Origin of the sequence: Nonomuraea sp. NPDC050404, from assembly GCF_040655495.1 — a bacterium.
Classification (GTDB): domain Bacteria; phylum Actinomycetota; class Actinomycetes; order Streptosporangiales; family Streptosporangiaceae; genus Nonomuraea.
Genome location: NZ_JBFAKB010000002.1, coordinates 394,604 through 451,064, shown reverse-complemented (window position 1 = coordinate 451,064; position 56,461 = coordinate 394,604). Strand labels below are relative to the sequence as shown.

Sequence of the window (56,461 nt, the reverse complement as noted above, 5' to 3'; positions counted from 1 at the left end):
GCCCACCCGGAGCGGGCCACGCAGCCGTTCAGGCCAACTTTCTGCGCATCTCCGGTGTATCCTCCGGCAATGCAGTTCGGCTGTCGGGTCGATCGGTGGGCCTTATGCCCGAAGCGGTCGTGCCGCAAAGGGCAGGTGTCAGAACAAAGAGATGGTGCGATTGAACGCTGAGAGATTCTTTCCCTCAAGAGGATGGAACCCTCAGCGCGCTGTTCAGCCTTTTCCTTGGTCGATCAACGACCGATTGATGCCGCAGTGGTCCAGGAGAAGGTCCACGCCCTTGCGGGTGTGGATCACATTGTCACGCAACTCGCCGATCTCGTGCATGATCTCCGGCAGGTCCTCGCCTGCACGGAACGTTCCTGACACGGTCTGCTGTGCCCTTGGCGATCGTTCGATGTCCATTCTGAAATGTCGGAATTACCTTCGCACGAAGGTGCGGCGCCCGAGTCCTCTCTCGATCAGGCCGCTGCGCTCAAGGAGCCGGAGCGCCCTCTGGATCGTGCCACGAGACACCTGGTATTGCCTTCTCAACGTTGTTCCGCTGGGAAGTGCCACGCCTGCTGCCAGGCCGCCGTCCTCGATCTGCTTGCGCAGGTCGTGAGCGATCGCCTGGTACAGGTAGGGGCGGTCCGTCGGCCTGTCCCCGCCGAGGATCAAGCGTCCCTTCGAGGGGATGGTCTGAATGAGCCCCTCGTTTTCCAGCACGGCCAGTGCCCGCCGTACCGTGTTGCGCGCGATCCCGAACTCCGCACAGAGTGCCGATTCAGATGGCAGCATCGAACCCGCTGAGTATCCGGTCATGCTGCTCCGTTCTCAGGCTGGTTGCGCAGTTCGGTGTAGCGGAAGGCCACCCGTTGGGCGGCGTGAGAGGGCTCCATTGCCGTGTGGCAGGCGTACACGACTCGTTTGCGCCGCTCATCCCAGTTCGCACGCCACCAGTACCAATCTCCGTCGCACCACACGAGAAGTCCCACCCAGACGGATACCAGGGCGAGGCCGTACCCGACGTGTGTGTCGGCCTGTATGCCGTGTTCTGTTCGAAGCGCGTCCCGCAGGAGTTCTGCCGACCATTGGGCCTGTGTTCTGTTGCCGCTGTCGAGTGCGGCGATGATCTGCTTCTGCATCGTTGAGGCTCCAAGTTCTAAATGCTCGAGACCCCGTCTGCGTCGGGTTTTGCGGCAGTCGGCTCCGCCGGCGCACCGGCTTGTTCTGCCGAGGCGTCGATGCCTGGCGATCCCGGGACAAGGTCCGCGGGCAGGCGGTGGAGATCGGGGCGTGAGATGAGCACCAGATGTCCTCCGATTCGGAGTTCTGTCGGGCACTCCCAAGCCAACCGTCCTGCAAAGCGTCAGGCCACGGCATCGGAGACGCATCGATGCGGCACCTTTGCGGCATCGCAGTCAGTGATCGTGCATGTGCCGTACGCTTTCATGGACGGTGACCACGTGGGCGGAGGTGCGCCTTGGCGGGCAAACGCAGGCGCCTTGCCGAACGAAGGAAGGCGCTCGGTTACAGCCAGGAACTCTTCGCTGACCAACTCGGCATCGACCGGACCACAGCGGGACGGTGGGAGCTGGGCAAGACCGAGCCCTGCCCGTACATCCGGCCCAAGATGTGCGACCTGCTGAAGGTCACCCCGGATGAACTGGATGACCTCCTGGGGCTCCGTGAGGGACACGATCAGCCGCCGCAGACCACTTCAATGCCGATAGTCATCGGTCAGGTCGTGACTGAAGCCCGGTCCACGGGTCAAAGTGACGACATGTATCGTCGTGAACTTCTTCGTCTGCTGAGCGTCGCCGGCACGCTCATGGTGCTTCCCCAGTCGGCCAACGCCGATGTCCAGGACTGGGTCGGCCAATCCGGCGAGGCCGACGACATCGAACAGCACACGCTGCTCAGCGGCCATCTCTGGCAGGTCTTCGCCTTGGCCAAGTCGAAGCGTCTGGTCTACCCGCTGGTCCATGACCAGCTCAGGCTTCTGGTCAAACAGATGGATGAGGTTCATTCAGCGCGAGACCGCCATCGACTGTGCGTTGTGGCCTGTGACCTGTTCCAACTCGCGGGAGAGATCTGCTTCGACAGCAACCGCTACACCGACGCCGCGTACTGCTACACCATGGCCGTCAGTGCCGGTCGCGAAGCTCGTTGCTACGACCGCTGGGCATGCGCTCTCACTCGTCAGGCGTTCGTCAGCCTGTACGACCATGAATTTCCCGAGGCGAGGGCCGTGCTGTCTGCGGCCGCACGCATCGCACAGCAGGGCGACAGCCAGTTGTCCACGCGGCATTGGGTCGCCGCCGTGCAGGCCGAGGCCCATGCCGGAGTCGGCGACCGAGCAGCATGCGAACGCGTCCTTGCCGTAGCGGACCAAGTTCTCGATCTGGCCGATCCCGCACGTCCAGGAGGATGGCTCCGTTTCGACGGGTCTCGCCTGGCCGATCAACGTGGTACCTGCTATCTCACCCTCGGTCGGGCCGACCTGGCCGAGGCGTCACTCCTTGCCGCCCTCGGCCAGGCCACTTCGCTCCGACGCCGGGGCAGCGTACTCACCGACCTGGCGGCCCTCAGCCTCCAGCGTCGCGACCTGGATCAGTTTCTGCACTACGCCGGCTGCGCCGTGGACGTGGCCGAACAGACCCAATCCGCAGGCTACGTCGGTCGGAAACTCCACGGCATCCAACAGCAGTTGCAGCCCTTTCTGTCCGACGCCCTGGTGATCCAGCTGAACGACCGCATCACCCCCCTGTCGGCACCCGCCCCACACTGAGAGGACCAAGATGCATACCGCGACGGACGAGCAAGGCCGCACCTTTCGTGAGGCATGGATCGCAGGAGTGAAGAAGCGCTTTCCTGGCGAGCCCAAGCCCTCCTACATCACGCCCTGGGAGGGTACACCGGAATGGGAACGCCAGGCCGCCGCCGCTGTTTACGGTCAGGTGCGTGCTTTCGTCGAGATCAGCGGCGGTAATACAGCCAAGCTGACCCGCGAGCAGAAGGGCCGATTCGTTGCCCTGTGCTGGATCGCGCAGATCCACAAGCACATCGACGATCCGAAGCCGTCCTACGTGGCCGACTGGGATGACCTTCCCGAGTGGCAGCGGGAGACGGATGCCGACATCTTCGAACACATCGAGAACAGCGTTCGGCAGACCAGCGATTGAGCCCGTACCGGGCCGGAAGACTCGCGCTGCCAGTGCGTCGCCGGCCGGGCGGGATTTCCGCTGTTATCGGTCGCGGCTGAGGAATTCGGCGAGGCGGGCGGGGGAGTCCGCTTGGTGACCGGCCGATACGGCGGTTTCGACCAGGCAGGAGCCCAGGTGAGAGTAGCGGGCTTGGCGGAGGTCTCACCTGGGCTCCTTCCGGGCGGCTGAGACGGCCGGGAAGAACAAGTCTGTTGTTCGCGCGATTTGTCGTGCACGGTTGTCGGCGTCTCCACCACCTGCCGACAGGAGTTCCAGCATGTCCGAAACCGTCGTGCCGCTGCACCTCGCGGGCAACAACGCGCCGGTCGCCGACGAGGTGACCCTGGAGCCGTCCAAGGTCGTCGGTGAGATCCCGGCCGAGCTGAGCGGGCAGTTCTTCCGCAACGGGCCCAACCCGCGTACCGGCTGGTCGCCGCACTCCTTCGCGGGCGACGGCATGATCCACACCATCGCGCTCGACGGCGGCAGGGCGCGCTGGTACCGCAACCGGTACGTGCGCACGCCGCTGTACGAGCACCCCGGCGAGTCCCGCTTCGCCCTCGCCTACGACGAGGAGACCCAGCGGATCGACTACCGGGTCACCACGGCCAACACCCATCTGATCGCGCACGCGGGCCGCCTGTTCGCGCTGGAGGAGGGCGGTTTCCCGTACGAGATCACGCCCGACCTCGCCACCATCGGGGCCTACACCTTCGACGGGGCCCTTCGGACGCCGATGACCGCGCACCCGAAGACCTGCCCGATCACAGGTGAGCTGCTGTTCTTCGGCTACCGGCTGCGCCCGCCGTACCTGACCTGCTACCGCGTCTCGGCCGCCGGCGAGGTGGTGCAGCGGCGGGTCGTGGACGTGCCGCGCGCCACGATGATGCACGACTTCGCCATCACCCGGAACCACATCGTCCTCATGGACCTGCCGGTCGTCTTCGACCCTGCCCAGGCCGCGGCGGGCGGGCCGCCGTGGCGCTGGGACGACGCGCACCGCGCCCGGTTCGGCGTGCTGGCGCGCACGGCCGGTGACGACGCGCCCGTACGCTGGTTCGACGTCGAACCGTGCTTTGTCTGGCACACCATGAACGCCTTCGAGAACCCGGCTGGCGACATGATCACCGTCACCGGCACCCGCGTACCCACGCTGTGGCGCGGCGGCGCCGGCGACCTGGAGGGCGGGCTTCCGGTCGTGTACCGCTGGACGCTGGACCTGAGGTCGGGCGCGGCCGCCGAGGAAGCGCTCGACGACACGCCCAGCGAATACCCGAGGGTGGCCGACTCGACGCTCGGGCTCGCCCACCGCTACGGCTACACGACCAGCTTCTCCCTGGACGCCGAGCCCGAACGGTCCGAGATCTACGCTTATGACCTCACCAACGGCGGTGTACGGGCCACGCACCGCCTCCCCGCGGGCCACACCTGCGGCGAAGCCGTCTTCGTACCCAGGGCGGGGAACGGCGAGAACGACGGCTACCTGATGACGTTCGCCCACGACCGCGACGCGGGCACGAGCTACCTGGCCATCCTCGACGCCACCGACCTGGCCGCGCCCCCGCTCGCCGAGGTGCACCTTCCGGTACGCATCCCCGCGGGCTTCCACGGCAACTGGATCCCGGCCTGAGCAGTCCTGCTACCGATTCTGAATGCCTCCGCCTCGCGCTTGGTGATGGGGCTACCGAACGCGTCCGAGTGACGAGTAGTGCCGATCATGGCGGCATTACTATTCAACCCTGTGCTCAGGTGACCAACGGACGGTGCGATCGGTGATGAACGAACATGACACATGGAGTGAGACGTCCCGATGGGACAGGCAGGAGGTCGAGCGGTTTCAGATAGCGGGCCAGGCGCTCCTTTCGGCGATCGGCGCGCAACTCGACGCCGTGGCCGAAGCCACCGGTCCATCGGACTGCCAGAACGACGCGGTACGTACGGCGGTCCAGGCTTATGACGCCGCCTACACCGCCCTCACGGGAGAGAACCTGCTCGCGCCGCACAACGCCGAGGACGAGGAGGGGCCCGTAATGGATTCAGGGAATGGCGGATTGTTCTCTGTCCTGTCCCGCACCGATTATCTCGTCGATGACTTCGACGAGATAATCGAGGAGGGCCGGAGTTCCTATCGCTCGATCTACCCCGAAGCGACGGAGGATGAGGTCAGCGCCGAGGTGGGCGACGTGAACAGCGCTATCTACGAAATTCTGCACGTGAATGAGGACAGCGTGCCGTTCCCTTTCCCCGCTGCCAAGCCGATCACAGGGATGACGTGGTTCCTGGAAATACGTGAGGCCATGCCGGTCGCTTTGAATCACTGGCCGCAGAACCCGTTCCAGGTATCTGAGGGGGCGGATGACGGGCTCCTCTACAGTCACCGTTATATCTATGCGCCCGAACCGCAGGAAGGCGGGTAGTACGGGAGTCCGTCCCAGGTCAAGGAGCAGTGCCCGGATCGCCGCCGTGGCCGTCCGGTGGCAGCAGTGACGCCGCGGCGGCAGCGGCCGCGAGCAGGCAGCAGGCCGAGACGGCGAACGCGAGGACGTATCCGTGCCCGGAAGCGGCGGTCCCCGCTGACCGGCCCCCCGTCGCGGTGGCGGCGATCGTGCTCAGGATGGCCAGCCCGATCGCCCCGCTGACCTGCCGGATCGTGTTCAGTAGCCCGGCGGCCAGGCCGTGGTGCCGGGCCGGAACCCCGCTGGTGGCCGCGACCGTGACCGGGGTGAAGGCCGCGGCGCTGCCGAAGCCGAACACGATTCCGGGCAGCAGGAGCCAGAGCACGGACGAGCCCGCCACCCCGGCCAGCGCCGCCACGCCGCCCAGCCCGGCCGCGCCCAGCGCGCAGCACCACACGGTGGTACGGCGCACGCCCAGCCGTACGGAAAGGGCGCCCGCGCTGTTGGCCCCCGCGAACATCGCCAAGCCCAGCGGAAGGTAGGCCAGCCCGGCCATCAGCGGCGAGTAGCCGTGCACGTCCTGCAGGTACAGCGACAGCAGGACCGGGCTGGCGAAGAAGCCCAGCCCGAGCAGGAACATCACCACGTTCCCGCTCCCGACCGAACGGGTCCTGAAGACGTCCGGAGACATCAGCGGCTCGCGCGCCCACCGCGCCTGGTGCACCACGAAGAGGACGAGCAGCGCCAGGCCGCCGGTCAGCGGCGTCAGCGTGCCCGCGTCGGTCCAGCCGCCGGTGGGCGCCCGCATCAGCGCGTACACCAGGCCGCTCAGCCCCAGGGTGCCGATCAGGGCGCCGGTCACGTCCAGCCGCCGGCGGGCTCCGTCCTTCGGGCGGTGTGGCAACAGGATCGTCGCCGCGACGATCGCCGCGACCCCGACGGGAACGGTGACCAGGAAGACCCATCTCCAGCCGCCGAGCTCGATCAGCAGACCGCCGAGCACGGGCCCGAGGGCGGCGCCGGCCGCCCCGACGGCGCTCCAGACGGCCAGTGCCCGCGCCCGCCGGTCCGGTTCGGTGAACGTGGTGGTCACCAGGGCGAGCGTGACCGGCATGAGCAGCGCCGCGCCGAGCCCCTGGACCGCGCGGGCGGTGAGCAGGAGCGTCGCCGTCGTGGCCAGGCCGCCGGCAAGCCTGGCTACGGTGAACACCGCCATGCCGAGTACGAACGTCGCCCGCCGGCCGTATGCGTCCGCGAGCCTGCCGCCGAGCAGCAGGAGCCCGGCGAAGACGAGCGTGTAGGCGTTGACCGCCCACGGCAGGGTGGCCGGGGTGAAGCCGAGGGCGGAACGGATGTCGGGCAGGGCGACGGAGACGATCGTGGCGTCCAGGATCACCATGAACGACCCGGCGCAGGCCAGAGCGAGTTCGGCACGCGCCCTCATCGCCGGTCCGCGACGCAGCACGAGCTCACCTCCTTACGGGAGCGGTCAAGTGCGCCCAACCCTGCACGCTCAACCCGGGTTGAGGGCAACTCCGCCGCTCCCGTAATCCGGAGCCCCGGCGTCCCGGAACCCGGGATCAGGGACGCCGGGGCTCCGGAGTCAGGATGCCGGCCCTGAACTCCGGACATTCCTCCAGCGGCGGGCCATGCCCGCACGTCTTCAGATGGTTCAGGTACCGCTTGGCGACGGCCAGTCTGTCCATCTGCGCGTCGATGTCGGAGATGCGCGCGTCCACGATCTCCTGCCAGTTCTCGCTCTGTGACAACAGGGCGGCTATCTCATCGATGCTCATCAGCCCGGTCCGCCGCCACAACTGGATCAGCGCCACCCGATAGACCTGCGCGTCGTCATAGAACCGCTGCCCGGCCCGCCGGTGCGGGATGACCAACCCACGTCGCTCCCAGTAGTGCAGCGTCGAGATCGCCAGGTCGAAGTGGTCGGCCATGGTGCGGATCGAGGTCAGCCCGTTCATGACCCAATCTTGGGCCAGGTCCGGCGGCGCCCGCTTCAACCACGTGCCGCCATCGGCTGAGATTCGATCAGTGCACCAGCACGATTCTGCCGCGGGCGTGCCGGGTCTCGCTCAGTTCGTGCGCGGCGGCGACCTCGCTCAGCGGGAACGCCGCCGCGATCGGCACCCGCAGCCGGCCCTGCCCGGCGAGTTCCACCGCCAGGCCGAGGCCGTGCAGCGCCATCGGGTCGGCGCCACCGAGGTCCGAGGCGTCGACGTCCACCGGGGCGCTGTGCGACAGGTGCACGCCGTGGACCGCGGCTCCGAGGTCGGCGATCGTCACCACCCGCGCCTTGTCACCGGCGATGGCGATCAGGTCGGGCAGCGCTCCTCCGGCGCAGTCAAACACCGCTTCCACCCCGCCGGGAGCCAGCGCGCGCACCCGTTCGACCAGTCCCGCCCCGTAAGTCGTCGGCTCCGCGCCCAGGGAACGCAGGAACTCGTGGTTGTGCTCGCTCGCCGTACCGATGACCTTGGCACCCCGGGCGACCGCGAACTGTACGGCGACCGTGCCCACCGCACCGGCCGCGCCCTGCACCAGCACGGTGTGGCCGGGGCCGACCGCGAGCCGGTCGAGTACCCGGACGGAGGTCTCGACGCTGCCCGCGGCGCCGCCGGCCTCCTCCCAGCTCCACGCGGGCGGCTTGGGCGCCCAGGCGGCCAGGACCACGTGGTCGGCGTTCGCGCCGCGCCCGATCATGGAGGCCACGCCGAACACCTCGTCCCCTACGCCGGTGCCCGTGACGCCGTCGCCCACCTCGTCCACCACGCCGGCGGCGTCGAACCCGGTCCGGTACGGCAAGGGCATGGGCAGCGCGTCGCGCATCATCCCGGAGCGGAGTTTCATTTCTCCCGGCGAGATCCCGGACGCCCGTACGGCGATGCGGATCTCTCCCGGTCCGGCGTGCGGCTCGGCGACCTCGGCGACCTGCATGACGCTGGGCGGGCCGTACTCGGAAAACTGGATTGCTCTCATGTCCCGCAACGTAACGGAACACCCCGTCCGTTTGATTAAAGTGAGAGCGGTGACGGACGAAGTGAGTCAGAAGCCGCGCGGGAATGGTCGCGAGGTGGGTGAGAAGTCGCGTCCGGATGGTCGCGAGGTGGGTGAAAGGTCGCGTCCGGATGGCCGCGAGGTGGGCCCGAAGCCGCGTTCGGAGACCCGCGAGCTGGGTCATGAGCTGCGCTCGGACGCCCGTGACAACCGCCGGCGCATCCTGGAGGTCGCCCGTGAGGCCTTCGCCGTCCAGGGTCTCGACGTGCCGATCAGGGAGATCGCCCGGCGCGCCCAGGTCGGCGCCGCGACCGTCTACCGGCACTTCCCGACCAAGGAGGCGCTGTTCGCCGAGGCCTTCGCCGAGCAGATGGCCGGTTGCACGGCGACCGTCGAGAGAGGGCTGGCGCAGGCCGATCCGTGGCGCGGGTTCTGCCTGGTGGTCGAGAAGCTGATGGTGGTGAACGCCCTCGACCGGGGTTTCTCCCGCGCCCTCACCTCACGCCTGCCCGTGACCGACCACTTCACCACCCACCGCGACTACACGATGCGCCTGATGTTGCAACTCGTCAGGAACGCCAAGGAGGCGGGCGGCCTGCGGGCGGATTTCGTGCTGGAGGACCTCATCATGGCGTTGATGGCGAACGACGGCATCCGCGCGGATTCGCCCGCGATGAGAGCGGCGGCGTCGCGCCGTTTCGCGGCCCTGATGATCCAGTCGTTCCGTGCGGACCCGGTCCCCGCACCGCTTCCGCCCGCCGTCCGCCTGCCACTCCCCGTCCTCCCCACCCTCGGCGTTCGCTGACGTCCGACAGCGGCCCGTTACCGCAGGAGGTCTTCGGGGGCGAGTGTCACCCCCGACGTGGGCTCGGGGCCCTCCTGTGAGGCGGCGTCCTGTGAGGCGGGGTCCGGTGAGCCGTCGTCCGGCAATTCATCATCAAGCGCGTCCTCCTCCTTCGGGTCGGGCTCCGGGCGGCAGTCCTGTCCGCAGCCGCCGAAGCGGGAGGAGTCGACCGGGGTGAATGGGGACGGCGCAACCCCTTCAAGCGCGGCCGCCATCGTGTCCTTCCAGATCGGGCCGGGGATGCTGGCCCCCTGCACCGAGCCGTAGTACCGGCCGCCGATCGTGACGCCCGTCAGCTTGTACTGCTGGGAGCCGCGCGGGTCGCCCAGGCTCACCGCGCTCGCCAGGTCGGGCGTGAAGCCGGCGAACCAGGCCGACGCGTAGTCGTCCGTAGTGCCGGTCTTGCCGGCCGCGTCCCGGCCGATGCCGCCGACCCCGCTCATCGTGCCCTTGGTGAACACCCCGGACAACACGTCGGCCGTCGCGTCGGCGATCGCCGGGTCCAGGGCCTGACGGCACTTGGGCCGGTAACGGGTGCTTTTCCCGTCGCGGTCGGTGATGCGGCTGATCGCCATCGGGGCGCAGTACGTCCCGCGCGCCGCGATCGCCGCGTACGCGCCGGCCACCGTGACCGGGTCCGACTCGTTGATGCCGAGCGTGAACGTCTCGAACTCGCGCAACTTCTTGCCGTCCGCGCGCTTGATGCCCAGCGACTTGGCCGTCTTGACCGTGTCGCAGAGCCCGACCCGCTCCTCCAGTTCCATGAAGAACGTGTTCACCGAATCCCACGTGCCGGTCCTGAGCGTCTTCCAGCCGGGCGAGCCCTCGTCGTTGGTGACGGTGTGCGTGGGATCGCCGATGTTCTGGCCCGCGCAGTTCTTGAACGTCGAGTACGCCGGCGCCCGGTAACCCGCCCCCGCCTTGAGCCCGTCGTCCAGCTTCATGCCCTCCTGCAGGGCCGTGATCAGGGTGAACGTCTTGAACGTGGACCCCGGCTGGAAGCCGATCCCGCCGCCGTGCGCCGCGTCCGCGACCACGTTGTAGGAGATCTCGTTCTTGCCGGCGTTCGTCCCGTACGTCCGGCTGGCGGCCATCGCCTTGATCGCCCCCGAGCCCGGCTGGACCAGGGCCTGCGCGGCGACCGGCCGGTCCGAGGGGTTGACGTAGCGCTTGATGGCCTGGTCTGCGGCCCGCTGCATGGCCGGGTCGATCGTGGTCCTGATGGTCAGGCCGCCACGGTTGAGCATGGTCAGCCTGGCCTTGGCCGTACGGCCGAAGTCGGGGTTGCCGAGAATCTCGTGGCGCACATACAGGCAGAAGTACGCGAATTTGCTGCTCTCACAGCCGCCGGGGATCTTGGTGCCCTTGTAGCCGAGCTTGCCGGCCTTGGCCTTCGCCGCCTCCGCGGCGCTGATCTTGCCCAGCTCGGCCATCCGGTCCAGGACGACGTTGCGGCGGTTCAGCAGCCGTTCGCGCTGCTTCTTGCCCAGGTTGGGGTCCGTGGCGTTCGGGTCCTGGACGGCGCCGGCCAGCGTCGCCGCCTGCGGCAGGGTCAGGTCGGCCGCGGACACGCCGAAGAAGCGCTTGGCCGCCGCCTCCACTCCGTAGGCACCGGCGCCGAAGTACGCGATGTTCAGATATTTGGCGAGAATCTGGTCCTTGCTGTACTTCTTCTCGACCCCCATCGCGTACCGCAACTCGTTGAGCTTGCGCGCGTAACTCGCCTCGACGGCCGCGTTCCGCTCCTCCTGCGTGCCGGCCGAGTTGTAGAGCACCTGCTTGACGTACTGCTGGGTGATGCTCGACCCGCCCTGGCTCATCCTGCCGGACTGCAGGTTCGTGGCCAGCGCGCGCAGCGTGCCCTCGATGTCGATCGCGCCGTGCTGGTAGAAGCGGAAGTCCTCGATCGCCACGACCGCCGTCTTCATCGTCTCGGAGATCTCCTCCGAGCCGACGACCTCGCGGTACTCCTCGTAGAAGCGGGCTATCTCGCCGCCCTTGGCGTCCTGCACGATCGTGACCTCGGCCGGCGGCGGCTCGGTGAGGTCGAGCGGCTTGAGGTTGATCTCCTCTGCCGCCGCCACCAGCCCGATCCCGGCACCGCCGACGGCCGGGATCGCGATGGCGGCCACCAGCAGCCCGGCCGCCGTCCCCGCGCCGATCAGGCGCACGGCCTTCACCCCACGCCGCGTGGCGGTCTCATCCCGCCGAGACCGTGAAGCCTTCTCATACCGTCCGGACCGCGACGGCTGCTCCCCCTGCCGGGACATCGATGTTCTCTCCCCCCGTCGAGACATCAGAGTTTGCCGAGCCCGCGGGTCAAGATCGTCGCGGTCTTGGCGACGACGGCGTCGTCGGCCTTGGCCACCGAGCGGTGGGTGTAGACGGCCAGGATGATCGGGGCGGCCGACCTGCCGGATGGCCAGGCGACGGCGATGTCGTTGGCTCCGCCGATCTCGCCGTTCGTGCCCGTCTTGTCGCCGACCGTCCACTTCTTGGGCAGGCCGGCGCGGATGCGCGCGTCGCCGGTCTCGTTCGCGATCAGCCAGGCGTTGAGCTGCTCGCGGTCCTTGGCGTGCAGGGCCTTGCCGTACGTGAGCGCGCGCAGGTCACGGGAGATGGCCGCGGGCGTGGTGGTGTCGCGCTTCTCCTTGGCCGTCCAGTCGTTGAGCTCGGTCTCCCAGCGGTCCAGGCGGGAGACCGGGTCCTTGAGCGTGCGGAAGTACTTGGTCAGCCCGGCCGGCCCGCCGATCTGCTTGAGCACCATGTTCGCCGCAGTGTTGTCGCTCAGGGTGATGGTCGCCTCGCACAGCTCGGAGACGCTCAGGCCGTCCTCGACGTGCTTCTCGGTGGTCGGCGAGTTGGGCTTGAGGTCGTCGGCGGTCCACTTGACCACCTTGTCCATCAGGCCGGGCTCGGAGGTGCGGGCCTTGTGCAGCGCGGCCGCGCAGAGCGGCGCCTTGAACGTGGACAGCAGCGGGAACCGTTCGCCCGACCGGTAGCCGACCGACTTGCCCGTGGCCGTGTCGATGGCGTACGCCCCGATGCGGCCCTTGAAGGACGCCTCCAGCGCGCGCAGCTCCTTGCTGACCTGCGCCTGGGCGGACGGCGCCGCCTGGGCGGCGGGAGCTGTGGCCGAGGCCGGGCCCGCGGCCAGGGCGCCGCCCGCCATGAGGGAGACCGTCACGGCGGTCGCCCGGAAGGCGGCCCGGGTACGGAGGTGTCGCATATGCCTGTGTCCTCGCTGTCGTGCGATCGGTTCAGAGGGCAGGAGCAAAGCACGTGCGATCAACCGGTGTCTAATAGCGATATCGCGTAGGCCACGATATCGGTTCTCGTATAAGCGCAGGTCATAGCCGTGAGATTGCCGGAACGGCAACGTGGTTCGCGCGACGTGGGGCCGAGGTCACATAGTGCGGGGGAAAGCTGAGGAAAGCGAGGAGACATGTCGAAGACCGTCACCCATCGGCTGGTCGAGGTGCCGGGAGGCCGCATCCACGTGGCAGAGCAGGGCAGCGGGCCGCTGGTCCTGCTGGTGCACGGCTTCCCCGAGTCCTGGTACTCCTGGCGCCACCAGCTCCCGGCCATCGCCGCGGCCGGATTCCGCGCGGCGGCGATCGACGTGCGCGGCTACGGCCGCTCCTCCGCGCCCGCCCGCACGGAGGACTACCGCATGCTGGCCCACGTCGCCGACAACGCCGCCGTCGTACGGGCGCTGGGCGAGCGCTCCGCCGTGATCGTCGGCCACGACTGGGGCGCGCCGATCGCCGCGAACAGCGCCCTGCTGCGGCCCGACCTCTTCAGGGCGGTCGGCCAGCTCAGCGTGCCGTACGCGGCGCGCGGCCCGCACCGCCCCACCGACGCCTTCGCCGCGATGGGCGGCGGCGAGGAGTTCTACGTCAGCTACTTCCAGCGGCCGGGGCGGGCCGAGGCCGAGATCGAGCCCGACGTGCGCGGCTGGCTGGCCGGCCTCTACACCGCCCTGTCGGCGCAGGGGCAGGGCGCCTTCTTCGTGCCCGCGGGCGGCCGGCTCCGTGACCGCTTCCCCGTGGGTGCGCTGCCGTCCTGGCTCACCGAGAGTGATCTCGACGTGTACGCGGCCGAGTTCGAGCGCACCGGCCTGACCGGCGCGCTCAACCGCTACCGCAACATGGACCGCGACTGGGAGGATCTGGCGGCCTGGGACGGCGTGCCGATCACGCAGCCCGCGCTGTTCATCGGCGGGGCGCTGGACGCCAGCACCACCTGGATGGCCGGCGCCATCAAGGAGTTCCCGCACACCATGCCGGGGATATCGGGCGTCCATATCCTCGACGGCTGCGGCCACTGGGTCCAGCAGGAACGCCCTGATGAGACCAGCCACCTGCTGATCGACTGGCTGCGACGCCTGACGTGACGCACCCCACCGTTTCGGTCGCTAACGTGATCCGTTCGGTCACGCCACGTGGCGACTCTCTTGGGTAGTGTCGAAGCATGCGCCATTTCAAACGCCGGTTCGTGCCCTTGGCACTGTTCGCCTCGTGTGTCCTCGCGGCCGGCTGCAGTGACGTTAACAACACCATTGACAGGGCCCAGGCCTGCCTGGAAGCCCCCAAGATCATCACTGAGCTCGGAGCGGAGATCAGCAAGCTGACCGACGATCCCCAGGCCATGGACAAGGCGCTGAACGACGCCGCGACCAAGCTCAACGAGGTGGCCGACTCGGCCGCCAACACCACGCTCAAGGAGGCCACCGACGGCATGGCGTCCACCTTGACCAGCATCAACGTCACCAGCGTCAACGAGGCCGTGGACGCGGTGCAGAAGGTCGGCACCGAGAGCGCCGCCTACGTCAAGGAAGTGGCCACGGCCTGCGGCGCCGGCTGACCCTCGAAAGAGCATTCCCGGCTTCTCTAGGGGAAATGGGTACGAATTAGCGTTTTTCCTATGGAACCCGACCCGCGTTTCACCTTGGCCAACGAACGCACCTTCCTCACCTGGCTGAGCACGGCGCTGGCACTCAGCGCGGGTGGGGTGGCCATCGCGGCAGTGCCGTCCGACGTGTTCGTGCCTTGGATCCGTACCGGACTGGCCATCGTGCTGGTCACCCTCTCCGCGCTGGCGGCGGGCATGGCCTACCCCCGCTGGCGCAACATCCAGCGCGCGCTGCGGCAGCAGGCGCCGCTCCCGCCGCCCGCCCTGGCGGCCGTCTTCGGGTACGGCGTGGCGGCCGTCGCCGTCGTCGCCCTCGTCCTGATCATCCTTTCCGCCTGACCGGCGGCCGTTCTCATGACGACGGAAGAGGAGATCTGGGACAACGGACTGCAGAGCGAGCGCACCCGCCTGGCCTGGGTGCGCACGGCGGTGGCCCTGTCCAGCGGCGGGCTCGCCGCCGCCGGGCTGTCCGTGCGGCACGGCCTGCCCGCGCTCGCGATCGTCGGCTTCGCGCTCGCCGCCCTGTGCGGCGGCGTGCTGCTGACCAGGACGAGACTGCGTTTCCGCCGCGTGCAGGCCGCCCTGCACGCGGGAACGCCGCTGAATGCGGGGTTCGACGCGTTCTTCGCCTGGCTCGGCACGTTGAGCGTGGTCGCGGGCGCCTTCGTCTTTGTGCTCACCGTTCGGTGACCCCGGTTGCGGGAATCCGCGAAGGAGGCGGAGACTCGTAAGCAGGGGGTGACCTCAAGTGGAAGAAGAACACCGCAAGGTGCCGTTCGAATGCCGCAGTTGCTGGCACGTCTGGCACGAGGACTACGACGTCAGGCACATCGAGGACGATCACGGTCATGCGGGCGGCGAGGTCTGGCTGCGCGCCGGGCTGCCCGTCTCGCCGCCCTCGTCGGGCGAGATCTGCCCCAAGTGCGGCTGCCAGCAGGCCGTCATGTTCCCTGACGGCTACCTGGTACGCCATCCGGAGCTGATCCCGCCGGTCGGGCCCGTCGTGCTCGACGCGACACCACTGCTCAGCCCGGTGCGCAGGCCGCTTTACTGACTCCACGCTTGACGCCGGGTAAGTATTTCCTGGCGTCCGGTGTCAGAAGGTCGTCTTGCGGGAGAAACGTAACCGGACGGACACTCGGAGCGACAAATCGGCCGACAGCCGGGGGTGGTCCAGGTGCCCGACGGATTCGACACCAGCGAGACGTGGCCCTTCGAATGCCTGCGTTGCCTGCACGTCTGGGAAGAGGACTTCGTCGTCAGACATCTCTGCGACGCCTACGGCAACGGGGGAGACATCTGGCTCAGCTCGGGAATCCCCGTGCCGCCGCCCTGGTCGGGCACCTGCTGCCCGGGTTGCGGCCGGTACGACGTGACGTGGTTCCCCTCCGGCTACTCCAGCCGCCACCCCGAACTCGTGCCCGCGCTCGAACCCGAGCCGGGGCCGGTGCCCGTACCGGCCCCGGTGCCGCCGCCGGGCAGGGCGTCCGCCGGTTCGAGGACGTACCTGCCCGGCAGGCTGCTGGTCGGGCTGGGCGTGCCGATGGCGCTGTTCGTGGGATACGAGTTGTATGCGAACATCATCGCCATGGCACGCCCGCAGCCATGACCGGGGCCGGAGCTAGCTGAGGCTCTCCAGCCAGGCCTGGTGCAACCCGGCGAAGCGGCCGGAGGCGGCGATGAGCTGGTCCGGCGGCCCGTCCTCGACGATCGTGCCGCGCTCCATCACCAGCACCCGGTCGGCGATCTCCACGGTCGACAACCGGTGCGCGATGATCAGCGCGGTGCGCTCGGCGAGGATCGTCCGCAGCGCCCGCTGGACGAGGCGCTCACTCGGCACGTCGAGGCTGGAGGTGGCCTCGTCGAGGATGAGCACGGCCGGGTCGGCGAGGAACGCCCGCGCGAACGCGACGAGTTGCCGCTGGCCTGCCGACATCCGGCCGCCGTGCTTGCCCACCTCGGTGTCGTAGCCCTGCGGCAGGCCCGAGATGAACTCGTGCGCGCCGATGGCCTTGGCCGCCTCCCGTACCTGGCGGTCGGTGGCGTCGGGCTTGCCGAACCTGATGTTGTCCGCGACCGTGCCGTTGAACAGGAAGTTCTCCTGCGTCACCATGACCACGGCCTGACGCAGCGTCGGCTCGTCGAGGTCGCGCAGATCTACGCCGTCGAGCAGCACGCGCCCGTCGGTCGGGTCGTAGAAGCGGGAGATGAGCTTGGCCAGCGTCGTCTTGCCCGCGCCCGTCGCGCCGACCAGCGCCACGCTCTGCCCGGCCGGGACCGTCAGGTCCAGCTTGGGCAGGATCGGCCTCTCCTTGACGTAGGCGAACTCGACGCCGTCGAAGCGCACCTTGCCGCGCGCCCTGCCCTGCGGCAGCGCCGCCGGCTTGCGCGGCTCGGGCACGGAGGGCTCCTCCTCCAGCACGCCCGACAACTTCTCCAGCGCCGCGCCGGCCGACTGCAGCGTGTTGTAGAACTGGCTGATCTCCTGCATCGGCTCGTAGAACCCGCGCAGATACAACATGAACCCCGCCAGCACGCCGGGGGAGACCTCGCCGCGCAGCGCCAGGTAGCCGCCGTAGAGCAGCACCGCGCCGATCGTCATGTTGCCGATCAGCTTGACGCCGGTCATGAACGTGGCGCCGAGGATCATGCCGCGCGCGTTGGCATCCCGGTAGTCGTCGTTGAGCCGCTCGAAGATCTCCTGGTTGCGCGGCTCCCTGCGGAAGGCCTGCACCGCGCGGATGCCGATCATCGACTCCACGAAGTGAACGATCACCAGCGCGACCGTCTCGCGGGTGCGCCGGTAGACCGTGGCGGACTGCCGCTGGAACCACTTGGTGAACAGCAGCAGCAGCGGCAGCGGGATCAGCGCCACCAGGCCGAGGTGCACGTCCAGCACCAGCAGCAGCACCGCCGTGCCCACCAGCGTCAGTACGGCCTTGACCAGCGCGTCGAACCCCGACTGCACCAGCTCGGCGATGGCCTCGATGTCGGAGGTCAGCCGGGAGATCACCCGGCCCGAGGTGTAGCCCTCGTGGAAGCTCAGCGACAACCGCTGGAAGTGGTCGAACACCCTTCTGCGCAGCGTCAGCAGGATGCTCTGCCCGACCGTCCCCATCAGCCGCAGGAACGCCTGCCGGGTGAGCGCCTGGGTGAGCGCGGCGGCCAGGATCACCCCGACCACGGTCACCAGGACCGTGGGGTCGGAGCCGTTCGTGATCGGCGGGATGCCCGAGTCGATGCCCACCGAGACCAGGAAGGGAATCGACAACCCGGCCGCGTTCGCGACCACGATGATCAGAATGAGCAGCGCGATCTTCTTCTTGTACGGCCGCAGCAGGTCGCCGAGCAGCCGCCGCGAACGGGTCCGCAGCAGTACGGAGACCTTCTCCGACAGCTCGTCCTGATCCTCGGAGGCGACGCCGCGCCAGGAATCACTCTTCTCCTGAACCGTCGTCGTCATCGAAGCGCCCCTTCCGCCGCGTCGTCGAAGTCGGCGTCCTGCGCCAGCAGTTCCCGGTACTCGGGCACCCGCGCCAGCAACTCGCGGTGCTGCCCGACGTGCGTGATCGTGCCGTCCCGCAGCAGCGCCACCTTGTCGGCCAGCAACACGGTGGAGGCGCGGTGGGCGACCACGATGCCGGTCGCGTCGCGCAGCACGTGCCGCAGCGCCTCCTCCACCAGGGCCTCGGTCTCGGCGTCGAGCGCGGACAACGTGTCGTCGAGCACCAGGATGCGCGGCTTGCTCAGCACGGCCCTGGCCAGGGCGAGCCGCTGCCGCTGACCGCCGGACAGGGACAGCCCCTGCTCGCCGATGCGGGTGTCCAGGCCCCACGGCAGGTCGTACACGAACATGGCCTGGGCGGTCTGGATGGCCTGCGCCAGCTCCTCCTCGGTGGCGTCGAGCCGGCCGAGCATGAGGTTCTCGCGCACGCTCATCGAGAACAGCGTGGGCTCCTCGAACGCGGTGGCCACCACCGAGCGCAGCGTCTTCAGGTCCAGGTCGCGTACGTCATGACCGTCGATCGTGACCCGGCCGGAGGTGGGGTCGATCAGGCGCGGCACCATCGCGGTCAGGGTGGTCTTGCCCGCCCCGGTCGGGCCCACGATGGCGACCGTCTCGCCCGGCCGCACCTCCAGCCACAGGTCGCGCAGCACCGCCTCCTCGGAGTCGGCGAAGGCGAAGCCGACCCCCTCGAAGCGCAGGTGGCCGCGCGGCTCGTCGATGGTGTCCGAGCCGCCCTCGATGGCCGGGACGGTGTCCATGACCTCCATGAGCCGGTCGGCGGAGGTCATCGCCTCCTGCGCCATGACCAGGAGGTAGCCCAGGCTCGCCACCGGCCAGACGAGCTGCAGCATCAGCGTGGTGAAGGCGATCAGCGCGCCCAGCGTCAGGTCGCCGGAGCCGACCGCCAGCGCGCCGATCAACAGCACCAGGGCCAGCGTGATGTTGGGCACGATCTCCAGGAAGGAGAAGAACCTGGCCGACAGGCGCACCTTGGCCATCGAGGAGCCGTACACCTTGAGCGCGGCGTCGTCGTACTGGTCGTAGACGTGGTGGCGGCGGCCGAAGGCCTTGATCGTACGGATGCCGGTCGCGGACTCCTCGACGAGCGTGGCGAGGTCGCCCTGCTCGTCCTGGACCTGGCGGGAGATCTTGATGTAGCGCTTCTCGAAGCGCTGGGAGGTCCACACGATCGGCACGACCGAGGCCAGCACCAGCAGCCCGAGCGGCCAGTACTTGTTCATCAGCAGCACGGTGACCGTGATGACCTGCAGCACGTTCATCACCAGGAACAGCGCGCCGAAGCCGAGGAAGCGGCGGATCGTCGACAGGTCCGTGGTGGCACGTGATAACAGCTGACCGGACTGCCAGTCTCCGTGGAAGCCCATGGGCAGGCGTTGCAGGTGTTCGTACAGGTCGTCGCGGACGGCGGTCTCCAGGCCGAGCACCGGCTTGACCTGCATGTAGCGGCGGAAGAGGATCAGCAGCGCCTCAAGGGCGCCGACGCCGATCGCGAGCAGTCCGAGTGGCAGCAGTGCGCCGGAGTCACCGTGCCTGACAGGTCCGTCGATGACCTGCTCGATGATGAGGGGGAAGACGATGACGAGACCGACGCCGACGAGCGCGGTGAGCCAGATGACGCTCAGTCTGGCGACGTACGGGCGGAGGTAGGACTTCATCCGCCAGAGGGAGTTGGAAGACAGCAGGGGACGGCGAGGTTGGTGCGTATCGGGAGGCATCCCTCTTAGGCTAATACGTGGGATCAACCGATTTTCTGTGGCCTCGGGGTGGGGTACCTGTACATGACGTGCGGAAACGTGAAAGTTCATGTACTTTCGGCAACCCCTTACCCTCGTTCTGACGTGCGGGAAGAAGGAAAATTTCGTGATCGGTGAAACGGAACTGCCGCACCTGCGTCGCTGTGTCGAACTCGCCACCCGGGCCCTGGAGGTGGGCGACGAGCCGTTCGGCTCCGTGCTCGTCTCCGGCGACGGCGACGTCTTGGCCGAGGACCACAACCGGACGTCCGGCGGCGACCAGACCCGGCACCCCGAGTTCGAGCTGGCCCGCTGGTCGGCCGAGCACATGACGCCGCAGGAGCGGGCCACCGCCACCGTCTACACCTCCGGCGAGCACTGCCCGATGTGCTCGGCCGCCCACGCGTGGGTCGGCCTGGGCCGCATCGTGTACGTCGCCTCCTCGGCCATGCTCACCGGCTGGCTGGCCGAGCTCGGCGTGCCCGCCTCGCCCGTGCGCCCGCTGCCCGTCAACGAGGTCGCGCCCGGCGTGACCGTCGAGGGGCCGGTGCCCGAACTGGCCGGTGAGGTACGCGAATTGCATCGCCGCTACCACGGCTGACGCGCGTTTGACCGCCGGTTTGTATACCGGGTGGCACAGTCGGACACATGGTGCACGGCCGCTCCATCAGGGCACGGATGACGATCGCGACGGTGGGGTCGTTCGGCGTCATCCTCCTGGCCGGGGTGGGGATGATCTCGGCGACGTACCCCGTACGGGCTCGGTCCGACCTTGTCGACCAGGCCGACGAGGCCAGCCGGCGCGTCACCACCCTGGTCGACCGGCAGCGCATCGCCGGCCCGATCCCGCCCCAGGACGGCGTCGGGCTGCTGCAGGTCGTGGACGAGCGCGGCATCGTGGTGGCGGCCAGCACCGGCCTCGCCGGCCGCCCCCCGCTCACCCGCAGCAGGCCCTCCGGCGGCGACTCGCGCGTCAGCGAACGGCTGTGCAGCCCCGCGGGCTGCATGATGGTCGTCGGCACCAGCAACCGCGCCACCGTGTACGGCCCGATCGTCGCCTACGCGGCCGTGCGGGAGCCGTTCCTGCTGCGCTCGTCCTTCCTGCCGGCCATCCTGTTCGGCTCATCGGCGGTGCTCCTGGCGCTGATGGGCTGGGCCGCCTGGTACGGGGTCGGGCGGGTGCTCGCCCCCGTCGAGCGGATCCGGCGCGGCCTCGAACGCATCAGCGCCGAGGACCTCAGCGGGCGCGTCGAGGTGCCGCCGAGCGGGGATGAGGTGGCCGAGCTGGCCACCACCGTCAACGACACGCTCACCCGCCTGGAGGACGCCGTCGAACACCAGCGCCGCTTCGTCTCCGACGCCTCCCACGAACTGCGCACGCCGATCACGGCGCTGATCGTGCGGCTGGAGGCGGGCATGGAGGAACGCACGGAGGCCGACTGGCGCGCGGCCCTGGACGACGCGCAGCGGCTGTCGGACATCGTGGGCGACCTGCTCCTGATGGCCCGGCTGGACGCGGGGGCCGAGCCGCCGGTGGAGCGGTTCGAGCTGGGGCGGCTGGTCGAGGACGAGGTGGGCCGGCGACCCGGGCGGCTGCCGGTGACCCTGGACGTGGAGCCGGGCGTATGCGTGCGGGGGACCCGGCTGCGGCTGGCCCGGGTGCTCACGAACCTGCTGTCCAACGCGGATCGGTACGGGGATTCCATGGTGCGGGTCACTGTGCGGGGGGACGGGGATACCGCCGTGCTGGAGGTGACGGATGACGGGCCGGGGATTCCCGAGGAGATGCGGGAGCGGGTGTTCGAGCGGTTCACCCGGCTGGACCGGACCCGGTCACGGGACACCGGGGGGAGCGGGCTCGGCCTGCCCATCGCCAGGAACATCGCCAGGGCCCATGGAGGGGACCTGAAAGTCGCCGAAGGGACGGCGACGCGCATGATCCTGTGCCTTCCCCGAGAGTAGCTCTGCCATCTCGTCCCACTCCCAGCGTCTGACGTCCGGGCGGTCCGCCAAGCCTTGGAAGATGCGCCACAGGTGTTCCGGTTCATCCCAGATCTCGCAGGCATTGCGCAGGAGCGCCAGCACTTCGTCGCCCGCCATCTCGGGGGCGTCCAGCTCCAGTTGCCTGAGCACTCGCGCCACATAGGCAGGGGTCGGTGCCTGGGCCAGAGCCCGTCTATAGGTGGCAAAGTCGGGCTCGCGGTTCAGCGTGATCGCCAGCAGGGTGGCGACGGGGCCGTGCGGATACGCGTCCAGCCCTCCCGGGTCGATCTGCGTCATGTAAGGAAGCAGGTTCACGAAGAGATGTCCGAGCGTGGTGTCGTCGCGGAAGGAGATCTCCCGCATCCAGCTTGAGTCTCTCATCGCGAGGCTGTGCTCGAAGTCCGCCATGGCATTGTCGGGCCAGGTGAAGAAGACCAGGTCGCGGGAGTCGAACATCGGGTCCCGGTCGAACGCGACCTCCATCGTCCTGCTTCCGTCGCGCAGGAAGTGGCGGACCGCGATCGTGCGCATGAGCGAGTCGAACTCGGCCCTGCTGAGCTGGGAGTGCCACAGTCGGGCCATCCGGCGCCACCGCTCGTTCGCCTGCTCCGGCTGCTTGACACGGAACAGTTCCGCGCCTGTGATCGGCTTGTCCGACGACAGCACGGCCAGCACCATCAGGTTGGCGCTGTAGGCGGCGCATCGGGCGGTCAGCTCGGCCTGCACCGGCTCGTAGGCGTCGTAGGCGGGGCGCGGCTTGGCCCGGAGCGACTCCGAGAACAGCTCGCACAGGTACCGCGTCAGCAGCGCCCGGTGATCGGGTGGGATGGTGTGGCCGAGGCCGTGCTTGAGGAAGTCCACGATGGGGGAGCGGCCGTTGAGGGCCGCGAACGACAGCAGCGCGTGCAGGTAGGCGTCGTCCGGCCGGGTGGGGCGGCGGCGGGACTCGGCGAAGGCCAGCTCTTCGGCCATGTCGGCGAGTTCTCTGACGATCAGGCGGGCGACCAGATATTCGCCGAAGGTCGCGTGCAGGAACTCGTAGGTCTTGAGCTTCTCGTTGTCCCGCAGTGCCTGGGTCGTGTGGATGAAGAAGAACCCGCCGATGACGCCTTCCGCGCGGGTCAGGGCACGGCGGAAGCCAGCTGGCCGGCGGTGCGACTCCTGGGGGTGCAGCGCCTCCAGGTCGGCGTCCAGGTCGTGCTCCTCGATCCATTGCAGGCCACGGTTGAACATCGCGAACGCCGTGATCGACAGGCGTAGCAGCTCGTCCTCCACTGCCCGGTCCAGGTCCTCGTCCGTGAGGTGCGCGTGCGACTTGCCGACCTCGCGGAGTGCGAAGCCGTGCAGCAGCCGTTCGTACAGCTCGGCCTCGTGGAGGTCGTCGCGCATGTGGCGCAGGGCATTCGTGTCGGCGTCGTAGAGGGCCAGCATCGTCAGCAGGAGGGGCTGCCCGGCGAGCTGGCGCACGCCGAGCACCTTGTCCAGGGGGAACGGCTCCAGGTCGCGGGAGCCGAAGTATCCGTGGTTGGCGTCGTTCCAGGTGGTGGCCCACTGACGGATCTGGGCCTCGTCGAAGGGCTCCAGCCGGACGACCAGCGTCTCGGAGGGCACGCGCGCCCGATCCGCGACCGCCGTCCTGGAGGTGACGACCACGGCCAGCGCGTGGCCCTTCTCCGCCTGGTCGCGCTGGAACTGGGCGACCCGCTCCAGATAGTCGGCCTGATTCACGCCGGTCGCCTGGAGCAGCTCGTCGAAGCCGTCGAGCATGACGACCGGCAGCGCGCCCTCGGCCGCGTGCACGAAGTCGGGCCAGGACATCGGCTCGTCCAGCGCGGTCCTGATGCCGTGCTCGATCTGCGCCAGTACGTCGCTGTCCGCGAGAACGGCGCGCAGCTCCACCCTGAGCGGGAGGAACTGGCCGGCGGGCAGCCTGGCCGCGAGCATGCGCGTCAGCACCGATTTGCCCGCACCCGGCTGGCCGAGCACCAGGAGGGGCGCATCGGTGGCGGCCGGGGTGGTGAGGTGGCCGGTCAGGAAGAGGTCCAGGTCATCGCGGCGCGGGCAAGCCGCCCACGCCTCCTCGGAGGTGATCGGGTCGCGTGAACCTAGCAGGCGGTAACCGGGGTTGACATAACCCTGGTCCAGCGTCGGGATCGTCATCCCGGCCGGGGTGCGCGCGTGTGACAGGATCGGGCGGCCGAGCGTGGCCTGGTTCGATCGGATCAGCGCCGTCAGCCGCTCGGACGGGTGGCGGGTGGCGGGGATCCTGGCCAGTTGCTCCTCGATGCCGGCCAGCCCGCGCGCGAGGCTTCTGACCTCCGCCCGGGTGGCCTGGTGGTCGATGCGGTCGGCCCAGCACGCCACCTCGGGGAACTCGGCGGCCAGGCGGCGGAACAACTCCTCGTAACGGCGGATCGACCTCACGGGGATGTCCGTGCGCAGGGTGTCCCGCTGGGTCTCACTCCATTTGTCCCAGCACGCGAGCCCGGAGAGGAAGGCGAGCAGTATGTCGGTCGTCTCCGCGTATTCGCTCCATAGGAGGTGCAGAACCTGCTCGTAAGGACGGTCGGGGGAGGGCTGCGGTGTGTGAAGGCGGATGGGGCCCACGTCCGTGCCGGTGATCCTGCGCTGGTCCTGCGGGGTGAGCTCGCGCAGCACGTCCACCTCGGCCAGCGCCTCCAGATAGGCGGTGACCACGATGACCGCGTGCGCCGCCCACAGCCGCCGCGTGGTGTCGTACCGGCTCAGGCCCTTGACCCTGTCGCGCAGCCTGCGGATGAACTGGTCGCCCAGCCGCACCGCCTCGGCGCGGGCGTCGAACAGGTCGATCGCGGCTGTTCCGAACAGCGCGAGGGACGACGCCTTGTCCAGGACGTTCGTGATCTTGCTCGGGCCGCCGAGCAGTGCCACGGCGTCCTGGTAGGTCATGATCTGCCGCACGCCTTCAATTGTGCCGAAGCGAGCGACCGCGGGGTCAGGATTCCGCGCCCAGCGTGATCGTCTCGGAGACCTCGGCGTGCCGTTCGGACTCTTCCTGTGCGAAGCGGGCCGTGTCGAGCTTGTCGGCGATGTCCTCGTCCTGCCGCATCAGGGTGTCAAGGGACTGCCCAGCCATCTCCAGCACCCCCATCTCCGCGTACGCCTCCTGCAACCGGGGACTCCACAACCCGATGTCCTTAACGCACGGCACGATCCGGCTGAACAGCAGCGACCGGAACGCCCGCAGATAGTCCGACCGGTCAGTGGCCTCCATGGCCTCCGCCACCTCGGCCGGAGACAGGCCCAGGGTTTCCCAGGTCTCCCGGCCGCGCAGCCGGTCGCGCATGAGGTAGCAGCCCTCGATGACGAAGTCCTCGCGTTCGCGCCGCTCGACCTCGGTCAGGCCGCGGTAGTGGTCGCGCAGCGCCATCCGGCCGAAGGCGACGTGACGGGCCTCGTCCTGCATGACGTAGGCGAGGATCTGCTTGGGCAGCGGTTTGGTGGTGATGTCGCGCATGACGCCGAAGGCCGCCAGCGCCAGCCCTTCGATGAGGACCTGCATGCCCAGGTACGGCATGTCCCAGCGCGAGTCGCTCAGCGTGCTGTCGAGCAGTGACTTGAGGTGTTCGTTGATCGGGTAGGCCAGGCCCACCTTCTCTTGGAGGAAGCGGGCGTAGGTCTCGGCGTGGCGGGCCTCGTCCATGGTCTGCGTGGCCGCGTAGAACTTGGAGTCCAGGTCGGGCACCGTCTCGACGATCTTGGCGGAGCAGATCATCGCCCCCTGCTCGCCGTGCAGGAACTGGGAGAACTGCCAGGCGGCCCCGTGCAGCCGCACGTCCTTGCGCATCTGCTCGCTCATCCGCTCCCACAGCGGGGTGCCGTAGATGGCGATGGTCTCGTCGGGGATCCCGAGCACGTTGTACGGATCCACCTCCAGGTCCCAGTCGATGCGCTTGGTCGAGTCCCACTGCTTGTCCTTGCCCTTCTGGTACAGGGCGAGCATGCGGTCCCGGCCGTCGTCGTACTCCCAGGTGAACCGGCTGGCTCCGGCCATCTCGACGTTCCACGTGGAGAGCCCGGCGGGAATGGTGTAGAGATCGTGGGTCGACATGGGACCTCCGAGGGGGATACGTACACCGTACGTCCGTGCTCCGAGCTTGCACGTGCGACGTACGCGCGTCAATAGAATGAGCTATGCCCACCGAGCCCCTCACCCGGGGACGCATCGTCGCCGCGGCCATCGACCTCATCGAGCGGGAGGGCGCCGACGCGGTCTCCATGCGGCGCATCGCGGCAGAGCTCGGCGTGGGCGTCATGTCGCTCTACAACCACGTCCCGAACAAGGACGCCCTGCTCAACGGGGTGGCCGAGTCGGTGCTGAGCCAGATCGAGTTCACCGACGACCCCGACGCCCACTGGACCGACCGCGTACGCATGCAGGCGCGCGCCTTCCGTCAGATCGCCCACCACTATCCGCGTTCGACCATGCTCGTGGTCAGCCGCCAACTGCACTCCGCCGCCGGGCTGCTGCCGGTCGAGCGGGCGCTGGCCACGTTGCGCAGCGCGGGGTTCGGCGGGGCCGACGCGGTGCGGATGTTGCGGATGTTCATCGCCTACATCGTGGGCTCGCTGCTGCGCGAGGTCGGCGTGACGCCCACGTTCGCGCCCGACCACACCAGGACGATCAACGCCGACGGGATCGATCCGGCGCTGTTTCCCGAGGTCAGCTCGCTGGCGGAATTCCTGGGGGAGTGTGACCACGAGGCCGAGTTCGACTTCGGCCTCGAACTGCTCATCACGGCGGCCGAGGCGCAGGCGGGCCATCGGGAGGGCACCAACCGAGGGTGAGCCCGAGTGCGGGAGGGGCGTTGGGAGGGCATCCGGTGATCCGCGCCGGACGCCCTCCCGCCGGCTGCTAGTACCAGTTGTGTGACTTCCAGTGCCCCCAGGCGCCGCACGGCCTGCCGTACCTCCCCTTGATGTAGGCCAGGCCCCACCGGATCTGCGTCTCTGGATTGATCTTCCAGTCCCGGCCCGCGCCGCTCATCTTGCCGGCGGGCAGGGCCTGCGGGATTCCGTACGCCCCTGACGAGTGGTTGAGCGCCCGGTGGTTCCAGTTGCTCTCCTTGGTCCACAGGTTGTCCAGGCAGCGGAACTCCTGATAGTTCCAGGCCCGCTGAACGAGGTGGCCGAGGGCGATCTTCTTGTTCCTGCTGGCGGGCCGTACGGCCGCCATCTTGGGTTGCGCTGACGTGGTCCAGGTTCCGGTCCTGATCTGCGGTCCGCTTTCGGCCCTGGCCGGTAGGGCGGTCCTGGTCTGCGGCCCGCTCTCGGCCCTGGCCGGTAGGGCGGTGCCGAGCGCGGTCACCGCGGTTAGAGAGATCAGAGTTCCGCTGAGCACGCGTATGCCGTCCACGACGATCCTCACTGCCGGGTCGCGTGCGGACGGGCGCACTCAGCCGTCGCCCTGCCGATCCGCGTCCGTGGCCCGGACGAGGAGGGTCCGCGCGGCCCTCCGGGATCCTGTTCCGCCCGGTCGTGCTGGGCGGCCCGGAGGGCTCCGCGACGTGTCCTTTAGCACGATTCCTATTACGCGTTGTCACCGTGGGTCACACACCGGGACACGCGTAGGTGAGGTGTTTGTCCGAACGTTGCGGATAAAAGGCCCGTTCGCTGCGGCGGGATTGCCCGGTCCGCCGCCCCGTTGGGCGGGCCTTGCCGCAATCAGCGGGAATTTCTGGGGTTTGACTCAGTACCAACCGTGGGATTGGAAGTGCCCCCAGGCGCGACACGGCGAGGAGTAGCGCTGCTTGATGTAGCCGAGTCCCCACTTGATCTGCGTGCGCGGGTTGGTCCGCCAGTCGCGGCCGGAGGAGGCCATCTTGTGGCCGGGGAGCGCCTGCGGGATGCCGTAGGCGCCGCTGCCGTTGCCGGCGCGGTGGTTCCATCCGCTCTCTCGGGCCCAGAGTTTCACCAGGCAGACGAACTGGTTACGGTCCCAGCCGCGCGTGGCCACCATGGCCTTGGCGATCGACTTGTTCTTGCCGCTGGTCTGGGAGCTCTGCGCCTGTGCGGCCGAGGCGCCGCCCGCCGCCACCAGGGTGGCGGTCAGGACCAGGACGCCGGTACGGCGGAGCATGGGCATGCGGGTTCCCTTTCGAGGGGTTTCGTGGACCGCGCCACCCTGCCCGAAAGGCCGTCTTTACAGCGAATTGACCATGAAAACGTAGATCGTGAGTAAAGATCTCGATATATGCCTTTTTCTGGGTATTTGGCGTCAGAATGAGGTCTGCGTCACATTTCTCATCCTGACTCCTTCTGTAGGGTCGGAACATGAGCCTCAATGACATCCCGCTCCGCACCCTCGCCGACGCCCCGACCACGCTGCGTGACCTGACGGGCGGCAAGCCCGCCCTCATCGTCAACGTGGCCTCCAAGTGCGGCCTCACTCCGCAGTACGGGGCCCTGGTCCAGCTCCAGCAGCAGTACGGCCCGCGCGGCTTCACGGTGATCGGCATGCCCTGCAACCAGTTCGGCGGCCAGGAGCCCGGCACGGCCGAGGAGATCGAGACCTTCTGCGCCACGACGTACGGCGTGGACTTCCCGCTGCTGGAGAAGGCCGACGTCAACGGCCCGGGCCGGCACGCGCTCTACACCGAGCTGACCCAGACCTCCGACCAGGAGGGGCAGGCGGGAGACGTGCAGTGGAACTTCGAGAAGTTCCTGGTGGACGGCGAGGGCCAGATCGTGGGCCGCTTCCGCCCCCGTACCACCCCTGACGACCCCGCGATCACCTCGGCGATCGAGAAACTGCTCTGACTCGTCGTAGCGACTAGCCTTCCGTGGTGTGCGCGAGGATGGCCCGCGCCAGCTCCTCGTGTGTCTCCGGCGGCAGGGTGTGCCCCATGCCCTCGACCATCAGCAGCCGCGCGCCCGGGATCCGCTCGGCGATGAGCGCGCCGTGCCCGGGCTTGGCCGGCTCGTGGGTGCCCTCGATGACCAGCGTGGGCACCTTGACCCGGTGCAGCACGCCCACCGGCTCGAAGTCGGGCCTGGCCGCCGCGGCGAGCCGATGGTTGGCCACCGCGTCCAGGTCGCGGGCGCGGTCGTAGACACGTTCCTGCAGGCGGCGCGCGGCGTCCTCGTCGAACGGCAGCGCCGTGCCGTGCAGCGCGCGCTGCTCGGCGATCATGGCCTCGATCCGCTCGCGCCGGTTCGCGGGCGGCGGGGCGGTGATCATCGCGCGGAAGGCGGCCACGAACTCGGGCGTCGGCCCGGGCAGGCTGCCCTCCGGCTGCGGCTCTCCCATGAGCGCCCGCATGATCACCGCGCCCTCACCGCCGCCCAGCGGCGAGGAGCCGATCACGGTGAGCGTGCGCACGCGCTCCGGCCGTTCCACCGCGATGTACTGGCCGAGCAGCCCGCCGGCCGAATGACCGACGAGATGCGCGCTGTCCAGCCCGTGCGCGTCCATCACCCGCAGCACGTCGTCCTTGATGTCCTCCCACGTGTACGGCTCCTTCGCGAAGTCCACGGTGCGGGACCTGCCGGTGTCGCGGTGGTCGTACCTGATCACCCGCCTGCCCCCGGCCGCCAGCCTGCCGACGAACTCCTCCGGCCACAGGATCCCCTGCGACATCGAACCCATGATCAACACGATCGGCGCGTCGGAGGCGGCGCCGAACTCTTCGCTCCAGATGTCGTTTTGCATGCTCAAAGCATGTCCTGTCCCGCCGCCGGGGCCTTCCGTAGAACTACTAGCCGCGCCAGTTCAGTACGGGTGCCGATGCCGAGCTTCGGATAGATCTTGTACAGGTGGTACTCGACCGTCCGCGGGCTGAGGAAGAGCCGGCCGGCGATCTCCTTGCTGGACAGGCCGTCGGCGACCAGGCCGGCGATGCGCAACTCCTGCGGCGTCAGCACCTCCAGCGCCGGCCCGACCGCCCCGTCGGCGCCCTCGCCCGTCCCGCCGCGGGCCGCCTCGCTCAGCTGGCCGCCGTGGATCGCCTCGGTGGTCTCACCCGCCGCGCGCAACTCGCCGTGCGCGCGCCGCGCCCACGGTCGTGCGCCGATCCGCGTGAACGTCTCCAGCGCCGTCCTCAGGTGCGCCCGCGCCTCGCCGGGCCGCTGGCCGCGTCGCAGCCGCTCGCCCAGCAGCAGCGCCGTTCTGGCCGCTTCGTACGGGTTCGCCTGCAGCCGCAGCGCCTCCTCAAGGGCGCTCGGATCGTCCTGCGCCCCGACCAGCGCCCGGCACCGCGCCAGCAGCGCGGTGGTATCGGCGCCTGCCGCACCGGCCGACCACCGCTCGTACGCCTCCAGCGCCGCCCGCGCGGCCGCCAGGTCACCCGCTCCCACGGCTGCCTCGATCCGGTCCGGGGTCGTGCGCCACACGATGGTCGGATGGCCAGCGCCTGGACCCGCCACCGCGATCGCGGCGAAACGGTCGTGCGCGGCGGCGAACCGGCCCATTCCCAGGTCCAGCATGGCCAGCGCGTACTCGGCCACGCCCACGCGCAGGCCCACGCGGTGCGGGATGGCGATGGCCAGCGCCTCCCCGGCGTACCGCCGGCACGTCTCCTCCTCGCCCCGCAACGCCGCCACCACCGCCAGATTGGCCAGGTGGGCGGCCACCGTGTTGCCGTACCCGGCCTCGCGGGCCAGCTCCAGCCCCTCCTCGGAGACGGCCCTGCTCTCCGCCAGCCGCCCGGCGATCCGCTCGCCGGTGGCCACGAACTCCAGCACCACGGGCAGTTGCCCGATCATCCCCGACACCCTGGCCACCCGGCCCGCCCGCGCCGCCAGCTCGGCCGCCAGGTCCGCCTCGCCCAGGTAACTGGCCGCCGCCGTGGCCCACAGGAACTCGGCCGCCTCCGTCAGCTCGTCCGTCCTCCCGAGCGCCTGAGCGAGCAGGTCGCGGCCGGTGCCGTCGGCGAGCATCAGGCCGATGCCGGTCAGAACGTCCCGCAGGAAGCTCCGGGGCAGGTGCGCCGCCCGCCGCCCGATCTCGACGATGGCCGCGGTGTCGCCCACGTACGAGGCCGCCTCCGCGGCGTCGGCCAGCATGCCCAGGCTCTCGCCCGCGGCCAGGATCCGCACGGCCTCGGCGGCGTTGCCGGAGTTCAGCTCGAACCGGCCGCGCAACTGGGCGAGCTCCATCCGCAGCGCGGCGTCGTCCCCGGCCTGCTCGCGGGCCTCGGCCAGCAGGGACTCGGCCTGGCCCGGCCGGCCACCGAGCCAGGCGGCGACCGCGGCGTCCTTGAGCCGGACCGCCCTGGTGAGGGTTTCGGGGGTCAGCTCTGCGGCCCTGGCCAGCGCGGTGGCGGCGTCGGCATATCCGCCGCGGTCGCGGGCCTGAGCGGCGGTGCCGGCGAGCGTGGCGGCGACGCTCTCGTCCTGACCGAGCGTGGCCGACGCGAGATGCCAGGCGCGCCGATCCCCTTCGGCCTGCCCGGCCAGCGCCGCGTGGGCCTCGCGGCGGGCCGCCGGGGTCGCGGCCTCGTGCACCGCCGACCGGATGAGCGGGTGGCGGAAACGTACGGACGTGCCCTCGACGCGCGCCAGGCCGGTCACCTCCAGCTCGTGCAGCGCCGCCCGGCCCGCGCCCAGGTGGTCGGCGGCCCGCAACACCAGGTCGAGATCGCCTTCGACGGCCGCCAGCAGCGCCACCACGCGGGCGGGCGCCGGCAGCGCGGCCACCTGCTCGCCGAAGAGCTGCGCACCGCCCGGCAGCGGGTCGGGCAGCGGCTCACGGCCGGCGAGTTGGTCAGGACTCAGCAGCCGTACGCTCTCCCGCAAGGCCAGCGGATTCCCCCCGGTCAGCGCCACAAGCCTGCGCCTGACCGGCCCGGAGACCGCCGGACCCGGCGATCCGATTGCCTGGCCCGGCAACCCGGACGCCACCGCATCGGGCAGTCCGCTTGCCGCCGCGCCCGGCAGGGAGACCGCCGCGCCCGGCAGGGAGACCGCCGCGCCCGGCAGGGAGACCGCCGCGCCCGGCAGGGAGACCACCGCGTCCGGCAGGGAGATCGCCGCGTCCAGCAGTTCGGTGGCCGCCGGTTCAGGGAGGCCGCCGATCTCCACCGAAGGGACGCCCTTCACCGCCGGGGAGGCCCCGCGTACGGCCAGCAACATCGCGACCCGCTCCGTGCCGAGCCGCCTGGCCGCGAACAGCAGGGCGTCGGCCGAGGCCAGGTCCACCCACTGGAAGTCGTCCACCACGCAGACCAGCCCGTCCGGCGCGGCGGCCTCGGCCAGCAGCGACAGCACCCCGGCGGCCAGCAGGAAGCGATCCCCCGACGCGGCCCTGTCCAGCCCGAGCGCCCCGCGTACCGCCTCCCGCTGCGGTGCGGGCAGCACGTCCAGCAGCCCGATCACCGGCCCCAGCAACTGGTGCAGGGCGGCGAAGGCCAGGTCCGACTCGGGTTCGACGCCGGTGGCCCTGAGCACCCGCATGGAGCCGCCGCGCGTGGCGGCCAGATCGAGCAGGGCCGTCTTGCCCACACCCGCCTCGCCCCGCAACACCAGGGCGCCGCCCGCGCCGTCACGGGCCCGGGAGATCGCGCCGTCGATGGCGGCGATCTCCGCCGATCTACCGAAAAGCATAGAGACATACCTTATGTCCCGACCTGGACGTTCGCCCGCAGAGAAGTACGCATCGTAGTCGAGCGGGAACGGTATGCATTGGCGCTGACGGGTACCGATCTACGCGGTGGCCGGTTTCGCCGCCGTGCCGCCTCGAACGTCCGTCCAGGGAGCTCGTGATGACGATCAACCCGTACGCAGGATCACCCTTCAGCTACGTCGCGGAGCCGGCCGTGTCGCCGTACTCGATCGTCGAGTTGATGCCCGGCGTGCGCAACCTGTGCGAGTACGTCCGGCTGGCTCCCGGCGACCGGGTGCTGCTCATGATGGAGCACACCGTCGATCCGGTCGTCGTGCAGGCCATTGCCGCCGCGGCGGCAATGGGCGACGCCGACGTGCGGATCCTGTCGGTGCCGCCGTTCAGCGCGGGCGGCTGGGACAGGCAGGCGCAGCTGGGCCTCGAGACGGCCGCCTTCCGCGAGGCCGACGTCGTGATCAGCGGCACCTGGTGGGGCGAGGTGCACACGGCGCCGCTGTTCTTCGACCAGATCGCCGCCAGCTCCGTCCGCTTCCTGTCCCTGCACATGACCGCCACGGCGGGCGCGCTGCTGACCGGCGGCCGGCTGCCCCCCGAGATCTACTACGCGCTGCTGCGGCGGGCGCTGCCCCAGCTCTCGGCGGCCACCTCGATCAGGGTGACCTCCGGGCGCGGCACGGACGTGACCTTCTCCGGGCTGACCTTCGAGGACCCCGGCCCCGGCGGGCTGCGGCCGGGGGACTGGCGGCCCTTCCCGTACGGCGGCGCCAACTTCTGGCCGACCGAGACGGAAGGCGTGATCGTCGTCGAGGACTCCACCGTCACCGGCGTGCCGGAGGAGCCGCTGCGCATCACGCTCGAAGGCAATCTGGTCCGCAAGATCGAGGGCGGGGCCGCCGCCGCGCAACTGCGCCGCTACGCGCCCGGCGGCTTCTACATGCGGCACGGCCTGTTCGGGCTGAACCCGAAGGTGCGCATCGCCGGTGGCACACAGTTCGAGCGGGAGAAACACGCCGGGGCCTTCTACTGCGGCATCGACGGCCTCACCGACGGGGTGCCCGTCACGACCGGGCCCGGCTTCGCGCACTGCGACTGCCAGGTGGACCGGCCGACCGTGGTGGTGGACGGGGAGGTGTTCGTCGAGCAGGGGCGGCTGCTGCTCCTCGACGACCCGGAGATCAGGCGGGTCGCTGCGGAGTTCGGCCCGCCGGAGGTGATCCTCGACGACAACCCGGTCATGATCCTTCCACGTCGCTATGCCGGTGGCCGGTAGGAGCGCCGCGAAACCGATCCGCAGGGAAGACGATCCGGGGTGCGGCGAAGGATGGGTGACAGCTGAACCCATCCGGAAGGCACCTACATGACGGACACGAGCACGTGACGGCCGACTTGGGCGAGCGGGCGACCGACGCGGAACTCGTCACCGCCTCGCTGCGGAACCCCGAGTTGTTCACCGCCGTGCACGACCGCTACTTCCAGGACATCTACCGGTACGTGGCGGGGCGGCTGGACACCCAGATCGCCGAGGACATCACGGCCGAGACGTTCCTGCTGGCCTTCGATCGGCGCCGGCGTTTCGACGCGGAACGCGGGGACCTGCGCCCCTGGTTGTTCGGCTTCGCCACCAACCTGATCGCCAGGCACCGCCGCAAGGAGGCGCGCCACTACCGGGCCCTGTCCCGGCTGGCCCCCGAACCGGACGCGGAGGGACCCGAGAGCCGGGTCGTCGCCTCCGTCGCGGCTCAGCGTATGCAGCCGCACCTGGCCGCGGCACTCGCCTCGCTCAACGGCGGCGAGCGGGACGTCCTGCTCCTGGTCGCACTCGGGCAGCTCAGCTACGAGGAAGTGGCCCAGGCGCTCGGCATCTCCACCGGAACGGTGGGTTCAAGGCTCAGCCGCGCCCGGGCGAAGTTCCACGCCGTCATCGACAAGGAGACCACTCATGGATGATCTGAAGACGCTCGCCACCGTGCTGACCAAGCCCGAGCCGCCGGCCGAGGCCCTGACGCGCAGCAGAAGCCGCCTTGAGGACCGGATACACCGAGCCGGCGCCGCGGGACGCACGCGCGGGCGGGCCCGCTGGTTCGTGCCCGCTCTCGCGGCCGGCGCCGCGGCCGTGGCGGCGGCGGTGGTGATCCTGCCCGCCGGGCTTCCGGCCGACCGGCGCGACGAGGTGGCGACGACCGCCGTCGCGCCGGACGCGGCCAGGCAGATCCTGCTCGTGGCCGCCGAGACCGCCGAGCGCACGCCGCAGGCCACCGGCGCCTACTGGCACGTCCGGCGGGAGGGCGCCGACGGCGAACTGTTCGGCGAGAGCTGGATCACGCGTGACGGCCAGAGGTGGTCCAAGGGCCGGCCGGGTCGTGGCCCCGGTGTGACGCGCGAGCCCGACGCCCTGTTCAGCATCGCGCCCGGAGGCCCCAAGATGAGCGTCGTGGACCTCAACGACCTGCCCACCGATCCCGAAGAGCTGAAGCGGTGGGCCACCGAGACCCAGCGTGAGGCGGACGGGGTGTGGGACAAGCGGCTCCTTCCCCTGACCGCCCTGGTGTCGGAGCTGCCGACGCCCGCGAAGGTCCGCGCCGCCGCCTTCCGGGCGCTCGCCACGCTGCCGGGGGCGCGGAGCCTGGGCGCGACCGAGGGCGGCGAAGGGCTGCTGATCTCCGGCGGCCTGATGGACGTCCGGCTGGTCATCGATCCCGCCACCTCCCGCATCACCGCGACCAACGTGCTGCCCACCGAGGACGGCGGCGTGATGTTCTCCGTCCCGGAGCGGCTCACCCGGCTCACCACCGGCTGGACCGACCGGCCTCCGCGGTAGTCCCGCGCCGCCGCTACGGCACGACCCGGTACAGCGCCTCGATCAGGGAGCGGACCCGGAAGTCGCCGCCCTCCAGCAGTTCGGAGCCGCGGTTGGGCACATATCCGAAGGCCAGGGCGCGGTCCGGGTCGGCGAAGGCGCAGGAGCCGGTGGCGCCGTACCCGCCGAACAACCCCGTGAGGTGCTCGGGCGCGCACCAGAACGGCCCGCCGGGCACGGTGAAGCCGATGCCCCAGGCCGTGCGCACGCGCAGGACCTCGTCCGGCCCGTCGTTCTGCGGCGTGCGCACCCGCTCCACGAGGCCGGGGCCGAGCAGCCGGATGCCGTCCACCTCGCCGATCAGGGCGGCGAAGTAGCGGGCCAGGGAGTGCGCGGAGGCGACGCCGTCCATGGAAGGACTCTCGACCTCGTACGTGCGCCGCTCGTTGGTCGTGTCCCAGCCGATGGCGATGCTGCCGTACATCGCCCGGTACGTCAGCGTCGCCGGATCGTTGAGCGCCTTGACGAACTCGGCCATCTCGGGCACCTCCATGCCCAGCCGCACCGTCTCGGCGTCGGGGACCTCCATCGTGGCCAGGCGCGGCATCGCGGCATCCGGCACGCGGACGTAGCAGTCGAGCCCGAGCGGCCCGGTGATCTCCCGCGCCAGGAACTCGCTCAACGTCACCCCCGACACCCTGCGCACGATCTCACCGGCGAGATGGCCGATGGTCATCCCGTGGTAGCCGTGCGCGGTGCCCGGCGGCCATTCGGGCGCCGCCGCCGCGAGCGTGTCGGTGATCGGCGTCCAGTCCCGCAGGTCCTCCCAGGTGACCGGCCGCGTGTGCAGGCTCGGCAGGCCGGCGCCGTGCGAGAGCAGCGTGCGTACGGTGATCTCGCCCTTGCCCTGCTGCGCGAACTCCGGCCAGTAGCGGGCCACTGGCGCCTCCAGGTCGACCTCGCCCCGCTCGACCAGCAGCAGCAGGGCGCCCGAGGCGAAGGTCTTGCAGGTGGAGGCCAGGGCGGCGATGGTGTCGCGCCGCCAGGGGCGCCGGGTGGCGGCGTCGGCGTACCCGCCCCAGAGATCCACCACCGGCTCGCCGTGCCGGTAGACGGTGAGCCCGGCGCCCACCTCTCCGCTCTCGGCGAAGTTCCGCTCGAACGCCTTCCGCACCGGCTCGTAGCCCGGCGACACCGTTCCCTCGATCATCATTGACTCCCTTCCCAGAGCCCTACCTTCCGGTCGGTAGGGCCGAGGAGGGTGACGCTAGCCTACCGGTCGGAAGGTTGGCAACCGACCGGTAGGTAGCCTGCTAGGCTGAGCGCTGTCCTTCGAGAGGGAGACGGCCGTTGAACAGGGGCGAGCCCGGCGACACCAGGTCGCGGATCATCGAGACGGCGCGGGAGTTGTTCACCGCGCAGACCTACCGAGCCGCCTCCATGCGGGACATCGCCGCGCGGGTCGGCATCACCAAGCCGTCGCTGTACCACCACTTCCGCAGCAAGGGCGAGCTGCTGGCGAGCCTGGTGGGGCCGCCGATCGAGGAGCTGGAGGCGGCGATCGGCGCGGCGTCGGCCCGTGCCGAGCCGGCGCAGGTGCGGCAGGGGGTGCTGGAGGGCTGCCTCGACGTGATGCTTGCGCACCGCGAGACCATGACCCTGCTCCTGCGGGACGCCTCCGTCTACGGGGATGAGACGTCCGAGACCATGTCGCGCGTGGTGGGGCTGATGAACCGCGCCGTGGACCTGCTGGCGGGTCCGGATCCGGACTGGCGGGGGCGGGTACGCGCGGCGCAGGCGTTCGCCGCCGTGGCCGACCCGATCAGCCAGCTCCCCGACGTCCCCATCGCCGACCTCCGCGCCGAACTCCTCCGCGGCGCCCACGCCATCCTGAACTCAGCGAACGACCGGCAGTCCTGAACTCAGCGGACGGCCGGCGGTTCTGAATGCAGTGGGTCGATGCGACTGGCAACTAGCGGCGGGGGCCGCAGCTGCCCCTGATGATGAGCTCCGTGGGCAGGACCACCGACCGCTGTCTCCTGCCGCCCGACCGCAACACCAGCTCGGCCGCGCGATACCCCATGTCCCTGCCGGGCTGGGCGATCACCGTCAGGGGCGGGGCGCACAACTCGGCCCAGGGCACGTCGTCGTACATCACCAAGGACACGTCCCTGGGCACCCGCAGGTCCAGCTCCCTGGCCGCCAGCACGGCGGCCTCCCCGAGCATGTTGCCCCCCGCCACCACCGCCGACAGGTCGGGGCGGCTCTGGAACAGGCCAGAGGCGGCGGCGTAGGCCGAGTCGCGGCTGCCCGTGCCGAAGACGACCAGTTCCTCGTCCACCGGCGCGCCCACCGCCTCCCCGAACGCGGCCGCCCGCCGGTCATGGCCGGGGCCGCCGAGGAAGGCGATGCGCTTGTGACCCAGCCCGCGCAGGTAGCGGACGGCCGTACGGATGCCGGCCCGGTCGTCGGCCACCACGGAAGGCACCTCCGACGAGCGGCCCTGCGGGCCGGAGGGCACGCCGTCCAGGACCATGAGGTCGCTGATGGCCGCCGCGGCGGGATCGACGTCGCCCGTGGAAGGCAGGGCGGGCAGGCGGTCGGCGAAGACCACCGTCATGCCCGTGCGGATCGCCGGCGCCCACGTCTCCTGATCGCCGGACGGGACGGCGATCAGACGATCGACGCTCTGCTCCAGCAACATGCCGATCAGCTCGGCCTCCTGCTCGGGGTCGCCGGCCGTGGAGCCGACCACGACCGGTTCGCCCGCCGAACGGGCGCACGCGAGCACGCCTTCGGCGAGCTGGGCGTGGAAGGTGTCGGTAAGGTCGGGGACGAGCAGGCCGATGCCGCCCGTGCGGCGCTGGCGCAGGTTGCGGCCCAGCGCGCTGGGGCGGTAGTCGAGCTGCGCGGCGACGGCCAGGACCCGCTCCCGGGTCTGCGGGCTGGCCGAGCCGCCCGACAGCACCCGCGACACAGTGGCGACGCCGACACCGGCCGCCGCGGCCACATCCTTGATCGTCGCCCGCTTGTCCATGGAAACGATTCCATCATGGTTCCGCCGAAACGGGAAGGCGCCGCGTGGGACAAAGGCTGGTCACGCCGCAACCCTTGACACCGATGTCCGTTTCGGGTGAGATGCTTGAAAACGTATCCACGGGAGCGAGGAAACCCGCCCCTGTGCAATGGGTGAAACGAACCAACGTCCGGGCTACTGCCCTGGAGCGCGAAGGAATGTCATGGCATCCATCGTTCTGACGAACGTCGACAAAATCTACGCCGGTGGCGTTAAGGCCGTGAACGGACTCAACCTTGAAATCAAGGATGGCGAGTTCATGGTACTGGTCGGTCCTTCCGGTTGCGGTAAGTCGACCGCGCTCCGGATGATCGCCGGCCTGGAGGACATCAGCGGTGGCGAGATCGCCATCGGTGAGAAGGTGGTCAACCACCTGCCGCCCAAGGACCGCGACATCGCGATGGTCTTCCAGAACTACGCGCTTTACCCCCACATGACGGTCGAGGAGAACCTCGCCTTCGGCCTCAAGCTCCGCAAGATGCCGAAGCCGGAGATCCAGAAGCGCGTCAACGACGCCGCCAAGATGCTCGGCCTGGAGACCTACCTCAAGCGCAAGCCGGCCGCCCTGTCCGGTGGTCAGCGCCAGCGTGTCGCCATGGGCCGCGCCATCGTGCGTGAGCCGCAGGCCTTCCTCATGGACGAGCCGCTGTCCAACCTGGACGCCAAGCTCCGCGTCTCCATGCGCGCCTCGCTCAACCAGATGCACGAGCGCCTCGGCGTCACCACCGTGTACGTCACCCACGACCAGGTCGAGGCCATGACCCTCGGCGACCGCGTCTGCGTCCTGCGCGACGGCCTGCTCCAGCAGGTCGACACCCCGCAGAACCTGTTCGACAAGCCGGTCAACCTGTTCGTCGCCGGGTTCATGGGCTCGCCCTCGATGAACTTCGTCACCGCCGAGCTGGTCCGCGACGGTGACGCCGCCGTGACCTTCGCCGACATCAAGCTGACCATCCCCGAGTCGACCTTCACCGACAAGCCCGGCCTCGACCAGTACATCGGCAAGAAGATCATCCTCGGCATCCGCCCGTCGGACTTCGAGGACGCCGCCTCCGCCGGCAACCACGCCAACGGCTGGGCCACGCTGCCCGTCAAGGCGGAGGTCACCGAGGAGCTGGGCTCCGAGATCAACGTGCTGTTCCTGATCGACGCCCCGCCGGTCGAGCACAAGGACACCGTCGCGGCCGCCGCCGATGGCGACGACGAGGACGCCACGCTGCCGCTGTCGGGTGACAAGTCCCTGTGGACCGCCCGCGTCAACGCCCGCAGCCACGTCCGCCCCGGTCAGAGCATCGACCTGGTCGTGGACACGCACAACCTGCACTTCTTCGACCCGGCCTCGGGTCTGTCGATCGGCCACGAGGCCAACCGCTGAGGTTGCCGGCCGACCGCCGAGACACCTGATTCCCGGCCGTGAGCCCCGCTCACGGCCGCTCGGGCCCCCACCGCGACCCCCTCCCGCGGCGGGGGCCCGTTCTTTTCGGCGGAGGCCGTTCTTTTTCGCGCGGGACGAGCTCAACGGCTTTTAGCGCCGTACGAGGTCAGCGGCCGATTCTGGACGACACCATGGACTGCACGCTGCGCGGCACCAGGCGGCCGACCGCGAGGATGACCTTGTAGCGCAGGTCGGGGACCGACACGCGCTTGCCCAGGGCCAGATCGCGCATGGCCTCGGCGACCACGTTGTCGGCCTTCAGCCACAGGAACCCGGGAATGCCCGAGGTGTCCATCGAGGCCCGCTGGTGGAACTCGGTGCGCACGAAACCGGGGCACAGCGCCATGACCTTGATGCGCGGGCTGCCCACCTCGTTCGCGGTCGCCTGGCTGAAGTTCACCACCCACGCCTTGGACGCGCTGTAGGTGCTCCGCGCGAAGAACGCCATCACCGACGCCACGTTCACGATCGCACCCCGGTCGCGCTCGCGCATGCCGGGCAGCGCCGCCAGCGTCAGCCGCAACACGGCCTCGCAGTGCACCTTGAGCATGCGCGCCTCACGCTCGGCCGGCACGTCGGGGAAGGTGCCCGCGTTGCCGAAGCCGGCGTTGTTGACCAGCAGGTCCACGCCCTCACGCACCCTCGTCTCGACTCTGGCCAGGCCCTCCTCCGTCGACAGGTCGGCGGGCAGCACCTCGACGTTCACGCCGTACCTGAGCTTGAGCTGGTCGGCGGCCTTGGCCAGGCGCAGCTCGTCGCGGGCCACGAGGACGAGGGAGAAGGCGTCGGCGGCCAGGCGGCGGGCGAAGGCGGCGCCGATTCCTGAGGTGGCGCCGGTGATCAGTGCGGTAGGCATGCCTGCACCTTAACGTTCATGGCAGGATGGACGGCGTGCGCCCAGTCGCTGCCGTAGTCGCTGCCGTGCTCCTCGTCCTGGCCCTCGCCGCGTGTGCGCCCGAGTCGCCCGCCGGCTCGGCGACCTACGGTTCCGAGTCGTCCGCGTCGGCCGCGACTCCGGCGGCGTCCCCCGCCGCGTCGGCGCGGCAGGAGCAGGAGCCGGGCAAGCTGCGGTTCACCGAGATCGCCGAGCTGGAGCAGCCGGTGGCCTTCGCCGTGCGCGAGGGCGACGACCGCCTCTACGTGGCCGAGCAGACGGGCAGGCTGCGCACCACCGACGGCAAGACCGTGATCGACCTTTCCCGCGAGGTGAGCACGGGCAACGAGCAGGGGCTGCTCGGCGTCGCCTTCCACCCCACGGGCCGCTGGCTCTACCTCGACTGGACCGACGCGCAGGGCCACACGCACGTCACCGAGTGGGCCTACGACGGCACCAGGGCCACCGCCAGGCGCGACGTGCTCAAACAGGACCAGCCCTTCGCCAACCACAACGGCGGTCAGCTCGCCTTCGGCCCCGACGGTTACCTCTACATCGCCCTCGGCGACGGGGGCAGCGCGGGCGACCCGCAGGGCAACAGCCAGGATCTCGGCACGCTGCTGGGCAAGATCCTGCGCATCGACCCGCGCGGCGAGCCGTACAAGATCCCGAAGGACAACCCGTTCGTCGGCAAGGAGGGCGCGCGGACCGAGATCTGGGCGTACGGCCTGCGCAATCCCTGGCGCTTCACCTTCGACCGGAGCAGCGGCGACCTGTGGATCGGCGACGTCGGCCAGAACGCCTGGGAGGAGGTCGACTACCAGCCGGCCGGGTCGGAGGGCGGCGAGAACTACGGCTGGAACCTGCGCGAGGGCAAGGAGCCCTTCCGCGAGGGCAGCGGCGAGGACCTGGTCGACCCGGCGATCGTCTACCCGCTGAACGAGGGCGGCAACTGCTCGGTCATCGCCGGGTTCGTCTATCGCGGGCAGAAGATCCCGTGGTTGCAGGGGCAATTTCTGTACGGCGACTTCTGCGCAGGATGGGTCAGGGCCGCGCCCATGGACGACGTGACCAACTCGGCCGAGGTCGGCAAGGTGGAGCAGCTCTCGTCGTTCGGCGAGGGGGCCGACGGCGAGCTCTACGCGCTCAGCCTGCAGGGTCCGATCTATCGGATCGAGCCCGAGTGACCCGCTCGATCAGGTCTTCCACCTGGTCGTTCAGCTTCGCGCCACGGGCCCAGCCCGCGTAGTGGGCCAGGAACACCACCACCTCTCGTAGTTCGGTCTCGCTCATGTCGCCGGCGCGCAGGGCGACGTCGAGCTGGACCTCCGTCATCTCGTGCAATCCCTGGCCGACGAGCAGCCCGATGAGCAGCAGGCGGCGATCCCTGACCGACAGGGCCGGTCGCGCCCAGATGTCGGCGAACTGGCGTTCGGCCATCATGCCGAAGGAGTCAACGGTCTCCGTTGCGGGTTCTGTCATTGTGCGCTCCTGGTGACGGAAGGAGATCCTTATATTTTTCGCTACTTCCCGGGCCGAACCAATGGGGTCGCCTGAACGTTGTCGCGCAGAGCCGCGACCCCGGCACGCAGGGCTTTCTCGTCTGTAACAAGTAAAGCCAATGGATGGCCAAGATTTGGTCAAGATTTCTCACCTCGCATCGGGCTCACCCGGCCCGAAAGCGGGCACAACAACTCACGTTGGCCCGTAAAGCGGAGGTAAGCCCTGGTGAAAAAGGCACGGGCTTTGATCGCGCTCATGGTCGCGATCCAGATTCTGTCCGCCTGCGGGCAGCCTGAGTTCACCTACGTCAAGGACAAAGGCGGCACGACCTACTTCAAAGTGCCGGTCTCGTTCACGCAGCTCAATGCCCAGCCCATCGAGCTGTTCCTGTCCGGCGACCACCCGGACTCGCGGGCGGCGGCCCTGCGTGCGCAGCGGGTCTGGTCGACGGCCTTCGACCAGTCGGCCGATCCGTCGGTCCGGCACCTGCTCGGCTCGGCGGAGCCGTTCGTCTATGCCACCGTGCACCAGCTCACTCAGGAGCAACGGGACTCGATCTCCCTGAACGAGCTGCGCGACTTCATCCTCCCGGTGACAGAGGCCACGCGCCACGGCTACCAGCAGCGATCGATGGTGCTGAGACAGCCGATGATCTTCAACCGCTTTGAACCCATCAGCGATGAGGTTCTCACCCTGGACGCCGGCGCCAGGGGCGTGCACGTCCGCTTCAACTACGAGATCGGCACCGACATCCAGACGTTCGACCACACCGCCATTCTCGACGAGAAGGGCGCCACGGTCTCCGTCATGCTCATCGGCTGCCAATCGATCTGTTTCCGGAAGCGTGCCGCCGAATTCGACAAGATCGCGAGTTCTTTCAAGCTGCTCCGGCTGCCTGGATGAGGGAGCATCATTGACCACGACGACTCAGCGTGAAGGGCTGCGCGCCCCCGGCAGCGGACCCTCCGGCCCCGGATCCGCGACCAGAAGGAAAATGCGGTTCTGGGAACGGAGCACGTTCCTCATCCTGCCGGTGGCGGCGTACCTCATCCTGATCTGGAAGGTGATGGCCGATTTCGAGGGCATCATCGACTTTCCCGAGGCCGCGCAGAAGATCGCGCTGGAACACCAGTGGATCTTCTGGCTGCTCGGCGCGGAGCTCATCAGGCAGGCGCACTTCCTCGTCGGCGAGAACTGGCAGGCATACCACCGCTTCTGGAGCCGGAAGGTCTTCGGCGGGTTCGAGCGATGGACGCACCGCCGCTTGTCCGACTGGACGCGATTCCGCGTCGCACGGGCGCTGAAGATCGCCTTATTCGCCGCGCTGATCGCTCTGGCGCTGGGCGCGGTGCTGGACGTCAGCCCGTTCGCCGCGCCGCTGCGGGCGACGGCGCTGATCTGGGAGGCGCTGCCGTTCTTCCCGCTCCTCCTTGTCGTCATCCCGGTCACGGGCCTGATCTGGTTCCTGTCCAGGGGTGGAGTCGAGACCTACCTCCCCGGCGACATCAGGACCCGCTTCCACGACGTGTGGGGGCAGGACCACGTGCTCGCGCGGATCCGCGAGAGCCTCGTCCTGCTCGACCGGGCCGCCGAGATCGAGCATCGCGGCGGGTACGTCCCCGGCGGCCTGCTGCTTTGGGGCCCGCCGGGAACCGGCAAGACCCTCCTGGCCGAGGCCGTGGCCGGTGAGACGGGCAAGCCGTACGTGGTCGTGCGTCCTGACGCGTTCATCGGCATCGGCGTCCTCAAGGTCAAGTCGCTGTTCAGGAAGCTGCGCAAGCTGGCACTGCGCCACGGCGGTGTGATCGTGTTGTTCGACGAGGCCGACTCGCTCGGCAGGCGCGGCCGTCCGGCCCGGCAGGGACCGCCCGGCCAGGGCGGCGGCGTCGCCGGGTTGTCGGGACTGGCCGGGTGCCACGGCATGTCGTACATGTCCGAGGCCAACCGGCAGGCGCTCGCCCTGCGCGAGGGCCGCGACCGCCGCACGACGGACGGCGGCGACCCCGGCACCCTGCGGGCGCTGCTCAACGAGCTGTCGGGGCTCAGGGAGCCGCGCGGGTTCTTCAACCGGGTGGTACGGCGGCTGCTCGGGATGCGGCCCAAACCGCCGCCCAACTACCGCGTCCTGGTCATGATGGCCACCAACCGGCCTGACGCGCTGGACGAGGCGCTGCTGCGGCCCGGCCGCATCGACCGCGTCTACAAGGTCGGCTACCCGTCCAAGGCGGGACGGGTGCGTACGTACCAGGGCTATTTCGGCAAGGTGTGGCACGACCTCACCCCCCGGCAGATCGACAAACTGGCCACGATCACCCCGTACGCCACCGGCGCCACCATCAAGGACCTGGTCAACGAGTCGCTCATCACCGCCATCGGGGCCGGGCGCGGGGTCATCACCTGGCCTGACGTGCTGCACGCCAAGCGGCTCAAACAACTCGGGCCGCCCGAGGACGTCGAGTACGTCGAGCGCGAGCGGCACGCCGTGGCCGTGCACGAGGCGTGCCACGCCGTGGTGGCGTACGTGACGCGCCGGCACCTGGAGATCGACATCGCCACCATCGAGAAGGGCGCCGACCACCTGGGCCTGGTCACCTCGATCAAGCCCGACAACCAGCTCGTGCGGTGGAAGTCGGAGCACGAGGCCGACATCGTGGTCTCGCTGGCTTCGCTGGCGGGTGAGCGCATGTTCTTCGGCGAGGACAACTCCTCCGGCGTCTCGGGGGATCTGTTCTCCGCCACTTATCTGAGCGCGATGATGGAGTCGTACTGGGGGATGGGCTCCGGTGTCACCTCATTGCCCGCGCTCCAGGAGCTGGAGATCGTCGGCGGCCGTTCTCCCGGTGCCACCGAGCGTGAGCCGAGCGGGGAGCCTTCCGAGCCGATGCCGGGCGGGCTCGGCGGGCGTATCGAGGGCAATCTGGTGCGGCTGCTGGAGAGGGCCGGGGAACTGTTGCGGGAGCACCGCAGGGAGGTGCTCTGCCTGGCGCATGCGCTGGAGACGCACAAGACGCTGGGCGGTGACGATGTGGTGGCCGTCATCCGGGGGGAGCCGGGGCCGCTCATCGACGGCACGATCTACGCCTCGGACCAGCTCTACCGGGAGTTGGAGGACTACCACCGGGACGCGGCCAGGGCGCACAAGGAGCGTGGCCGGGTCGAGCGCGAGTTTCCGGGGTACGTGGAGCCGACCGACGCGAGGCCGGCCACCTTCCGCGACGGCTCCGGCATGAGACCCCTCCGGCAGCCACCCCCCGGAGCTCCACCGATGCCCCCGCATCCTGCCGCCCGGCCGCCGATCGCCGGGGCGCCGACTGGCCAGCCGCTGGTCACGCAGGCGCCCTCGCCTGGTGCTCGGCCGGCGTCGGTCACGCAACCTGCGCCGGCTGGCCGGTCCGTGCAGGACGGGAATACCCGGCCGTCGTCCGCCACGCAGCCCGCGCCGGTTGGCCGGGCCGTGCAGGACAGGCGGGAGCCGTCGGGGCCGCCGATGCGGAGATCGCCCGCGCCGGGGAGGCCGCCTGTGCCGGAGATGCGGCCGGCCCCGGGGCGGCAGGCGCCGTCCTCGCCGTCGCCGTCCTCGGCGGGGTCGCCGGCACTGTCGTCAGCAGGGCCGCCGGTGCCGTCGTCGGCGGGGTCGCCAGCGCTGTCGTCCGCGGGGTCGCCGGTGCCGGTCGGGCGCAATGAGCGGCCCGAGTTCGTGCCCTGGGCCGCCGCGCCGCCGCCCAACGAGTCGCCGGTGCCCGTTGTGGTGGGGCCCGCCACCGAGCCGCCGCCGCCACCGCCGAGGCGGCGGATCGCGGGGAAGGTGTGGCTGGTCGTGGCGAGTCTGCTCGGGCTCGTGCTGCTGTCCCTCATCGCGGCGCTGGCGGTGACGGGCTCACTGACCGGCGGCAACGGCACTAGCGCTGACGCCTCGTCCGGGGTGGCCTCGCCGGGGCTGCTGCTCCTGCTGTTCGTCCTGGTCGTGGCGGTGATCGTGGGCGCAGGGCTGGCGTCCGTCGCGATCAAGGGCATCCGTACGGCCCAGGCCAAGGCGGAGCGGGAGCGTGACCAGGCCCACGCCCGCGCCCAACTCCTGGCCGCCGCGATGGACCCGGACACCGCGATGCGGCTGCTCGGCTACGACGGCAACGGCCAGGACCGCCGCCCGTAGCCGGAAAGACCGGCGGACCGGGGCGGCCGGCAACGCCCCGGCCCGCCCGACCCGCCCGGCAACCCCCCGGCCCGGCCGCCCTCCCGACCTGCCCGGCCCGCCCGGCGTTCCAGGTCGTTCAGGCGGTGGGCGTACCGGCAGGTCAGGTGCGGTCGTGTTCCTCGTGGGCGCGGCGCAGCAGCGCCATCAGCTTGTCCTCCTCGCGGATCCGCCGCCGGTACTTCTCCGGCAGCTTCCTGAGCTGAGCCTCCTCGGCGAGCAGCTTGCCGAAGATCTCCTCCCGCACCTCGGGGTCGTGCTCGACGTCCAGGTACTCCTGCGCATGCCGCCGCGCTGCCGACACCGTGTTCTGCGCCCGCCCCTTGGCGCTGGTCAGCGAGGCGATCACGGTGACCAGCAGCACCCCGATGATCACCAGCAGGGACAGGCCCGTGCTGATCTCCATCACCTTCACCGGCTCGCCGTCGTTGATGAACGGCACGTTGTTCTCGTGCAGCGCGTGCAGGATCAGCTTGACCCCGATGAAGCCGAGGATGATGGCCAGGCCGTAGGTCAGGTAGATCAGCCGGTCCAGCAGCCCGTCGATGAGGAAGTACAACTGGCGCAGGCCGAGCAGCGAGAACGCGGTCGCGGTGAAGACGAGGTAGACGTTCTGGGTGAGGCCGAAGATGGCGGGGATCGAGTCCAGGGCGAACAGGATGTCGGTCCCGCCGATGGCGATCATGACGAGCAACATCGGCGTCATGACCCGCTTGCCGTCCTGGATGGTGAACAGCTTGTCGCCGTCGTAGGTGTCGGTGGTACGCAGCAGCCGCCGCGCGACGCGCACCATGATGTTGTCGGGGGAGTGGCTCTCCCCGCTCTCCGGTTTGAGCAGGTTGCCCGCCGTGATCAGCAGGATGATTCCGAAGAGGTAGAACACCCACGCGAACATGTTGATCAGCGCCGCCCCGACCAGGATGAACCCGCTCCTGGCCAGCAGCGAGAAGACGATGCCGAACAGCAGCGCCTTCTGCTGGTCGGCGCGCGGCACCTTGAAGCTGGACATGATGATGAGGAAGACGAACAGGTTGTCGACCGACAAAGCTTTCTCGGTCACGTAACCGGCGAAGTACTCGGCCCCGTGGGCAGGCCCGCCGAACAACCAGACGCCCACGCCGAACAGCAGGGCGACGCCGACGTACAGGGCCGACCAGATCGACGCCTCGCGCAGCGTGGGGACGTGCGCCTTGCGGACGTGGAAGACGAAGTCGAACAGCAGCAGCCCGACGATCGCCACGATCGTCAGCCACCACACCGCGGCGGATACGTCCACTCAGAGGCTCCAGAGGTGCGGGCCGTCGTGGAGGGTGGCGACTGGCGGTGATCACGTACTCGCAGGTGGTACCCGGTCTGGCGGGGCCCAAGCCCGACGTCGGCGGGAGTGCTGGATAGGGTCGGAAAAGAGCGAAGATCGGGAGAGGCACCTTGGCACAACACCGCGTCATCGTCATCGGCAGCGGAATCGCCGGCGCGAGCGCCGCCTTCGCGCTGGCCCGCAGGGGAGCGGCCGTCACGGTCGTGGACTCGGGGGCGGCAGGGCAGGCCACGGCGGCCAGCGCGGGCATCATCTCGCCGTGGGCCTCCACGGCCGACGGGCCGTTCTACGAGTTGTACGCGGCGGGCGCGGCCTACTATCCGCGGGTCATCGAGTTGCTGGCGGAGGCGGGCGCGGAGCGTACCGACTATCGCCGCAACGGCGCGCTGCTCGTCCACGCCGACCCCGACCGGCTGGCCGAGGCGCAGGCCCGGGTCGAGGCGCGCGCCCGTACGGCCGGCGCGATCGTGGGGGAGGTGCGGCGCATCGGCAACGACGAGGTGCGCGCCCTGGTGCCCGTGCTCGCCCGCGACCTGGAGGGCGTGTTCATCTCCGGCGGCGGCCGGGTGGACGGGCGTACGATGCGCGACGCGCTGCTTCAGGGCGCGGCCCACCACGGCGCCCGCAAGGTGGGCGGCCGGGCCAGGCTCGTGCCGCGGCGGAACGCGGTGCCGCGGGTCGAGGTGGGAGCGGACCTGCTGGAGGCCGACGACGTGCTGGTGGCCTCAGGGGCCTGGGCGAACGAGCTGCTGGCGCCGTACGAGATGCGGCTGGCGGTCGAGCCGCAGCGCGGTCAGATCACCCACCTGCGGCTCGGCGGCGTGGAGACGGGCGGCTGGCCGTCGGTGCACCCGCTGTCGCACCACTACATGGTGGCCTTCGACGACTCACGGGTGGCGGTCGGGGCGACCAGGGAGTCGGGCAGCGGGTTCGACGCCAGGGTGACGGCGCGCGGGCAGTGGCAGGTGTTGTCGGACGCGCTCGGGATGGCGCCGGGGCTGGCGGAGGCGACGCTCATCGAGACCCGCGTCGGCCTGCGTCCGCTGCCGTCGCAGGGGCTGCCGATCGCGGGCGCGCTGCCGGGGGCGTCCGGGCTGCACGTCGTGACGGGGTTCGGTGCGGCGGGCCTGACGATGGCGCCGTTCACCGGGGAGGCGCTGGCCCGCTCGATCCTGGACGGCGAGACCGTGCCAGAACTGATCGCGCTCGCGCCCTAGAACCGATCACGTCCCGCCCGCGTTGTACTGGTTGTGTTGAGACTCTCCCCACTCGCCGTCCTGTCAGCCGCCCTCCTGACCACCGCGTGCGCGCCGGAGATCGCGTGCACCGCGATAGGCAGCATGGAGGGCGTCCAGGTCACGGTCGAACCGGCGATGGCGGGCCGCGTGGAGTCCCTGGCGATGGAGGTGTGCTGGGACGGTTCCTGCAAGCGTTCGAGCCCGGAGCTGATGCCGGAGACGAGGCCGGGCGAGCAGACCTGCTCGGGCGACACCTGCGGGGTGGAGGCGGTCCGCACGGGCGGCAAGTTCGGCTTCGGCACGGTCGCGGGGCTGCCCAAGCGGCCGGTCGAGGTGCGCCTGACGTTGCGGGAGGCCGGGTCCGAGCCGGTGCTGGAGCGTACGATCAAGGTGACCCCGAAGGCCACCTTCCCCAACGGTCCCGACTGCGGGGAAGGCGCCCCACAGGCGGCCCTCATCGTCGCGGCAGATGGGACGGTGCGGGAGCGGTGACGGGGCGTCCCGATTAACACGGCGTTCACATTCGGGCAAAAACCGGGAAACGGACATCCGTAAGACTCGGCGTGGCTGTGAAGAACCCCGAAAGGACCGCCGTGAGCTACAAGGCTGAGTACATCTGGATCGACGGCACCGAGCCCACGGCTCTGCTGCGCTCGAAGACGAGGATCCTTGCCGACGGGGCCGAGCCTCCGGTCTGGGGTTTCGACGGCTCCAGCACCAACCAGGCCGAGGGCCACGCGTCGGACCGCGTGCTCCGCCCGGTGTTCACCTGCCCCGACCCGATCCGCGGCGGCGAGCACAAGCTCGTCCTCTGTGAGGTCGAGGAGATCGACGGCAACCCGCACGTCAGCAACACCCGCGCCCTGCTGCGCCCGATCGCCGAGCAGTTCGCCGCCCAGGAGTCCTGGTTCGGCATCGAGCAGGAGTACACCTTCTTCAAGGGCAGCCGCCCGCTCGGCTTCCCCGAGGGTGGTTTCCCCGCGCCGCAGGGCCCGTACTACTGCGGTGTCGGCGCCGACGCCATTTTCGGCCGCGAGATCGTCGAACTGCACCTCGACCGCTGCCTCGCCGCCGGCCTGAAGCTCTCCGGCATCAACGCCGAGGTCATGCCCGGCCAGTGGGAGTTCCAGATCGGTCCGGCGGGTCCGCTTGAGGTCGCCGACCACATGTGGATCGCCCGCTGGCTGCTCTACCGCACGGCCGAGGAGTACGGCGTGGAGGCCACCCTCGACGCCAAGCCCGCCCGCGGCGACTGGAACGGCGCCGGCGCGCACACCAACTTCTCCACCAAGGCCATGCGCGAGGGCTACGAGGCCATCATCACCGCCTGCGAGGCGCTCGGTGAGGGCGACAAGCCGATGGAGCACATCACCCAGTACGGCGTCGGCATCGAGAGCCGCCTGACCGGCGCGCACGAGACCGCCCCGTGGAACAAGTACAGCTACGGCGTCTCCGACCGTGGCGCTTCCGTCCGCATCCCGTGGCAGGTCGAGGTGGACAAGAAGGGCTACATCGAGGACCGCCGCCCGAACGCCAACGTCGACCCGTACGTGGTCACCCGCCTGCTGGTGAACACCTGCTGCGCGGCCCTGGAGAAGGCCGGCCAGGTCTGATCTTCCTGAAACGGGCCCCCGCCGCGCGGGGGCCCGTTCGCGTCGTCAGGACAGGCGGAAGTCCAGATCAGGGGTGATTTCCGCCACGTCCATCTGCGCCTTCTGCAGGCGGCCCGAGTGGTCCCAGTTCATCGCCTGCCAGCGGGTGAACTGGTCCAGCACCCACATGCCCGACTGGCGGCTGCCGTTGCCGGACCTGCCGTTGCCGCCGAAGGGCAGGTGCGCCTCGGCCCCCGAGGTCGAGTTGTTGACGCTGACCATGCCGGCCGAGATGCCCTCGCGGAAACGGAAGGCGTGCGCGGCATCGGTGGTGTAGATGGAGCTCGACAGGCCGTAGCCGGGCAGGTTGGCCAGCTCGACGGCCTCCTCCAGGGTCGTGAACGACGTCACGCCCACGATCGGGCCGAACGTCTCCTCCATGAACAGCCGGTCGCCGGGCCGCACGCCGTCCACGATCACCGGGTGGTAGTAGAGCCCGTCGCCGCCGTCGAAGTCACCGCGCGGGTTGTCCCCGGTGATCCGTCCTGTCGGTCCTGTGACGATCTTGTGGTGCGGCTCGACCCAGGTCAGGTACTCCTCGTAGCGCTCGGCGAACTTCCGGTCCAGCAGCGGCCCGGCCAGCACGTCCTGCGTCGGGTCGCCGACCCTGGCCGCGCGCGTCGCGCCCGCGAACCGCTGTACGAACTCGTCATGGACGCTCTCGTGCACGATGACCGTGCCGAGGCTGGTGCAGCGCTGCCCGGCGGTGCCGAAGCCGGAGAACAGCGCGCCCTCGACGGCCAGGTCCAGGTCGGCGTCCGGCATGATCACCATCGGGTTCTTGCCGCCCAGTTCCAGGCAGGCCGACTGCAGGTGGCGGCCGGTCAGCTCGCCGATCCTGCTGCCCACCTCGCTGGAGCCGGTGAAGCCCACCTTCTGCACGGTGCCCTCCCGCAGGGCCCGCTCCAGGCCCCCGAAGGTCTCGGCGCCGTCGGCGAAGACGATGTTCAGCACGCCTTCGGGCAGGCCCGCCGCCGTGAACAGCCGGAACATGGCGTGCGCGGAGGCGGCGGCGTACTCGGCGGGCTTCCACACCACGGCGTTGCCGCACAGCAGGGCCGGGACCAGGTACCACGACGGCACGGCCACCGGGAAGTTGCCCGCGGTCACGACCGCCGCCACGCCGATCGGGTTCCTGAAGGTGAACAGGTTCTTGTCGGGCATCTCCGACGGGACCGTCTGGCCGTACAACCTGCGGCCCTCACCGAGGAAGAAGTCGCACGTGTCGACGATCTCGCGCACCTCGCCCAGCGCCTCGGCGTACGGCTTGCCGATCTCCTCGGTCACCAGCCTGGCAAGCGGCTCGGTGTTGGCCTCCACCAGCCGCCCGATGGAGGCGATCACCCGGCCGCGCACCGGCGCCGGCACCCTGGCCCACTCGCGCTGCGCCTCCTTGGCGGTGCGGCAGGCCGCCGCGAACGTCTCCGCGTCCGCCAGGCCGACCCGCGCCACGACCTCGCCCGTCCGGGCGGGATTGATCGACTCGTACGTGCTCGCGGCGGCGGCGTCCTTGCCGCCCACGATGGAAACGATTTGTCGGCTCACCGGGGTCCTCCTCGTAAGTTCTCCGGTAGACGCTAGCTCTCCAGGGCCAGTTTGCGCAGCTCCGGCCCGTAGACCGGATGGGCCAGCGCGGCGGCGAACTGGGCCTTGAGGTAGTTGAGCGGCGAGCCGGTGTCGTACCAGGTGCCGTCGATGACCTGCCCGTACACCGGGTTCGCGGCGGCGTGGCGGTGCAGCGCGTCGGTGAGGTAGACCTCGCCCTCGGGGTTGTCGTACCAGCGGCGGGTGGCGGCCTCCAGCTCCGCGACCACCCCGGGGGTGACGACGTAGCCGCCGATCGCGGCGAAGTGGGAGGGGGCCTCCTCCGGGCGCGGCTTCTCCACCAGGCCGGAGATGCGCATCCGGCCTCCGCCGAGGTCCTCCTCGACGACCGGCACGCCGTACCGGGAGGCGTCCTCGACCGCCATCGGCATCAGCGCCAGCACCGGCGCGCCGCTCGCCTCGTAGGCGGCCTTGAGCTGCTTGGCGCGCGGCACCTCGGCCACGAACACGTCGTCGGCCCACAACACCATGAACGGCTCGTCGCCGATGACCCGGGCGGCGTTGAGCACGGGGGTGCCGTTGCCGTAGGGGCCGTTCTGGTACAGGTAGGTGATGTGGGCCAGCGACGACAGCTCGGCCACCGCCTCGGCCAGCTCGTCCTTGCCCGCGGCGCGCAACTCCCGCTCCAGGTCGCCGTCCGGGGCGAAGTGCCGCTGTACGAGGTCCTTGCGGGCCGAGGTGACGATGGTGATCTCGTCGATGCCGGAGTCCACCAGCTCGCGGATGGTGTGTTCGAGGACGGGCTTGTCGCCGATCGGCAACATCTCCTTCGGCAGCGCCTTCGTCAGCGGCAGCAGCCTGGTGCCCAGCCCGGCCACCGGGATCACGGCCTTGTGTACCAAGGGTCTCTCCTTCAGCTGTTCGGCGCGGAGAATGCCGAGGTTACCCGGCGGTGATCATGCCGGTCGCCACCGGGGTCGCCATCTTGATAAATCCCGGCATATTAAGACGTGTGCCGGAGAATTGGCTTGGCGACGCGGCGTGGCAACTCCGGGGACAGGAAAGAATGGCCCATTCCCGTGATCGTCTCCATCCGCGCGTGCGGGATCGCGGCGGCCACCGCCTCGCCGTGCGGCAGCGGCAGCAGGGGATCGTCGGTGCCGTGGATGACCAGCGTGGCCGCCTTGATCGCGGACAGCGGGACGCGCCGGTCCGCCGTCAGCGCCCGTCCGGCCAGATCGTGGTTGGCCGCGGCGGCCGGGTTGCTCGAAAGGTCGTAGGACTCCGTCACCAGTCGCCGCGCCGCCTCCTCGTCGAAGGGCAGGGCGTCGCCGTTCAGCACCCGCCAGGTCGCCACTCCGGCCGCGACGTTCTCCTCGCGGGTGGCCCTCGGAGCGGTCGTGACCTGCATGAGGTGCCGCAGGAACGCGGGCGCGGGCGGCGGCAGGTGTTCCGGGTCCGGCTCCTTCCCCGTCAGGGCCCGCTCCCAGGCCGGGCCCGCGTCGGCGCCCATCGGGCTCGACATGATCACCGTCAGGCTCGCCACGCGCTCCGGGCGGTGCACGGCCAGCCACTGCGCGACCGCGCCGCCGAGCGAGGCGCCGGCGACGTGGGCGGTCTCCACTCCGTACGCGTCGAGCACGGCGACGGCGTCACCGGCCAGGTCGGCCAGCGTGTACGGCGCGGCGGCGAAATCCACGCAGTCCGACCGGCCGGTGTCGCGATGGTCGAACCGGATGACCTGCCGCCCACCGGCGACCAGGGTCTGGACGAGTTCGTCCGGCCAGCCGGGGCCGGGGGTGGAGGTGCCCATGACGAGCAGCACCACCGGATCCGCCGGATTCCCGAACCGCTCGGTCCACAGCCGCAATTTCCCGGAGACGATGAATTTCGCGTCATTGACAGCCATGACCATCAATATAGCGACTTATTGTCTTTTCGCGCTAAAATGCGATATTTCGCTTTTCGTGGTATAATAGAAACTATACAAGAACGCCATTGAGGATGAGATGGAGAACGCGCCGCGCGCGCGTGTCCCATTCGGCCTGCTCCAGCCGGGTCAGATAACCGAGCAGCAGGATGATGTCCCGGGCGTCCACGTCGGCCCGGACGGTGCCGTCGGCCTTGCCGGCGTCGAGCAGCATGGTGAGCGCGTCCCCGATCGGCCCGAGGCTGTGCGCCGACAGATCCCGCCACACCCCGGCCTCGACGGCGGCGAACACCCCCCGCTTGACCTTCGCGTACTCGGCCACCCTGTCGAGCCACCGGGCCAGGGCCGCGACCGGCGGGTGTCCGGCGAGGAGTTCCGGCGCGGCGGCCACGAGGTCGTCCACGTCCTGCCGGTAGACCTCCGACAGCAGGGCCTCGCGGGTCGGGAAGTGGCGGTAGAGGGTGCCCTGGCCGACTCCCGCCTGCTTGGCGATCTCGTTGAGCCGTACGTCGTCGGCGTTCGCGATCACCTCACGGGCGATCCGGAGGATCCGTGCGCGGTTCTCGGTGGCGTCGGCCCGGCGGCTGGGTGTGTTCATCGGTCCTCTGGGGGTTTGGCTAAGCGGACATGTGTCCGCTACGGTTAAGCGGACACATGTCCACTTTATCCCGGAAGGAATCCCCATGTCAGTCAGTGACAAGGTCGTCGTCATCACCGGGGCGAGCAGCGGGATCGGTGCTGCCACCGCCCGTCTGCTCGCCGGGCGCGGCGCGGCCGTCGTGCTCGGCGCGCGGCGTACGGAGCGGCTCGACGAGATCGCCGCCGACATCCGCGAGGCCGGCGGGCGCGCCGTCGCGGTCGCCGCCGACGTCACCCGCCCCGCGGACCTCGAAGCGCTCGTGGACCGCGCCGTGACCGAGTTCGGCCGGTTCGACGTGCTGGTGGGCAACGCCGGCGTCGCCAAGACCGGGCCGGTGGCCGACCTGGACGTGGCCGGCTGGTCGGCGATGATCGACGTCAACCTGCGCGGGGTGCTGCACGGCATCGCCGCCGCGCTACCGGTCTTCCGCCGTCAGGGGCACGGGCACCTCGTGACCACGGTGTCCACGTCCGGGCTGAAGATCGTCCCGACGCAGGCGGTCTACGCGGCCACCAAGAACGCCGTGCGTACGCTGCTGGAGGGGTTGCGGCAGGAGTCGACCGACGGCGTGTTGCGGACCACGGCGGTGTCGCCGGGGTACGTCCGTACGGGGCTCGCGGACTGGATCGACAACCCGCAGGTCCGCGAGCAGATTCAGCGGGACATGGAGCGGTTCGCCATCGATCCGGAGGCCGTCGCCCGCGCCATCGCCTTCGCCATCGAACAACCCGCCGACGTGGAGATCGGCGAGATCGTCATCCGCCCCACCATCCAGGGCTGAACGGCGTCAGGCGCTGAAGCCGGGCCAAGCCTGACGGGCATCAGGCGCTGAAGCCGGGCCAAGCCTGACGGGCGTCAGGCGCTGAAGTCGGGCCAAGGCTCACGGGCGTCAGGCGCTGAAGTCGGGCCAAGCCTGACGGGCGTCAGGCGCTGAAGTCGGCGAAGTCGAAGCCCGGCGAGACTATGCAGCTCACCAGCACCCCCTCCGCCCCGGCCGGGCGCGCCGACTGCCACACCCCGCCCGGCACGACCGCCTGCGGCACCTGCCCGTGCTCCGCCTCCGGGCCCAGCAGCACGCTCTCGTCCCCGATCGTCAGGTCCAGCGGCCCGCCACGGTGCCACAACCAGATCTCCGCCGACCTGACCACGTGCGGCACCGACTCCTCGCCCGGCTGCAGCAGGAAGTAGATCGCGGTCGCACTGGCCCGCGGCCCCGGATACCCCTCCGGCACGAACGTCACCGGCGATCGCCACGTCTCCCTGAACCAGCCGCCCTCCGGATGGGGAAGCAGGTCGAGGGCCTCGGCGATGGGCGGGCGTTCGACGAAGGCGACGGGGGCGCCCGTGACATCCCTGCGCAGGAAGCGGGTCCCGTCGAGGACGAGTTGGCCGTCGAGGTCGCTCTTCAGCGCCGCCGCCTCGTCGGGCACCTGGATGGACGGTCCGTCGGGATAGCTCCGTAGCTCCACGCACACCAGCTTAGGGGGTTGCTCGCGCGGATGACCTTGCACGTTCACCTGACGTACGATTCCTCATATTTTGTTCGAGCCCGTGCGGGGCCCGCTACGTTCGGCTGGACGGCACGCGCGCCAGCGGTGGCTCCTACCTGTCGGCGGCGGAGGTGAGCGCGGGCTGACCGCTTGTCCCTGACCGGGTGGGAATTGTCGGTCGGCCTGGCTAGTGTTCGGCGGGTGATCGAACGGTGGAGCCGTGATCAGGTGCTCGCCCTCGCTCCCGACGCGTCGTCCCAGAAGGCGGCGCAGGGGGTGTCGGGGGCCGGGAAATGGTCGGTGCGCGGCACGACGGGCACGGTGCTGTACGGCGAGTGCAAGGGCAGCGGGTCCAAGCCCTACCTGGCCGCCGTCGACCTGACCGAGCCCGCTTATCGGTGCAGCTGCCCGAGCAGGAAGTTTCCGTGCAAGCATGCGCTCGGGCTGCTGCTTCTGTGGTCCGCGGACGGGGTTCCGGTACGGGAGGCGGCTCCGCAGTGGGTGACGGAGTGGATGGAGGGACGAGCCGAACGGGCCGAGAAGTCAGCGGCCCGCCTCGACGCCGCCCGCGCCAA

The 56,461-nt window shown here is 69.9% G+C and carries 53 protein-coding genes (1 of these 53 only partly in view); 28 read left to right on the top strand and 25 right to left on the bottom strand.

The features are described 5' to 3' along the window. Window positions 1-213: 213 nt before the first annotated feature. The 3 genes from AB0I81_RS07250 to AB0I81_RS07240 are packed head-to-tail and all read right to left on the bottom strand — an operon-like array spanning window position 214 to window position 1,127. The gene (locus AB0I81_RS07250; RefSeq protein WP_360651421.1) at window positions 214-405 is read right to left on the bottom strand and encodes a hypothetical protein; all 192 of its coding nucleotides are present in this window, start codon (window positions 403-405) and stop codon (window positions 214-216) included. A 15-nt stretch (window positions 406-420) separates the two neighbouring features. After that, entirely contained in the window at window positions 421-804 is a 384-nt protein-coding gene (locus AB0I81_RS07245; RefSeq protein ID WP_360651418.1) for a GntR family transcriptional regulator, read from the bottom strand. Then, window positions 801-1,127 (bottom strand): hypothetical protein, encoded by a 327-nt coding sequence (locus AB0I81_RS07240; RefSeq protein ID WP_360651415.1) that lies wholly within the window; start codon window positions 1,125-1,127, stop codon window positions 801-803. The genes AB0I81_RS07245 and AB0I81_RS07240 overlap by 4 nt, the downstream gene beginning before the upstream one ends. Window positions 1,128-1,465: 338 nt before the next feature. Here AB0I81_RS07240 and AB0I81_RS07235 point away from each other — a divergent pair, with 338 nt between their 5' ends. From AB0I81_RS07235 to AB0I81_RS07220, 4 genes are all read left to right on the top strand, one after another. Next, window positions 1,466-2,773 carry a helix-turn-helix transcriptional regulator gene (locus tag AB0I81_RS07235; RefSeq protein ID WP_360651412.1) on the top strand — a complete coding sequence of 436 codons (1,308 nt, stop codon included), beginning with the start codon at window positions 1,466-1,468 and terminating at the stop codon, window positions 2,771-2,773. A gap of 10 nt (window positions 2,774-2,783) precedes the next feature. Then, complete coding sequence (locus tag AB0I81_RS07230) at window positions 2,784-3,167, top strand: hypothetical protein (RefSeq protein WP_360651409.1); 384 nt, start codon at window positions 2,784-2,786, stop codon at window positions 3,165-3,167. A gap of 298 nt (window positions 3,168-3,465) precedes the next feature. After that, on the top strand, window positions 3,466-4,818 hold the full coding sequence (locus AB0I81_RS07225) for a carotenoid oxygenase family protein (RefSeq protein ID WP_360651406.1): 1,353 nt from the start codon (window positions 3,466-3,468) through the stop codon (window positions 4,816-4,818). 145 nt (window positions 4,819-4,963) lie between these two features. Further along, the gene (locus tag AB0I81_RS07220; RefSeq protein WP_360651403.1) at window positions 4,964-5,605 is read left to right on the top strand and encodes a hypothetical protein; all 642 of its coding nucleotides are present in this window, start codon (window positions 4,964-4,966) and stop codon (window positions 5,603-5,605) included. A gap of 19 nt (window positions 5,606-5,624) precedes the next feature. On the opposite strand, the gene AB0I81_RS07215 is transcribed toward AB0I81_RS07220, so the two are convergent. From AB0I81_RS07215 to AB0I81_RS07205, 3 genes are all read right to left on the bottom strand, one after another. Next, the gene (locus AB0I81_RS07215) at window positions 5,625-7,049 is read right to left on the bottom strand and encodes a DHA2 family efflux MFS transporter permease subunit (RefSeq protein WP_360651400.1); all 1,425 of its coding nucleotides are present in this window, start codon (window positions 7,047-7,049) and stop codon (window positions 5,625-5,627) included. Window positions 7,050-7,164: 115 nt separating this feature from the next. Further along, entirely contained in the window at window positions 7,165-7,560 is a 396-nt protein-coding gene (locus tag AB0I81_RS07210; protein ID WP_360651397.1) for a MerR family transcriptional regulator, read from the bottom strand. Window positions 7,561-7,627: 67 nt separating this feature from the next. Continuing rightward, complete coding sequence (locus AB0I81_RS07205; protein WP_360651394.1) at window positions 7,628-8,575, bottom strand: NADP-dependent oxidoreductase; 948 nt, start codon at window positions 8,573-8,575, stop codon at window positions 7,628-7,630. Between the two features lie 127 nt (window positions 8,576-8,702). Between AB0I81_RS07205 and AB0I81_RS07200 the strand changes: the two genes are divergently transcribed. After that, a complete protein-coding gene (locus AB0I81_RS07200; RefSeq protein WP_360651391.1) occupies window positions 8,703-9,398 on the top strand; it encodes a helix-turn-helix domain-containing protein in 696 nt (231 codons plus the stop codon). Between the two features lie 17 nt (window positions 9,399-9,415). On the opposite strand, the gene AB0I81_RS07195 is transcribed toward AB0I81_RS07200, so the two are convergent. Together AB0I81_RS07195 and bla are read right to left on the bottom strand one after the other, a co-directional pair. Beyond that, window positions 9,416-11,617, bottom strand: coding sequence for a transglycosylase domain-containing protein (locus tag AB0I81_RS07195; protein WP_360651388.1), 2,202 nt, complete (start codon window positions 11,615-11,617; stop codon window positions 9,416-9,418). 116 nt (window positions 11,618-11,733) lie between these two features. After that, complete coding sequence (gene bla, locus AB0I81_RS07190) at window positions 11,734-12,666, bottom strand: class A beta-lactamase (protein ID WP_360651385.1); 933 nt, start codon at window positions 12,664-12,666, stop codon at window positions 11,734-11,736. 216 nt (window positions 12,667-12,882) lie between these two features. On the opposite strand from bla, the gene AB0I81_RS07185 reads away from it, so the two are divergent. From AB0I81_RS07185 to AB0I81_RS07160, 6 genes are all read left to right on the top strand, one after another. Then, on the top strand, window positions 12,883-13,833 hold the full coding sequence (locus AB0I81_RS07185; protein ID WP_360651382.1) for an alpha/beta hydrolase: 951 nt from the start codon (window positions 12,883-12,885) through the stop codon (window positions 13,831-13,833). A gap of 77 nt (window positions 13,834-13,910) precedes the next feature. After that, the gene (locus AB0I81_RS07180; protein ID WP_360651379.1) at window positions 13,911-14,303 is read left to right on the top strand and encodes a hypothetical protein; all 393 of its coding nucleotides are present in this window, start codon (window positions 13,911-13,913) and stop codon (window positions 14,301-14,303) included. Window positions 14,304-14,363: 60 nt separating this feature from the next. Then, a complete protein-coding gene (locus AB0I81_RS07175; RefSeq protein ID WP_360651376.1) occupies window positions 14,364-14,690 on the top strand; it encodes a DUF202 domain-containing protein in 327 nt (108 codons plus the stop codon). 15 nt (window positions 14,691-14,705) lie between these two features. Next, on the top strand, window positions 14,706-15,041 hold the full coding sequence (locus tag AB0I81_RS07170; protein ID WP_360651373.1) for a DUF202 domain-containing protein: 336 nt from the start codon (window positions 14,706-14,708) through the stop codon (window positions 15,039-15,041). 58 nt (window positions 15,042-15,099) lie between these two features. After that, the gene (locus tag AB0I81_RS07165) at window positions 15,100-15,405 is read left to right on the top strand and encodes a hypothetical protein (protein WP_360651370.1); all 306 of its coding nucleotides are present in this window, start codon (window positions 15,100-15,102) and stop codon (window positions 15,403-15,405) included. Window positions 15,406-15,528: 123 nt separating this feature from the next. Beyond that, window positions 15,529-15,960 (top strand): hypothetical protein, encoded by a 432-nt coding sequence (locus AB0I81_RS07160; RefSeq protein WP_360651366.1) that lies wholly within the window; start codon window positions 15,529-15,531, stop codon window positions 15,958-15,960. A gap of 12 nt (window positions 15,961-15,972) precedes the next feature. Here AB0I81_RS07160 and AB0I81_RS07155 read toward each other — a convergent pair whose 3' ends face one another. Next, on the bottom strand, window positions 15,973-17,814 hold the full coding sequence (locus AB0I81_RS07155) for an ABC transporter ATP-binding protein (protein WP_360651363.1): 1,842 nt from the start codon (window positions 17,812-17,814) through the stop codon (window positions 15,973-15,975). Then, window positions 17,811-19,535, bottom strand: coding sequence for an ABC transporter ATP-binding protein (locus AB0I81_RS07150; protein ID WP_360651359.1), 1,725 nt, complete (start codon window positions 19,533-19,535; stop codon window positions 17,811-17,813). The genes AB0I81_RS07155 and AB0I81_RS07150 overlap by 4 nt, the downstream gene beginning before the upstream one ends. 205 nt (window positions 19,536-19,740) lie before the next feature. Here AB0I81_RS07150 and AB0I81_RS07145 point away from each other — a divergent pair, with 205 nt between their 5' ends. Then, on the top strand, window positions 19,741-20,214 hold the full coding sequence (locus AB0I81_RS07145; protein ID WP_360651356.1) for a nucleoside deaminase: 474 nt from the start codon (window positions 19,741-19,743) through the stop codon (window positions 20,212-20,214). Window positions 20,215-20,261: 47 nt separating this feature from the next. Beyond that, window positions 20,262-21,575 carry a HAMP domain-containing sensor histidine kinase gene (locus tag AB0I81_RS07140; RefSeq protein WP_360651353.1) on the top strand — a complete coding sequence of 438 codons (1,314 nt, stop codon included), beginning with the start codon at window positions 20,262-20,264 and terminating at the stop codon, window positions 21,573-21,575. Between the two features lie 2,995 nt (window positions 21,576-24,570). Here the strand turns inward: AB0I81_RS07140 and AB0I81_RS07135 are convergent. Beyond that, on the bottom strand, window positions 24,571-25,686 hold the full coding sequence (locus tag AB0I81_RS07135; RefSeq protein ID WP_360651350.1) for a ferritin-like domain-containing protein: 1,116 nt from the start codon (window positions 25,684-25,686) through the stop codon (window positions 24,571-24,573). 83 nt (window positions 25,687-25,769) lie between these two features. On the opposite strand from AB0I81_RS07135, the gene AB0I81_RS07130 reads away from it, so the two are divergent. Continuing rightward, the gene (locus AB0I81_RS07130; RefSeq protein ID WP_360651347.1) at window positions 25,770-26,423 is read left to right on the top strand and encodes a TetR/AcrR family transcriptional regulator C-terminal domain-containing protein; all 654 of its coding nucleotides are present in this window, start codon (window positions 25,770-25,772) and stop codon (window positions 26,421-26,423) included. A gap of 67 nt (window positions 26,424-26,490) precedes the next feature. Here AB0I81_RS07130 and AB0I81_RS07125 read toward each other — a convergent pair whose 3' ends face one another. Together AB0I81_RS07125 and AB0I81_RS07120 are read right to left on the bottom strand one after the other, a co-directional pair. Then, window positions 26,491-26,991, bottom strand: coding sequence for a lytic transglycosylase domain-containing protein (locus AB0I81_RS07125; protein ID WP_360651344.1), 501 nt, complete (start codon window positions 26,989-26,991; stop codon window positions 26,491-26,493). Window positions 26,992-27,324: 333 nt separating this feature from the next. Then, the gene (locus tag AB0I81_RS07120) at window positions 27,325-27,720 is read right to left on the bottom strand and encodes a transglycosylase SLT domain-containing protein (protein ID WP_360651341.1); all 396 of its coding nucleotides are present in this window, start codon (window positions 27,718-27,720) and stop codon (window positions 27,325-27,327) included. A gap of 188 nt (window positions 27,721-27,908) precedes the next feature. Here AB0I81_RS07120 and AB0I81_RS07115 point away from each other — a divergent pair, with 188 nt between their 5' ends. Then, window positions 27,909-28,394, top strand: coding sequence for a glutathione peroxidase (locus AB0I81_RS07115; RefSeq protein ID WP_360651338.1), 486 nt, complete (start codon window positions 27,909-27,911; stop codon window positions 28,392-28,394). 13 nt (window positions 28,395-28,407) lie between these two features. On the opposite strand, the gene AB0I81_RS07110 is transcribed toward AB0I81_RS07115, so the two are convergent. Together AB0I81_RS07110 and AB0I81_RS07105 are read right to left on the bottom strand one after the other, a co-directional pair. Next, a complete protein-coding gene (locus AB0I81_RS07110) occupies window positions 28,408-29,286 on the bottom strand; it encodes an alpha/beta hydrolase (RefSeq protein ID WP_360651335.1) in 879 nt (292 codons plus the stop codon). A gap of 2 nt (window positions 29,287-29,288) precedes the next feature. Beyond that, window positions 29,289-32,177: an AAA family ATPase gene (locus AB0I81_RS07105; protein WP_360651332.1), complete on the bottom strand. Its 2,889-nt coding sequence runs from the start codon at window positions 32,175-32,177 to the stop codon at window positions 29,289-29,291. 158 nt (window positions 32,178-32,335) lie between these two features. On the opposite strand from AB0I81_RS07105, the gene AB0I81_RS07100 reads away from it, so the two are divergent. From AB0I81_RS07100 to AB0I81_RS07090, 3 genes are all read left to right on the top strand, one after another. Beyond that, window positions 32,336-33,466, top strand: coding sequence for a hypothetical protein (locus tag AB0I81_RS07100; RefSeq protein WP_360651329.1), 1,131 nt, complete (start codon window positions 32,336-32,338; stop codon window positions 33,464-33,466). Window positions 33,467-33,570: 104 nt separating this feature from the next. Then, the gene (locus tag AB0I81_RS07095; protein WP_360651326.1) at window positions 33,571-34,143 is read left to right on the top strand and encodes an RNA polymerase sigma factor; all 573 of its coding nucleotides are present in this window, start codon (window positions 33,571-33,573) and stop codon (window positions 34,141-34,143) included. Then, window positions 34,136-35,014 (top strand): CU044_5270 family protein, encoded by an 879-nt coding sequence (locus AB0I81_RS07090; RefSeq protein WP_360651323.1) that lies wholly within the window; start codon window positions 34,136-34,138, stop codon window positions 35,012-35,014. The genes AB0I81_RS07095 and AB0I81_RS07090 overlap by 8 nt, the downstream gene beginning before the upstream one ends. A 13-nt stretch (window positions 35,015-35,027) precedes the next feature. Here AB0I81_RS07090 and AB0I81_RS07085 read toward each other — a convergent pair whose 3' ends face one another. Continuing rightward, window positions 35,028-36,203 (bottom strand): serine hydrolase domain-containing protein, encoded by a 1,176-nt coding sequence (locus AB0I81_RS07085; RefSeq protein ID WP_360651320.1) that lies wholly within the window; start codon window positions 36,201-36,203, stop codon window positions 35,028-35,030. 140 nt (window positions 36,204-36,343) lie between these two features. Here AB0I81_RS07085 and AB0I81_RS07080 point away from each other — a divergent pair, with 140 nt between their 5' ends. After that, entirely contained in the window at window positions 36,344-36,913 is a 570-nt protein-coding gene (locus AB0I81_RS07080) for a helix-turn-helix domain-containing protein (RefSeq protein ID WP_360651317.1), read from the top strand. Between the two features lie 52 nt (window positions 36,914-36,965). On the opposite strand, the gene AB0I81_RS07075 is transcribed toward AB0I81_RS07080, so the two are convergent. Next, window positions 36,966-38,030: a substrate-binding domain-containing protein gene (locus tag AB0I81_RS07075; protein WP_360651313.1), complete on the bottom strand. Its 1,065-nt coding sequence runs from the start codon at window positions 38,028-38,030 to the stop codon at window positions 36,966-36,968. A 202-nt stretch (window positions 38,031-38,232) separates the two neighbouring features. Here AB0I81_RS07075 and ugpC point away from each other — a divergent pair, with 202 nt between their 5' ends. Further along, window positions 38,233-39,444 carry a sn-glycerol-3-phosphate ABC transporter ATP-binding protein UgpC gene (ugpC, locus tag AB0I81_RS07070; RefSeq protein ID WP_360651310.1) on the top strand — a complete coding sequence of 404 codons (1,212 nt, stop codon included), beginning with the start codon at window positions 38,233-38,235 and terminating at the stop codon, window positions 39,442-39,444. A 166-nt stretch (window positions 39,445-39,610) separates the two neighbouring features. On the opposite strand, the gene AB0I81_RS07065 is transcribed toward ugpC, so the two are convergent. Next, on the bottom strand, window positions 39,611-40,360 hold the full coding sequence (locus tag AB0I81_RS07065) for an SDR family oxidoreductase (RefSeq protein WP_360651307.1): 750 nt from the start codon (window positions 40,358-40,360) through the stop codon (window positions 39,611-39,613). A gap of 35 nt (window positions 40,361-40,395) precedes the next feature. Between AB0I81_RS07065 and AB0I81_RS07060 the strand changes: the two genes are divergently transcribed. Beyond that, window positions 40,396-41,565 carry a PQQ-dependent sugar dehydrogenase gene (locus AB0I81_RS07060; protein ID WP_360651304.1) on the top strand — a complete coding sequence of 390 codons (1,170 nt, stop codon included), beginning with the start codon at window positions 40,396-40,398 and terminating at the stop codon, window positions 41,563-41,565. Here the strand turns inward: AB0I81_RS07060 and AB0I81_RS07055 are convergent. Continuing rightward, on the bottom strand, window positions 41,525-41,860 hold the full coding sequence (locus AB0I81_RS07055) for a carboxymuconolactone decarboxylase family protein (protein ID WP_360651301.1): 336 nt from the start codon (window positions 41,858-41,860) through the stop codon (window positions 41,525-41,527). The two genes, AB0I81_RS07060 and AB0I81_RS07055, sit on opposite strands and share 41 nt — an antisense overlap. 246 nt (window positions 41,861-42,106) lie before the next feature. Here AB0I81_RS07055 and AB0I81_RS07050 point away from each other — a divergent pair, with 246 nt between their 5' ends. After that, the gene (locus tag AB0I81_RS07050) at window positions 42,107-42,784 is read left to right on the top strand and encodes a hypothetical protein (RefSeq protein WP_360651298.1); all 678 of its coding nucleotides are present in this window, start codon (window positions 42,107-42,109) and stop codon (window positions 42,782-42,784) included. Between the two features lie 10 nt (window positions 42,785-42,794). Continuing rightward, the gene (locus AB0I81_RS07045) at window positions 42,795-46,034 is read left to right on the top strand and encodes an AAA family ATPase (RefSeq protein WP_360651296.1); all 3,240 of its coding nucleotides are present in this window, start codon (window positions 42,795-42,797) and stop codon (window positions 46,032-46,034) included. Window positions 46,035-46,176: 142 nt separating this feature from the next. On the opposite strand, the gene AB0I81_RS07040 is transcribed toward AB0I81_RS07045, so the two are convergent. After that, on the bottom strand, window positions 46,177-47,349 hold the full coding sequence (locus tag AB0I81_RS07040; RefSeq protein WP_360651293.1) for a TerC family protein: 1,173 nt from the start codon (window positions 47,347-47,349) through the stop codon (window positions 46,177-46,179). A 152-nt stretch (window positions 47,350-47,501) separates the two neighbouring features. On the opposite strand from AB0I81_RS07040, the gene AB0I81_RS07035 reads away from it, so the two are divergent. The 3 genes from AB0I81_RS07035 to glnII all read left to right on the top strand — a co-directional run bounded on the left by AB0I81_RS07035 (window position 47,502) and on the right by glnII (window position 50,242). Next, window positions 47,502-48,608 carry an FAD-dependent oxidoreductase gene (locus AB0I81_RS07035; protein WP_360651290.1) on the top strand — a complete coding sequence of 369 codons (1,107 nt, stop codon included), beginning with the start codon at window positions 47,502-47,504 and terminating at the stop codon, window positions 48,606-48,608. A gap of 36 nt (window positions 48,609-48,644) precedes the next feature. After that, window positions 48,645-49,121, top strand: coding sequence for a hypothetical protein (locus tag AB0I81_RS07030; protein WP_360651287.1), 477 nt, complete (start codon window positions 48,645-48,647; stop codon window positions 49,119-49,121). A 101-nt stretch (window positions 49,122-49,222) separates the two neighbouring features. Beyond that, on the top strand, window positions 49,223-50,242 hold the full coding sequence (gene glnII / locus AB0I81_RS07025; RefSeq protein WP_360651284.1) for a glutamine synthetase: 1,020 nt from the start codon (window positions 49,223-49,225) through the stop codon (window positions 50,240-50,242). 45 nt (window positions 50,243-50,287) lie between these two features. On the opposite strand, the gene AB0I81_RS07020 is transcribed toward glnII, so the two are convergent. The 4 genes from AB0I81_RS07020 to AB0I81_RS07005 all read right to left on the bottom strand — a co-directional run bounded on the left by AB0I81_RS07020 (window position 50,288) and on the right by AB0I81_RS07005 (window position 54,354). Beyond that, a complete protein-coding gene (locus tag AB0I81_RS07020; protein WP_360651281.1) occupies window positions 50,288-51,826 on the bottom strand; it encodes an aldehyde dehydrogenase family protein in 1,539 nt (512 codons plus the stop codon). Window positions 51,827-51,858: 32 nt separating this feature from the next. Next, window positions 51,859-52,728, bottom strand: a complete 870-nt coding sequence (locus AB0I81_RS07015) for a UTP--glucose-1-phosphate uridylyltransferase (protein WP_360651278.1) — start codon at window positions 52,726-52,728, stop codon at window positions 51,859-51,861. Window positions 52,729-52,829: 101 nt separating this feature from the next. After that, a complete protein-coding gene (locus AB0I81_RS07010; RefSeq protein WP_360651275.1) occupies window positions 52,830-53,735 on the bottom strand; it encodes an alpha/beta hydrolase in 906 nt (301 codons plus the stop codon). Between the two features lie 73 nt (window positions 53,736-53,808). Then, a complete protein-coding gene (locus AB0I81_RS07005) occupies window positions 53,809-54,354 on the bottom strand; it encodes a TetR/AcrR family transcriptional regulator (RefSeq protein ID WP_360651272.1) in 546 nt (181 codons plus the stop codon). An 85-nt stretch (window positions 54,355-54,439) separates the two neighbouring features. Between AB0I81_RS07005 and AB0I81_RS07000 the strand changes: the two genes are divergently transcribed. Further along, window positions 54,440-55,177 carry an SDR family oxidoreductase gene (locus tag AB0I81_RS07000; RefSeq protein ID WP_360651269.1) on the top strand — a complete coding sequence of 246 codons (738 nt, stop codon included), beginning with the start codon at window positions 54,440-54,442 and terminating at the stop codon, window positions 55,175-55,177. A 142-nt stretch (window positions 55,178-55,319) separates the two neighbouring features. Here AB0I81_RS07000 and AB0I81_RS06995 read toward each other — a convergent pair whose 3' ends face one another. Continuing rightward, window positions 55,320-55,865, bottom strand: coding sequence for a cupin domain-containing protein (locus AB0I81_RS06995; protein WP_360651266.1), 546 nt, complete (start codon window positions 55,863-55,865; stop codon window positions 55,320-55,322). Between the two features lie 222 nt (window positions 55,866-56,087). On the opposite strand from AB0I81_RS06995, the gene AB0I81_RS06990 reads away from it, so the two are divergent. Beyond that, on the top strand, window positions 56,088-56,461 hold the start of the coding sequence (locus tag AB0I81_RS06990; RefSeq protein ID WP_360651263.1) for an SWIM zinc finger family protein. It continues 1,423 nt past the right edge of the window; the window shows 374 of its 1,797 coding nt (coding positions 1-374); the start codon lies at window positions 56,088-56,090; its stop codon lies beyond the right edge, outside the window.

Bases quoted from the DNA above. Each gene is read 5' to 3' on its own strand.
- AB0I81_RS07115 (WP_360651338.1), top strand. From the start codon at position 27,909: ATGAGCCTCAATGACATCCCGCTCCGCACCCTCGCCGACGCCCCGACC.
- bla (WP_360651385.1), bottom strand. From the start codon at position 12,666: ATGCGACACCTCCGTACCCGGGCCGCCTTCCGGGCGACCGCCGTGACG.
- AB0I81_RS07085 (WP_360651320.1), bottom strand. From the start codon at position 36,203: ATGATCGAGGGAACGGTGTCGCCGGGCTACGAGCCGGTGCGGAAGGCG.
- AB0I81_RS07135 (WP_360651350.1), bottom strand. From the start codon at position 25,686: ATGTCGACCCACGATCTCTACACCATTCCCGCCGGGCTCTCCACGTGG.
- AB0I81_RS07205 (WP_360651394.1), bottom strand. From the start codon at position 8,575: ATGAGAGCAATCCAGTTTTCCGAGTACGGCCCGCCCAGCGTCATGCAG.
- AB0I81_RS07005 (WP_360651272.1), bottom strand. From the start codon at position 54,354: ATGAACACACCCAGCCGCCGGGCCGACGCCACCGAGAACCGCGCACGG.
- AB0I81_RS07230 (WP_360651409.1), top strand. From the start codon at position 2,784: ATGCATACCGCGACGGACGAGCAAGGCCGCACCTTTCGTGAGGCATGG.
- AB0I81_RS07240 (WP_360651415.1), bottom strand. From the start codon at position 1,127: ATGCAGAAGCAGATCATCGCCGCACTCGACAGCGGCAACAGAACACAG.
- AB0I81_RS07075 (WP_360651313.1), bottom strand. From the start codon at position 38,030: ATGGACAAGCGGGCGACGATCAAGGATGTGGCCGCGGCGGCCGGTGTC.
- AB0I81_RS07130 (WP_360651347.1), top strand. From the start codon at position 25,770: ATGCCCACCGAGCCCCTCACCCGGGGACGCATCGTCGCCGCGGCCATC.
- AB0I81_RS07170 (WP_360651373.1), top strand. From the start codon at position 14,706: ATGACGACGGAAGAGGAGATCTGGGACAACGGACTGCAGAGCGAGCGC.
- AB0I81_RS07185 (WP_360651382.1), top strand. From the start codon at position 12,883: ATGTCGAAGACCGTCACCCATCGGCTGGTCGAGGTGCCGGGAGGCCGC.
- AB0I81_RS07065 (WP_360651307.1), bottom strand. From the start codon at position 40,360: ATGCCTACCGCACTGATCACCGGCGCCACCTCAGGAATCGGCGCCGCC.
- AB0I81_RS07250 (WP_360651421.1), bottom strand. From the start codon at position 405: ATGGACATCGAACGATCGCCAAGGGCACAGCAGACCGTGTCAGGAACG.
- AB0I81_RS07110 (WP_360651335.1), bottom strand. From the start codon at position 29,286: ATGCAAAACGACATCTGGAGCGAAGAGTTCGGCGCCGCCTCCGACGCG.
- AB0I81_RS07120 (WP_360651341.1), bottom strand. From the start codon at position 27,720: ATGCCCATGCTCCGCCGTACCGGCGTCCTGGTCCTGACCGCCACCCTG.
- AB0I81_RS07000 (WP_360651269.1), top strand. From the start codon at position 54,440: ATGTCAGTCAGTGACAAGGTCGTCGTCATCACCGGGGCGAGCAGCGGG.
- AB0I81_RS07010 (WP_360651275.1), bottom strand. From the start codon at position 53,735: ATGGCTGTCAATGACGCGAAATTCATCGTCTCCGGGAAATTGCGGCTG.
- AB0I81_RS07055 (WP_360651301.1), bottom strand. From the start codon at position 41,860: ATGACAGAACCCGCAACGGAGACCGTTGACTCCTTCGGCATGATGGCC.
- AB0I81_RS07140 (WP_360651353.1), top strand. From the start codon at position 20,262: ATGGTGCACGGCCGCTCCATCAGGGCACGGATGACGATCGCGACGGTG.
- AB0I81_RS07155 (WP_360651363.1), bottom strand. From the start codon at position 17,814: ATGACGACGACGGTTCAGGAGAAGAGTGATTCCTGGCGCGGCGTCGCC.
- AB0I81_RS07090 (WP_360651323.1), top strand. From the start codon at position 34,136: ATGGATGATCTGAAGACGCTCGCCACCGTGCTGACCAAGCCCGAGCCG.
- AB0I81_RS07210 (WP_360651397.1), bottom strand. From the start codon at position 7,560: ATGAACGGGCTGACCTCGATCCGCACCATGGCCGACCACTTCGACCTG.
- AB0I81_RS07245 (WP_360651418.1), bottom strand. From the start codon at position 804: ATGACCGGATACTCAGCGGGTTCGATGCTGCCATCTGAATCGGCACTC.
- AB0I81_RS07220 (WP_360651403.1), top strand. From the start codon at position 4,964: ATGAACGAACATGACACATGGAGTGAGACGTCCCGATGGGACAGGCAG.
- AB0I81_RS07180 (WP_360651379.1), top strand. From the start codon at position 13,911: ATGCGCCATTTCAAACGCCGGTTCGTGCCCTTGGCACTGTTCGCCTCG.
- ugpC (WP_360651310.1), top strand. From the start codon at position 38,233: ATGGCATCCATCGTTCTGACGAACGTCGACAAAATCTACGCCGGTGGC.
- AB0I81_RS07175 (WP_360651376.1), top strand. From the start codon at position 14,364: ATGGAACCCGACCCGCGTTTCACCTTGGCCAACGAACGCACCTTCCTC.
- AB0I81_RS07150 (WP_360651359.1), bottom strand. From the start codon at position 19,535: ATGAAGTCCTACCTCCGCCCGTACGTCGCCAGACTGAGCGTCATCTGG.
- AB0I81_RS07105 (WP_360651332.1), bottom strand. From the start codon at position 32,177: ATGCTTTTCGGTAGATCGGCGGAGATCGCCGCCATCGACGGCGCGATC.
- AB0I81_RS07225 (WP_360651406.1), top strand. From the start codon at position 3,466: ATGTCCGAAACCGTCGTGCCGCTGCACCTCGCGGGCAACAACGCGCCG.
- AB0I81_RS07100 (WP_360651329.1), top strand. From the start codon at position 32,336: ATGACGATCAACCCGTACGCAGGATCACCCTTCAGCTACGTCGCGGAG.